Raw genomic sequence first — 49,815 nt, forward strand, 5'->3', positions numbered from 1 at the left:
TATCTTTAGGGGAATCGCCAAACAAAGATTTCTTATTATAATCAAATCGTAAATTTTTTAAAAAATTTCAGGATCATACAATAAATTTCGCTACATAAGCAATTGAATATTAGTATGCTCGGAATCAAATCGTTGGAGACGGAAGTGAATGGAATCGTGGTCAAAGGTTCCTTACAATTGAATGCAAAAGGCGCGTATCAATTGGATTTACTCTCTCCCTACTCAGGTCCGATGTTTACTTTCTCTTTTCCCAAAACTTACCATGCACTTTGGGACGGACATATGTCGGAAATTGATCATTATGCTGTCAGCCACTTGCGGACACTATTCCATAAATGCGAGAATATCAAAAGGGAAGTCCCTAAGTTTGAAAAGGAATTAAAAGAGTTTTGGTTGGAGATGGATGCGATCTCAGTACTTTCCCCATTGGAATGGAATGAAAAATGTATGTTTCTAAAAAAAGCCTTACAAGAAGGTTATATGGATGCAGATACATACGAAAAAACATTAAGCGATCTTACGATTGTCATGGAAAAAAAATATTTTGAAAGAGAGAAACGTTGCGAATCGTTTTTACTTCAGTACCTTCCCGAGTATTCACACTTACAAAATCATTTTTCTTGGATTCGTTTCTGTTATGAATTAACAGAAAAAAAACACCTACTTCTCCTTTAAATTTTCGTTTTTCTTGCCAAAGAGACGAGTTTCCTCTTTACTTCCATTAGAAGCGGAAATTTATTTCCGTCTCATACAATAGAAATCGGAACTAGCTATGCGACCAATGGATCAAATCACAGGGAAAGAACAAAAGCACCATGTGATCTTACACTATCTTATGAATCAGGAAATGAAGGCCAATTGGAATGGACAAATCCAATCCATGACCGTCACACAGGAATTACCCGGCGGTGAAGAAATCATTGTCGATTGGTCAGAAGTTTGGGCGATTGGACCAGGTTCCACCTTCATTCTTTCCAAACTTTTGGCTCGATATCTAGAGCTTCATTGTTCTTTCGTAAAACAAATTGCACCTAACAAAATCCAACTTCATGTGGACAAAGTTCTCATTGCAAAAAAAGAAAGACTCAATCCACGTTTTACTATTTCGGAAGATGGTCTTGTCAATGTAACCAACATCGTCAGTTCCAAAACCATCATCGAAGCCAATATGTTCAACATCCCTACTCTAGTACGCGTTAATTTTGAAGACTACCGCAAACGAATGATGGCAAGGTCTGGAGAAGCGGGCACGATGGATATTTTCAAATCTGGGATGGAACGAAAGTTCGATGTGGTCAAATCCACTCAAAAAATTCTTTTCATCAAAGATGCGACCAATGCTGAAAGTTATCGTTCTGACGAAGAAGGGTTTATTAACTACGAAGATGATATCGAGGACCATGTAGATAAAATTGCATTAGCCTCAAAAGATAAAAAAATAAAATCAGAACTCATCCTCCCGATTCTTTATACAAACGAACTAGAAGAAATCATTCCCATTGGATACTACTGGTTACAAACCAAAGACAATGCGATCACTAAAGAAGATTTGGAATTTTATAAAAAACAAATTTCGGAAATGATCGAAAGAATCAAAGATGCCAACCTTATGACAACGGTTGAAAAATTTCCGGTTTTGGATTTGTCCACCACAGGACTCAGACTCAAAATTGCTAACAGTAACTTGGTGGAAACACTACCAAAACAAAAAGGAATCTTATTAGAGTTGGTTTTCAAACTCCAAACTCCTTTCCGATTTTTTGGTAAAATTGCTTGGGCTTACAAAGATGCTGCCGGCGATTTACTTGTGGGAGTTGAATTTTCCGGAAAACGCACCTATGCAGAAAAAGTACGTTTCGAGGAAAACATAGAAATCATTAAAAATAACGGTAAGTCCGCGGCGTAAGGCGCTTAGCGGATTTCCAATTTAATCGTTTTTGTAATCTTCGGAATTTCATAAGCACAGATATAATATAACATCTTTAAGTCGATGTAGTCATACGCTCGGGCCAAATCCTTTTGCCAGAGGTTATCAATCTTTTCCCAAGGGACGGTTGGGTATTTTTGTTTTTCCGACTGCGGGATTTTTAAGGATTCTGCCTGGATGTAACGCAGCATTTCTTCGGCAAAAAAACTATCGTGGTCACCCTCTTTAAATTCTTGGATTTGGTTTCTGTAGAGGAAGGACTCAAGCTCCCGGCAATAGAAAATAAACTCATGAAACATTTGGTTATCCTAAAATCGGATTCTCTTGGGAATAGTTTTTTTCATTGGCAAAGGAAATCAAATCCTGAATACTTTCACTAAAGTATGAAGATCCGTATCCAATCCGTCTTATTTTTCCTTTTAGTTTTGGTCTTCCCTATCCAATCTGCAGAAAAGGACTTCCAAATCATTGATCTCGTAATCGGGAAAGGGGAAGAAGCCTTTTCCGGTTCCTATGTCACCGTACATTATGTAGGCAAACTCACCAATGGTACCAAGTTTGATAGTTCTCGTGACCGTAACCGTCCTTTCGAATTCAATTTGGGAGCAGGAGAGGTGGTAAAAGGTTGGGACAAAGGTGTCAAAGGAATGCGAGTGGGTGGAAAACGAAAACTCATCATCCCACCAGAGCTCGGATACGGAAGTAAAAAAGTAGGAAACATTCCTGCCGATTCCACTCTCATCTTTGAAGTAGAACTTTTAAAAATTTATTAACCAAATAATTCGGATTTGTACGTAAGGAAGAATATGACACTTCCTATTCACGAATTTCTTGACAAAGTTCAGAATGGTTCTAGCCTGTTTGGACTATGGAATTGTTACAAATCCGAACCCTTGCCCTACTCCTTGTTTTTGGCTCCTCCCTTACCCAATGTAAACCCAAATCAGATTCTGATGAAGAAACCTTACTGTTATTAGCTGCTGCTGCATCTCGTATTTGTGTGAATAACGCCTATACAGGAACCACTGTTGTGAACTCCACGGCAACTTTAGATACGAATACAGATTGTATCACTGGTATGACTTCTTCTATGTCTGCGGACCTACCTGCTTGGATTCGTAACAACTTTAAATGTGCTGTTGGTTCTGTCTCCGGTTCCAATTATGTATTCCGATCACAAAACATTCCGAATAACAAAAGTTTTTATTTTGGATCTACCTCACCGATGTACGTGGCACTTGCTGGTGGACAAAAATCTGCAGGAAACAACCAAATCGCATCCCAGTGTTTGGTTTATACCATCCCTAGCTCTCCTGCTGCCAAGTCTGGTACTTTAACCGGAACGCAAAGTGGGTATGCTTCTGTAGGCATCACCGTGAATGGACTTGCTATTTTTAACAATGCAGCGGCTCCTGGTGACACACTCGCAACAGAAGCGCAAACCTTTGATACATTCAATGGTCACCCGCAAAGTTCTGGGGTATACCACCACCACTCCCAACCACTCAATGTGACGACTAACGACTCCAAATTGATTGGTGTGTTGATCGATGGATTTCCTGTTTATGGATTGCATTGCGATAATAACACAGCTGCCACCGGTGATGATGGGGCTCCTGGAGCTGTTGGACCAGCTCTTGATGCGAACCATGGTCATACTGCAGCCACAGTTCTTTTCCCGAGTGGAATTTATCACTATCATTTTGCGAGTGATGCAACTGCTGGAATCAATACCCTCATTGGTTCTTCTTTCCATGGAACACCGGGGACAGTCTCCAATTAAATTTAAACATCAAAAGAGAGAGGTAATCCTCTCTCTTTTATTCGTCCTCACTCTCCTTTCCTGCTCTCCCCTCCGGGTAGAAGCGGGAGATCCAGGCCTTAGCGAAGATTCAAACCACTTCCTTCTCTACCAAGGAAAACCTTTCAACGGAATCTTTGTGGTTACCAACCCAATCATCCTTGCAGAAGTTTATGAAACAGAATACTATAAGGGAGTCCCTCACGGTCGTTATACGGCAAAAAAAATGGACGGTAGGATCTTAGAAGAAAGAAACATTCGTTATGGACAGAAACACGGAAAACAAATCAGTTATTTTGAAAATGGAAACATAAGGCAAAGTTCTGAATTTGATAACGGCAAACCAATCGGTGAGTATATAGATTATTTTGACAACGGACAAATGGCCACCTACCAAACCTTCTACGATTCAGGGAAACCCAAGGTTTCTAAAAAATGGAACCGTCGAGGACAAATCTATTTGAACCATGTTTTTATGGAATCGGGAGAAAGTTTTGGTCGCCCAGGAAGTAAACTCTGCGAACCCATTCCCGAAGAGAAAGTCAGTTCCCAATGAAGTCATTCCTCTTACTCATTTTTCTCTGTTTGGTGGGAATCCAGTGCCAACCTTCAGAATCGGAACCCAATCCAAACCAAGTTCCTTATTTTTCAGGAAAGGATTTTGACCCGATTTGGACAGATGCCCCGAACAAAAATATAAACCTCAAACAAGTTCCCAACTCTCTTGAGTTAATCGAAGATTCAGGGAAACCAATCTTTCCAGAAACTTGGGCACCAAAAGAAAGTTTGGTGGTATTTTTTTATGCGACTTGCCGCGGGATCTGTCCCCTGATCACAAGAAACATTTTACAAATCCAACCGCAACTTGCCGAGTTTCCAGATTTAAAAATCCGATCGGTCTCCATCAATTCCAAAGAAGATACCGTTCCCGTTTTACAGGCTTATAAAAAAACCTACAAAATCCAAAACCTTAATTGGAATTTTTATACGGGAAAGGAATCGGAAATTGAGTCCTTCGCCAAAGAAACCTGTGGGGCGGAGATGGAAGGGTTTTCTGTGGAACGTGGGAAATATGAATTTGTTCATACAGAGAATATCTTTTTGTTTGATAAGAAAAGGTATTTACGAGGGATCTACCGTGCCAAAGGCACGGGCGATATACAAAGGTTAGTGGAAGATTTACGAAAACTAAGAAAGGGAAAACTTTAGTTTTTGATTTTATAACCTGTGCGAAAGATAACCCAAGTGAGAGTCAAACATAGGGTTAAAAACACAAGGATCATGGTAATGCTGACAGAGAGTGCAACATCAGCCCTTTCAAAAAAACTATAACGAAACCCACTCACCAAATACAATACAGGGTTAAACATACTAAGTTTTTGCCAGAAGGGTGGTAACATTTGAATGGAGTAAAAACTTCCTCCCAAAAATACAAGGGGAGTGATCACAAGCATAGGAATCATTTGGAGTTTTTCAAAACTATCGGCCCAAATCCCAATCACAAATCCAAACAAACTAAAACTAATACAGGTTAATACCAAGAAAAAAGCCATTAGGATCGGATGGTCGATGCGAATCGGAACAAAAAAAGATGCCGTAATGAGCATGAGTATTCCGAGCATAAAAGACTTAGTCGCCGCAGCTCCCACGTATCCAATTACCACTTCCCACATCGTTACCGGTGCTGATAGGATTTCGTAAATGGTTCCGTTAAACTTAGGGAAGTAAATTCCAAAGGAGGCATTGGAGATACTTTCTGTAAGGAGTGACAACATCACAAGACCGGGAACAATGAAGCTACCATAATGGATTCCATCAATTTCCTGGATCTTCGAACCGATGGCCGATCCAAATACGATAAAATACAAAGAAGTAGAAAGAACTGGCGAGGCAATACTTTGCAAAAGAGTACGGAAGGTTCTGGCCATTTCAAATTGATAAATAGATTTGATTGCGTAAAAATTCATACAGCCTCCTGTAACAACTGAACAAAAATCTCTTCTAGAGAACTTTGTTTTGTACTCAAATCACTGAATTGAATTTTGAGTTTTTTCAAATCATCCAGAAGTTTGGTAATCAAACTACTGTCATCCGAACGGTCATACGTAAACACGATCGCGGAATTGTGATCCACAAGCTCCAATTCATATTTTGCCAGTGACTTGGGAACGAGTTTGAGTGGTTTTTTTAGTTCGATCCGGAGTTGTTTGGTTCCGAGTTGTTTCATAAGCCGGTCTTTGTTTTCTGTGAGAAAAATTTCACCTTTTCTGATCACAGATATTCTATCGGCAATGGATTCCGCTTCTTCGATATAGTGAGTAGTAAGGATAATAGTAACACCATTTTTACGAAGAGATTCTACAATCTTCCACATATCCTTTCGTAATTCCACATCCACACCGGCACTTGGTTCATCTAAAAATAATATACTCGGTTCGTGTGACAATGCTTTGGCGATTAAAACTCGGCGTTTCATCCCTCCAGACAAAGTCATAATCCTCTGATCTTTTTTGTCCCAAAGGGAAAGAGATTTTAAAACTTCTTCAATGTATTTTGGATTGGCTGGTTTGCCATAAAGCCCTCTCGTAAACGAAACACTGGCCCAAACGGTTTCAAACGCGTGAACACTGAGTTCCTGAGGGACAAGACCAATCAAGGATCTGGTTTTTTTGAAATCTTTAATGATATCAAATCCACTAACTGTCACCTCACCAGCGCTTGGTGACACAATTCCACAAATCAAATTGATTAGGGTGGTTTTTCCTGCTCCGTTGGGGCCAAGAAGAGCGTGGATTTCGCCCTCCTTTACTTCCCAATTTATATCCTTTAGGGCTTGGAATCCATTGTCATACGACTTGGAAACTTGTTTTAGAGTGAGGATCGATTTCAAACGGTTTCATCCTTCCAGCCAATGTCACTGAGGAAGTCGTCATAACCCCCGTCATAAACAAAAACTCGGTCATCATCGAATACAATGAGCTTAGTGGCTACAGCGCGCAAGTGCATTTCGTTGTGTGTCACCATGATAACAGAGCCATCAAAGTTATCGATAGCCTCAATGAGTGAGTCACAGGACTGCATATCCAAGTGGTTTGTGGGCTCATCCAAATACAACAAATGGCAAGGAGCCACCAAAATCTTTCCAAGAAGGACCCGACTCTTTTCTCCCCCGGAGAGAACCTTAATCTTTTTTAAGGCAAGGTCTTCCGAGAACATCAGTCCCCCGGCAATGTTACGAGCCTTCCCTTCCGAACAGTTTTGGTCAGCACTCATAATTTCCTGAACAACCGTATTACTTTCGTTCATGTTCAGTTTGTTGGTTTGGCCAAAATACCCTTCCTTCAGAATTTGGTGTTTTTTGACTTCTCCAGTAACAGGACTTAGTTCACCAGCAATTAACTTGAGTAATGTGGACTTTCCTTTTCCGTTTTTTCCGATGATACAAATTCGATCCTCAGGCCCTACACTAATAGAAAAGTTTTCAAATAGATAAGGGGCATTTCCAGTATAGGAAAAAGAAACTTCGTCCACACTCAACATCTGACTTGCAGAGAAAGGAGCACTGTTAAAATAAAGTTCCATATCTTCAATATTGTCGAGAGCTTTCATTTCCCCTTGTTTCTCTAATCTTTTGACTCGAGATTGGGCGCGGCTTGCAAAACTAGCTTTTGCTTTGAACTTAGCGATAAAGATTTCTTCTTGTTTTCGTTTTTTGGCTTCGTTCAGTCTGGTTTTTTCATAGATCTCTTCTGCTTGGTTGATCTGTGTGTATAACTTTTCTGTATCCCCTTGCACCTTGATGGCTTTGGTTCTGTGAATCGCTACCGTATGAGTGACAACACTATCCATAAAACTTCTATCGTGTGTGATGAGGATGATTTCCCCTTCCCACTCACGCAAAAATTCCTCTAACCAACGTATGGTGACAATATCTAGATAGTTGTTTGGTTCATCTAAGATGAGCATGTCCGGAGCCGATACAAGGAGTTTGGCTAAGTTCATTCGGATTTGGTATCCACCAGAAAATTCTTCTGGGCTTCGTTCCATGTCTTTTTCTGAAAACCCAAGACCGAATAAAATTCGTTCTACTTTCCAAGTTTCGTATTCGTCACCTTCGGGAAGGCCAAGAGCGCATTCTTCCAAAACGGTGGGTTTGGTAAAAATCAAATGTTGTTCCAAATGTCCGATGCGGTATCCCTTGGGGATGGTGATGTTTCCCGTATCCGGTTCCGTTTTTCCCAAAATGATTTGGACCATGGTGGATTTTCCATGTCCGTTGCGGCCCACAAGACCGACGCGTTCCCCGCGATTCACGCTGAATTGTAAGTCATCGAATAGAACATTGCCGTTGAATTGTTTGTTTAAACCAGATACTTTAATCATATAATTTCCGAAGGTCTTCCCTTTCTGTATAAAACCAGGATCGAAAAAGAACCGCATACGACGAGTAGAATCGGAAAGAAATTGGCCCGGTTTTCTCAGAGAAATTTCCCTTTTGAAGGACATAATGGCGGGGAAAAACACGAGTGAGATTATGGACTTTTTTTAGTCACTCCGTGAGCCGAAACTGTACTGTGCGAACTTTTCTTTTTCGACTCACCTGTTTCCTTTGCCTATGTTTTGGCAGCGGAAGCTTTGCCAACGGCAACTTACAAGTGGCCTTTGGCGCGGAAGAAAATTATCTTTTGGTGCGTTCGCTCGATTCCAGTGTCATCCACTTAGGGACTGCCGAAGAAAAAGCCGAATACAAAGAAATCATCGATGAGTATTTACGTTTCAAAAGCCTACACATCCAGGGCAAATATGGGGATGCTTATTTGGCAGTTCGTTCTACCCAATTCAAACTCATCCAACTCTATGATAAAATTCTCACTAAAAATTTGGATCTAGTTCGATCCGAATTAATTTTACTTGGAGGGAAATCACGAGACAAAGAAAAAACACAAACCAGAGCCTTTTTACGTCTAGCTTTACGTGATGTCAGTGAAGCCGAACAGAAGTTAATGATGGCAAGAAACACTCGCCCTCTTCTTTATCTTTTAAAACTTCGTGAAATGTTATTTTCCTTAAAAATCCTAAAACATGCGGGAAAATTTGTGATCTTCCTAAACCTACTACATGATGGTAAGTATATGGATTCGATTGAGTCCTCTGATTTTGATTCGATTGAATCGGAACTCATTCGTGGGTTTGGAAAAGGAGAAAACAAATTCCTGGCCTTACATTATGATAACTCTTTCCTCCCCTTTGGAGAAGAAAGTATCTATGATTCCATGATGACAGGTTACAAAGCGCCCGAAATCAAAAAAGATTAATTTCCCAGTTGAATACAATCCCTTCCACGGTTGGCTTTTTCTTTGGCCTCTTCAATTGTTTTTCCCAAAGCCAAGCTAACACCCATTCGACGTTTCCCATCAATTTCTGGTTTCCCAAAAATTCGAACATCCACCCCTCGCATTTGGAGGGCTTCTCCAATACCGGTATATACTGGTGTTTTTGTTTTTCCTTCCAACAGGATGGCAGAACTTGCCGCAGGAGTTTGGAAGATCAGGTCTGGAATCGGTAGGCCAAGAAGGGCTCTTGCATGGAGAGAAAATTCAGAAATATTTTGAGAGATGAGAGTGACAAGTCCTGTGTCATGGGGTCTGGGAGACACTTCACTAAAATACACTTCGTCTCCTTTAACAAAAAGTTCGACCCCGAAAATTCCCATTCCTCCAAGGCCTGTTGTGACCGTTTCAGCTATTTTTTGTGCGGCAAGGAGTGCGGTCTCTGTCATGGGTTGAGGCATCCAAGATTCCACATAATCCCCGTTCACCTGTCGATGACCGATGGGTGGCAAAAAGGTAGTTCCACCTATATGGCGTATGGTGAGAAGAGTGATTTCAAAATCAAAAGGAACAAACTCTTCGATAATCATTTTCCCTTTTCCTGTCCGTCCTCCCGTTTGGCCATACTCCCAAGCTTTCAAAATATCGGATTCGGTTCGCACAAGACTTTGGCCTTTACCAGAAGAACTCATAATCGGTTTGACCACACAAGGAAATCCAATCTCTGTTACGGCTTTATGAAAATCCTCAGCGGTATCCGCAAAAAGAAACTTAGAAGTTTTTAATCCAAGTTCTTTGGCGGCAAAGTTTCGAATCCCCTCGCGGTTCATAGTAAGGTTCACGGCTTTGGCAGAAGGTATGATCCGAAAACCTTCGGCTTCTAATCGAACTAAAGTTTCTGTATGGATGGCTTCAATTTCAGGAACCACAAAATCAGGTTTTAACTCTCGTATGGTGGCTTCCAATTCTTTTGGATCCAGCATATTGATGACTCGGGATTCTTGTGCCACAAGCATGGCCGGTGCGTTCGGATAACGATCTACGGCGATGACATGAACACCCAAACGATTGGCTTCAATGGCAACCTCTTTGCCAAGTTCTCCCGATCCTAGGAGTAAAAGTTTTGTAGCCGTTGTGGTAAAAGGTGTTCCGATCATATTCACAAAGATTGGGAACTGGGTCATTCAGACAAGGAAGATTATGACCTCTCCTCCTAGAAATAGAATATGGGAATTACATAAGGTAACGTTTGCCGAGTTTGTCCCTTTGATAAATATTGGCACCCTTACGAATCAGTAGGTCAGAAATTTCACTGAGCCCATCAAAACTATTGGCGATATGGAGGGCTGTGACCCCACTCGGATCGGCAGCATTGGGATCAGCAGCGGAGTTAAGTAAAACATCGACCGCTTCCACATTCCCTGTTTCTGTTGCTTTGTGAATCGGATACAAACCCATGTTATCTGGTGCATTGGGATCCAAACCAATGGATAACAATTTTTTTAAATAATAAATATTAGAAACTTCAGTGACAGCTAGTCCGAGAAGTAAAGGTGATTCCAAAACTAAAACTTCTTTTAAGTCCGAATCGGATAATAATAAATCAAAAGATTCTTTGTCTTCTCTTGTGATGGCAGAACATAAGGTGCGTAACCTCAAATTGGATCTAGTTTTGCCAACGAAATCGATTATGTTTTGTATCATGTTCCCATCCTATCAGTATAGGACGAATCTTGATTGTAAAAATGGGACATTTTTTCATATTCCAGGAACCATTCATTGGGAATACTTCCAGAAATTCGTTTGAAATCATGATTGAAATGGGACTGGTCCGAATAATCAAATTCCTGAGCCAAATCAGTGAAACGTAGTTCAGGATTGTTTTTTCGGTAGTGTTCCGGGTTACGGACCATATCGAGTAACCTGTGCACTGTTCTGTATTCAGAAGGAGCCATACCCACAATCTCCTTGAATTTACGATCCAATTGCTTACGAGAGATTCCTAATTTTTTACATAAATTGGCAATGGGAGTGGCGGGACGAGTTAGTTCCAAAAGCGCAAACCGAACATAGGCGGGAATTTCCAAAGGTTTTACAGGATATTGTTCTAAAAAAGAAATTAAAAATTCTGAAATTTTCTCCTCGGAAGGAAAGTTAGAATTCGAAAATTCACCTAATATTTGTTTATTGGCAACTTCAGGAAACTGATTTTGTAAATCATCTCCTCTTTTGGAAAATAAAGAATACATTCCACCGACATAGAAACGAATCGCGATGAGAGAAAGTTCGGATTCTGATAAAATTCTCCACCTTCTCGTTTGTGGTCCGACAAGATGAATCTTAGGCAATCGAAAGAGTTGCCTATCTTCTGTTTCGACGAGTGGTGGCTCTCCTAAGTGAAAAACCATCTCACACTCGTAAGATGGCAGAATCCAAGGGAGTTCTCTTGCATTCACACCTTTCCAAATCCAGAATTCCTTAACTGAGGATTCGAATTGGGAAGGAGGTTTTAAAAAAGAAATGTCCAAACTTTTACCATCTCCAATTGATGCGTTTTTATTTCCAACGGCTCATTCGTAGTGCGTTCAATACCACAGACAACGAACTGAATGCCATCGCTGCTCCACTCACCCAAGGAGCCAGTAACCCGGAGGCAGCAATGGGAATTCCAAGTAGATTGTATCCAAGAGCCCAACCAAAGTTTTGCCTGATGTTGATGACAGTATCCTTACCGATTCGAATCAGATCCACAATTCTTTGGATGTCTCCATTCACAAGTACAACATCGGCGGTGTTAATTGCCACATCCGATCCCGTTCCCATGGCAATGCCTACATCGGCAGAGGCAAGGGCTGGTGCATCATTGATTCCATCTCCTACCATAGCGGAATGGACTTGGTTTGTTTTTAAAGTTTTGATGATGCGAGCTTTGTCTTCAGGGGAAAGTCCTGAATGAACAGAAGTAATACCGACAAGCTTTGCTATCTTCTCAGCCGAAGTATGGTGATCGCCTGTTAGGAGGGTAGGCTCCACACCAATGGATTTTAATTCGGCAATGGCAGCTTTAGCTTCTGGACGCAAACTGTCCTCAATCCGAAAGACTACCATACCATTGATACCACCGCGAATACCGACAAACACCAAACTTGATCCATCGATTGTCCATGGTTTCGTTGATTCTTCTATGGATTCAGAAATCAAAAATCCATTTTCTTCCACAAACTCTCGTTTGCCGGCGATGTAAACATTCCCCTTTTGTTCAGAAATAATACCGCCACCAGGATAAGTCTTTGTAGAAACCATCGCAGCCGACTCTATGAAAAGGTTATTTGCCTTTCCATACCCAACGATGGCCTTTGCCAGTGGATGATCGGAAGTTTTTTCCATCTCCACAATGTTTTGCAAAACAAGATGCAAAGCGGACGCGTCCAAACCATCTTGTGTAATCTCTGTTACTTTTGGTTTTCCTTCAGTAAGAGTTCCTGTTTTATCAAAGGCAATCCAATTGATTTTGGAAACCGATTCCAAAGCCTCGGCGCTGCGAAATAACACTCCTCGTTTGGCTGCTCGCCCTGTTCCCACTAGGAGAGAAATTGGTGTCGCAAGACCGAGGGCACAAGGACAAGCAATCACAAGAATGGCAATGCTTGTTTCAATCGCTGAAGTTATAATACCCGGTGTGATTACGAAATACCAAACTAAAAAATCGATGATACTAATAGAGACCACAACGGGAACAAAATACGCAGAGATTTGATCGGCAATTCGTTGGATCGGAGCTTTGGTACCAAGAGACTCTTCCACAGAACGAATGATATGCGATAGAGTAGTGTCATTTCCCACCTTAGTGGCTTTGACAACCAAAGACCCACTCCCATTCACTGTCCCACCGAGGATTTGATCCCCCAGTTTTTTTTCGACAGGCATACTTTCCCCGGTTAACATGGATTCATCGGCAAAACTTTCCCCTTCGGTGATGATTCCATCCATGGGAAATCGTTCTCCTGCCTTTACCAAAACAAGATCCCCTAGTTTTAGATATTCACCTGGAACTTCCGTCCAAATCTCGTTGGATTTTACAGTCGCCGTTTCTGGACGTAGTTTGAGAAGGGCGTTGATCCCATCGCTACTTTTTCCTTTGGCGAAATGCTCAATCCATTTCCCTCCCAAAATGAAGGTAATGAGAACAGCAGAAGTTTCAAAATAAAGATCCTTCCCGAACACACTGTACCCATAAGCCGCAGAAGTTCCAATGACTACAAGAACATCCATATTGGCAGATCCATTTCGTAAGGCACGATAAGCCGACTGATAAAAAGGAAATCCAATGATAAACTGAACAGGAAAGGCAATGGCCATTTGTACCCATCGATCCATTAGAAAATGGGGCATAGGCATAAAACTTAAAAAACTAAAATGAGTGACCATCCCATAAAACAAAGGTAAGGATAAAATTGTGGAGAGAAGGAAACGGAATTTTAAATTTCGAATGTGCTCCTTCTGTTTTTTTTCCGTCTCCGATTGTTTGTTCGCATCGTGAACCAATGCGGAATACCCGAGAGATTCCACCTTTTCCAAGAGAGAGTCTAGCGTTACCGAATCAGAACTTCTTAAAAAAACAGATTCACGAGCAAAATTGACTCGAACATCGGAGACCCCTTCCATTTTGGAAAGACCCTTCTCAATCCGAAGGGCGCAATTGGCACAGGTCATTCCAAAAAGATCTAATGTTCGCTCACTAGTGTTATTTAACGTTCCCAAGCGAATACCCATCCTCATCCAAACGCAATCGGAGTAACTTTAACTCTTCATCGTTTAAGATTTGCTCTACAGTCACAATACTTTCTTCCACATTAGCTGTGGCTTTTTTTCCATTTTCAGAAAAAACCTTCTCCACTGTCTTTTTACAATGTCCACAAGTCATACCTTCGATTTTATAATGAACCATGATGATGCTCCTTTGTTTTTTCCTTCGTTGAATTCTTTATTTCATTTAACGGAAGTTTATATTTCACATCCGCACCTTTTTGAAAGTTCCATTCGGGAGATAAGATGAGCTCTCCCGTATTCATAGAACTTCCTTTGGGAATTTCACAATAAAAATGATCGGGATGGCTCGAACACTTCAATGGGAATTCCTTTCCGCTAGATACTACCTTACCATTCAACTTCGAATTTTTGGAAGTAGGATTTTCAAAATTGATATCCAGTAGATACACTTTAAATCCTAAGTTTTGATAAGGTAATACTTCCGTATGAAAAGCACCCGGCATTCGAACCACACCCCCATGAGGGCCTGGTTTCTGCTCCCCATGTGCAGACATTTGTTGTGAGCTGATAAAAAGTGCAAAAATGGCAATTTTTACTAAATTTTTGATTGGTTTCATGGTAACTCCTTTGTTAACATAAATCCAGTCTAAACCTTCCAATCGTTGGAAGGTCAATAGCCGATTTGATTTTTTTATCATTTTTCTAATTTTTTTTTGGAGAGCTTTTATGAATATTGGAGAACTTTCAAAAGAATCAGGAGTCAGCACCAAACTCATCCGTCACTATGAAGGGATTGGATTGATTCCAGAAGCAGGAAGAACCGAGAATGGATATAGATCTTATAGTTCGGATGACATTCACTACTTACGTTTTGTCAAAAGATCCCGGGAACTTGGGTTTCCACTCGAAGATATCAAAAGCCTACTCGGCCTTTGGAAAAATAAATCACGAAGTAGCAAACAAGTGAAAGCACTTGCAGAAAAACATTTAAATGAATTGGATTTAAAATTAAAACAATTAAAAGATATGTCGGACACTCTAAAAAATCTCGTCAAACACTGTCATGGCGATCACAGACCTGATTGTCCGATTTTAAAAAATTTAGAACAATCCTAGAGGAAACTTAAAAATTATTGTTTTTGTTTGAGGATATCAGCAATCAATCGAGTAGCCGTTTCATTTAAATGAATATCGCCATTTTGTAATAAATCAGTACGGTACCGTATAAACCTTCTTAAATCAATCAGAGGGATTTGATTTTCTTTCGATAGCTGGGTCAAATCCTGGATTAACTCAGAATCTGATTCTAACCAATGAGGATTCATAACAAACCCTATATCCCCGTAAACCTCGTAACGACTTTTATCAAATTCAACTTCCAAAGGGATATAAACTAAAGTGAGCTGTTTGCCTTGTTTGCGAATTTCATGATTTAATTCGAATAGGATCTTTTTCCATCGATCGTAGTTTATTTTTGCAAATGTTTTAGTATCGAGTGCACTGGAAAGGTAGGTAGGACTAATTTGAAATAAAGTTTTGATGGGAAGGAATTCGGCGACTTCTTTCTTTTTTTCTTTAATATTTGGAGCCTGATAAGGAAGCTTAGAAACCCGTTCTAACTCTATATCCATTCGGTTCTGAATGGATTCAAAATAGGTTTTTTTTAAATACAAACGAGTGTGTTCTGGAAAGAGAAAAGAAAGAAAATGAATGTACCATTTTTTATGATTCACAAAATGCAAAAAATCAGGAGTGTCCCCCGTTTCATAAATATCATTTCCATAAACAAATAAATATACATGACTAAATTCAAGATGGGAACTCACTTCCTTGTACATAGAAAACTCGTTTTCTAAAGTAGAACCCGGAACACTGATATTGATCCAATTACAGTCCGTTTCCCGATTTAAAATTTCGGGGAAAGTATCTTTCCAAAAGATTCCAGATCCAAAAGTTTGCGAATCACCTAACAATAAATAATTACAATTGGCATTAGTTTTTAAACTCCCCTTCCGAAATCCAAATACATCAATTTCACCAAACTCCCTCTCGCCTTCCCTAAAAAATGGAATTTGCCGATCCGCTGGAAAATGGAAATGTCCGTATGGAAAACCAAAATCCAAACTAGTGGAATCAAAAATTCGGAAAACGGAAAACAATCCGCAAAGGAAAACTAAGAGATAAATACAAAATTTTATGGGTTTGGATGAGAAAGTAAGTGTATCATTATCTTTTTTCATTGCGGATCGTAGGAATAAGGAAAGATTGTACCTGTTTTCGATTTCATATGACACAATCAAAAAAAGCAAATGGTTTCTTTGTTAGTTTAGCATTTTTAGCATTGGGTTATTTGTTATTTGTTACAAAACAGATTGCACCGTTTTCCGACTTTGCACTCTTAGAATGGCAGATCAAGTTAGCAGGCCAAGGAACCTTCCACCTCAATTACGAATATCTCTTATTAGATCCTAATTTTAAGTTCTTTCCTTTACCAGATATCTTTTTCCATGTACACAAAGGTATTGCCTATTCTACATTTCCCAATGTTTACCCTATCTTATTTTCTTTCGTTTATATGGGACTTGGAACTATCGGTGTCAAACTCGCTCAGTTTTGTTTATTCTTTTTATCTATATTTATTTTTCATTCCATAAAAAAAGATGAAGTTTCCACAATACTTTTGTTATTCGGATCAACAATATCCATTTATATTTTCTTAATCCATGAAACCATTTTATTTCTATTTTTAGAAGTGGTGGTATTGTATTTATACCAGCGTAAATGGACAGCCGTTTCTGGAGTCCTATCGATCTGTCTGGTTTGGATGCGACCAGAAATGATTTTTGCTATTGGTTTTCTTCCGTTTTGTTTTTCGAAAGAACAAAACTGGAAACGGTTTTTTTTGGCTTTTTTGATTACGGGAATTGTTTTCTCTATCACCAATCGAATCACCTTGGGAAGTTTTCTTCCTCTCCGCATGGTAAAAAATTCCGAATTCCATTTCCGACCTGAAATGAGTTTCTATCTATTCAAAATTTGGATAGAACAGGTCCCTCTTTTTATCCTATTTATTTTTATTTTTCTACGATCTGTCATAAAAAAAGAATTATATTATCCAAATTTAATTTTACTCTTAATCACAATGGTGATGATCCTCATTTCTCCCAATACCGGCGGCCACAACACTCCCCGATATCTATTTGGACTCATTCCACTCTATATTTTGTCAATCCGAAACAAAGAGAATTCTCTAACGCAGGTTTCGAAACTATGGCTCTTAACAATTTTGTTTCTTTCTTTTTATAGCATTACAATCCTATTCCAACAAACTAAAGAATTAAAAAAAATATCAAAATTCCAAACCAACACCTTAGAAGAAATTTCTAAATTAGATGACTCCCTTTTAGTTTTCAATAATTCGGATTTTGTTTTTGTCACATTGCCCCTGTTAGAAGAAAAAAAAGATCTTTTGTTACTGAGAGCCAATTTTGATCATAAGAAGTTCAGTCAAATTTTGAATTTCAAAAATACAAAATCCTTTACGTTTTTAGAACTTCCTCCTTCTCCCGTCCCACTGGACCAATGGATCACAACTACAAACAAAACAACTCTTGGGTCATTTCGAAAAGTAAATCAGTATCCACTACCGAATGCCCTACTGCCCATCCAGGTTACGAAATACTTACGTGAGTTTCCTGAAACTTCTAAATAGAAATATATTTCCAAACTTGTTTTCTCCTTGGATTTCTAGAGGGATCTCTTTTAATTCGACATATGAACTCAAAACAATGCCCGACCTGTGGAAGCACAAATTTATACCAAGAATCGGCAACCATCTACCGTTGTGGCGATTGTTTTGATAAAGTACCAACTGGTGGAATGGTAGACCAACCACCTCCGAAAGTATATGGCACATCCAAACACAATAAAAAAACGGACGCCATCGGAAACTGGAAAAATCTCATTACAGTGATTGTTTTCGCATGGGTTGTGTTAGGTTCCACTGCATTCACTTATTTTCAAAAACTCCAATCAGGAATCAGCTCTATCCAAGAAGAGGAAACCGTAACCATTCCCATTGATCCTCAGTTAGAATCCACGGAAATCAGCCCGGAAGGAGAATTCCAATTTAGTTCTGCTATGCCGGATGTTATCGGAAATGTTTACTTTGTTGGAAAATTCACTAACACAAGTGCACATCATTTACTGATGCCTAAGTTTACAGTTGATTTGCTAAACCAAGATGGATCTAGTTTGGGAACTAGTTTCGGGTATGCAGAAAAAAACATAGTGGCAATAGGGGAATCTGTCATCTTTCAGGTCTTATATAGTAAAACACCAAACTACGCTAGTTACAATATCACTGTGACAGCAACCACTCTTCCTGAAATTTCCAATCGACCGAGTTTGACTTTAAAGAATATAGACTTCAAACGAAATCAATACAAAGAACTAGTCCTTACAGGCAAAATCCAAAACAAAGGGAATACAACAGTCAACTTCACTCGGATCACTTGCCTACTTCTCGACAAACAAGAAAATTCGATTGATTATGAAAGTATTATTTTAGAAAATGAAGACTTCTTAACAAAAGAATCAAAAAACTTTGAAATTATTTTTTCCAGAATCAAACAAAACCCAAAATCCTATTTTTGCGAAACCGATGCGATTTTAAAAGAGAACGCAACCAACTAATTTTTTGTCGCAAGTATCAAAATACAAAAGTAACTAGAGATAAGAAACAAAATCCTATGATCTCTAGTCCCAATGTTTATGAAGGACTTTGTAAAAATTATCAATTGATTTGTCCAAGTTATGCGAACGCCAATAAGGATTGGCCTCAAGGGTGTCTTGGACAGTTTTAACCACACTCCGGGTAAAACTAGTACGATCAATTTTTGATCCTTTTTCTAGTTTGTCAAAATTTGTATTCCGAATGGAGAGTTCTTTTTTAATTGCCGTGGAAATAACGATAACCGCTTCGTCTGACGTTAGGCGGTGTTCCATCACGAGCAACTCAGCTGCTTCTTTGATTAATTTTAGTTGTCGATCACTTACAGACATATAGAATGGAAACCAATCTCATCACAAAAGGAAAAGAAAAACAATTCAGAAACAAGAAATTCAAATGGAAAAATTCTTTCAAAAAATCCAATCATATAAAAATAGTTTTAAACCTTGGCAATTGTAATCGAAATCAAGAACAATGATCTTTCTTTTGATGGGCTCAGCGGATTCCGGGAAAGAATTATGTCTACCATTAACGATACCAAGGAAGACGTCGTCTTAGACTTTACGGAGATTTCCATGTCCTTGGACAGCGCCACCATTGGGGAACTGATGAAATTTCATGCGGCCCTAGAATCACAACATTTACAATTACAAATTAGCGGGGTCAATAAACTCATCCGCACCGTCTTTCGATTGAATAAACTCGACACCATCCTCCATCTCATCGATTAAAATCTACGGAGGAGTACTAGTACTTTCTGACGAACCCAAACCTGGTTTATCTGATCATCAGATGCAAAATCTATCGAATCGGAACGATCAATTCAAACCGTACTTTTTGTCCGGGATTCACTTCCACTTTTCCTTTCAATTGTTGGACAAGGAGATTCATGAGTTTGATCCCAAACCCTGCTTCTGAATTTTCCAAGGAAAAGGTATCTGGTAAGGGTTCCCCATTGTCCTGATACACAAATTGAATTTGGTATTCTTCTTTTATGATTTGGATTTCAATGTTTCCCACATCCTGGGAAAGGAAAGAATGTTTTACCGAATTACAAATCAATTCATTTAAGATAATTCCTAAATTGTTTGCAATATCCGGTTTCACAACAATCGCAGTGGATGCATTGAAAACAAATGTGATATTTTTGGGATATGTTGATAGGATTTGACCTACCAAATTAGGAATGTATTCTTTTAGATCAATGGCATTACGATTTTGAGACCTGTACAAACGATCATATAAGGCCATCATACTCCTTAAGCGACCAGCCGCTTCATCAAACTGTTCTTTCAAGTGATCATCGTCAGAAAAGTTGGCCTGCATTTTAAGAAGGCTATAAACAGAAAACAAATTGTTTTTGATACGATGATGGACTTCTTGTAATAGTAATTCTTTTTCCTGTAATAATTGAGAGACTTTTTCTTCTGACTCGATGGTCCGTGTGATCAAAGTATGTAAGGCAAAAAAACGATTGATACTTCCATCGATAGAACGTAAAGGAACTATAGTAGCACTCACCCAGTATATAGATCCTGATTTGGTCCTATTTCTAATTTCTCCCTTCCAAACATATCCATTCTGGATCATATGATACATTCGATCAAAAAATTCAGGGGAATGAAATCCAGAGTTCAACAAACGATGGTTATTTCCGATAAGTTCATCTCTTAAATACATAGAAACTTCACAAAACCGATCGTTAACATAAGTAATCTGCCCATTCCGGTCTGTAACTGCAATGATCGCATGTTCATCAAAAGCAAGTTTCAATTGGGAAAATTCAAACTGAGACATTTTTAGTTCGAATAAACTTTGATGGCTAAGGTCCGAAACCTTGGGTTGTAGCTCTGCCGAGCTTTGAGATTTCGAATTCGACTTTGCGTGTAATTTATATTCGGTGCCAAGTTCGTCGGTAATGTCCCGAGCAATGACAACGATCCTTTTGTTCCCATCGGAATCAGGTTTGAGTTTTCCTCTGCATTCAAAGGTTAAAAAATGGCCTTCCTTATGAGCAATTCTCCAAATCCCTTTCGTTTCGGCACCGGGTGTTTGTAAACGAGAGATTTTGATTCGTAGTTCATTCCGATCCTCAGGATGAAAAAATTCATCTACAGAACGGCCAAGGATTTCGTGCGACTCATAACCTAACTTGTACTTGTGGAATGAATTAGCATAACGAATCTTATCTGAAGCATCCAATTCACAGACTAAATCAGGAATATCAGAAAGTAAATCGTTGTAATTTGTTTGAATCATAAAGTTGGAACTTTGTAGCAGATAATGAAATCGAAAATACCCTTCGAGTACAGGATTACCATCCCATTCAGAATGGTCTATCAAATTATAGGAATCAATAGAATGGTTCTAAACGTTAAAACAATATTTTCTTCAGAAATAGTTTAATTCTTCTGTATACATAAAAATAACAACTGTTCCACGAAAATAAAATGCTCTTTCTCGCTTTGGTGTTGGAAGTTCTTGTTTATTGGAAAATTTCTTTGGCTGCTTTAGGGTAACGGGACTGAATTCCATCCCACCAAACATCTGTACTAAAAGCTGCTGATTCCGAAATTTGCCACTTTCCATTTGTTTTTTTAAACAAAGCTTCTACATGGCAACAATCGTAGGGTATTTCTTCGGATAGAGAGATTTCTTTTCCATCCTTTCTTTTGGCTGTTCCGCGAAACCAAGCGAAATCTCCAGAAACTTTAAAATGTTCTACAACAAATATAAACTCTTGTTTGAATTCATTGGAAAGATTGGCTCGTAAAAGATCCAAAAGATAGGTTCGTTCCTTCTCATTGGTTTTGTCTTTTGTTTTATAATCCAATACATGAGTTTGAGAAAAAACTCCCATACTTAAAAATAGAATCATCCCAATAACATAAAAAAATCGTTTCAAATGAATTCTCCTACTTTATCTTACTTTTGCTTTTTGAATCATTTTAAAAAATAAAGACGGGTATACCGCCTGCAAAAACAATCCGAATTTTTCTTTGATACCGGAGATGACAACTTCACGTTGTTTATTGGCCACTGCATGTAAAATTCGATGAGCACATAACTGAACAGGAAGTCCTGCTGCAATTACAGAATCCATAGTTCCCGTAGAGGATCCGTCCCCCTTTAATGCATTTTTGGAAATATTGGTTTGGATAAATCCAGGATATACCATAGTCACAAAAATTCCTGAACTTTCTTCTTCTGATCGCAAACAATGGAAAAAACCAACTAACGCGAATTTGGAGGCAGAATATGCGGCACGAAGAGGACTTCCCAATTTTCCTGCAACACTAGAGATCACGGCAAAATGAACTTCCTTTTTACCTAAAATTTGTGGTAACATCGCCCGAGTCATTTCAGCGGCTCCGTAAAAATTGGTGTTCATGATTTTTTCGAGTGTGACTAAATTGGTTTCCTTGGTTAAGGACCTTTGGCTGATCCCACCGTTATGAATGACGACCTTAGGAATTCCATACTTTTGCAAACACCGTTTGGCAAATGCTGCCGTTGATTTGTAATCTTCCAAATCCAACTTCTCTACAGCGTAACGACCCTTTTCTAAATGGAGTTCTTTGGCAATGGCTTCTAGAGTTTTTGTCTTTCGGGAAGCAAGTAATACTTTGGCCTTATGTTTATACGCTTGAGCGACCAGTTCTTTTCCAATTCCAGAGGAGGCTCCGGTAATCCAAACCCATTCGTCTTGATAAAATTCACTCATACGATTTCCTCTTAAGCTCTCTTCCCTTTTCCTAAGATTTCCACTAGATACGGATTTCCCACAACTTGTTTTTTAGGTAGGATGGATTTCGAATGGGGGAGAAAGATTATAAAAAGAAACTCACTTCCTTAGAGAGACGCCTACCGATCCATAAGTCGGGACCGGTAGTGTTTCGGAGTTTAGATTCCACCCTCGATGCGGAAGCTGGGACATTCGATACGGTAAGGGGACCTGACCCCATCGGCGCCCAAATAGATCCCTTCGTGGACCAATCGGTATTCACCCGGCTTTGTATCGGCACTGGTTTCCCAAGTGAGATCCACACTTTCTTCTGCTCTAGCCCAGAAGCCTCGTTTTTGATAGAAAAACTTAGTATCAAAGTCGGCATCCGAACGAATCGGTTTCCAAGTAGATTTGTCTGAAACCTCCACCCATAAATAAGAAGCCACTTTCGGATACCCTACATTCGGATTTGCCGATGCGACTCGACAAGAGACTACTTCTCCTTTTTTGTAAGACTCTTCACTTGGTTGGATGATGTTTTGTGGTTTAGTGGAAACGGAATCAGCAGAAGGAATCTTCAATGGATGGACTTTTGCAGATAAATCCAATGGTAAAATGGTTGGGGATGTTTGCGGACTTCCATTCTTTAATTCAATAGACATCTGATGGAATTCTTGTCTAAGAGCATTCAAACTTTGAGGTCCATGTAATGTATGTCCACCTTCATAGTTTTGCGTTCCGTATTCTTCTGGTGTTGTGATGTAACCAGAAAAATCATTGGTGAGCCCTGAGAGAACGATTTCCGATGTTTTATCTTTCAAAACAGATAACACTTCTTTTTTAAGTCGTCTACTGGACATCGTTGTGACTTCATGTGGCATCACTAAAATGGTCAGATCGCCAACTAACACTAACCCGTATGGAAGGATTTGCGGAAGACTAGGAATGGGTTTGGTTTCTCCCATCGGGAACAAAACTGCTTTGGGATTTTGACATTCTCTAAGTTCTTCTGATGGAGATTGTAACATAAACTTGGCAATCCAATCAATGTAGAACCTTCGATTTTTATTTGTCATTCCTTCATGGAATAAAAAGTGTCCACCCCCTTCTTCCGTAGAACCTGCAGCAAAGGCATAACCATAGGCAGAAGGACAAGTAGTTTCTGTTTTACCGGTTTCTGAAAACTCTTTACTGACGGGGTGTTTACTCATATCGATAAATCTTTGTGTAAACGAAATACCACCTGACAGACGTTTCCCACTCGATTTCAAAATCTCTTGGCTTGCTAAAAACTGTCTTTTACCAATAATAAAACTACTATCGTAAATATCTTTTCCTGGCCCCGTATTGTTTAAATTTAAGTTAGGAGAGACATCTCCTTCGTTAGCTTGGGCAAAAATTGCAACAAAGTCATTTAACCCTTGTTTTTTGGCTTCTGATTCGGAAAGTATGGAAGCAATCCCTTTGTTGTCTGAAGAAATCAATCGATTGTCAAAAGTAATGTTTGTTGGATGTACTCCATACCAATTGACAAGTCCAATCGGAACACCTGCCACCGATACGGAGAGTTGCACCATCTCACGATCAATATTGTCAGAGTATTGTTTTCTTTCTGATTCGGGATTGGCAAGGTAAGCAGAAAGACTTCGGTTGATTCCGGCTTCACTCACAAACGTTTTCCCAATGGCCAACTCGGCTGGTTTTAGTTTGGAATAGGCTTCTTTGATGGATTCAAAAATTCCATCTCTTAAAACAGCATAGGACTCAGAATAGAATTCCTTGGAATAAAAGGAAACTTCCGAATAATGAAAATGGCCGGCAGGTCCACTATGAGTATGTGAAGCATTGATGAGAACGTTACCGTAACCAAAACCGGGATCCAGTTCGGTCTGAAGTCTTTTCACAACATCTCTTTGGATCTCGAATGGAATTCCACCCACCTCAGCCGTCACGTAAGCCAAAAGTTTTTTGGAAGCCTGTTCACGGATCACAAGAGAGCGCGCAAATTGTCTTGTGTGAATTCCAACCCCCGTTTGGTCTTCTCTGGCGTAACCCCAAAACATAACACCAACAGAAGGACCGGTAATGTCTTTTTTAGCCATAGCCGCAGAGTAAACCGGGCTCTCTTCCGACCCAAGGGAAACCGTGAAACAAAAAAGAAGGATTAAGAAAATTCGAAACTGCATCTTTCAAAGTGTAATGCTTTCGTTGGAAATGTCAATCCCGAACAATTGTCGACTAATTTTGCCGGAAACTTGCGATCCGGAGGAGAATCTCCGGGAATCGAGATGGTTTTTTAGATTCACCGAGGCGAGAAAGTCAGTGGATAGAAAAGGTAAGTCAGTGAAGAAATTAAGGACGAAACCAAAGAATCCGTGATTCTGGTGAATAACAAACTCCAAGGAAGTGATTATGTTCTCTTTACTCCAAACCAAACTAGGCCGATTCCGAATTTTAGCCTTTTTGGAGGGACTTTCTTTTCTGACAATTCTCTTCATCACCATGCCGCTCAAGTACATCTATAAGAATCCAGAACCAAACAAAATCGTTGGTCTCGTACATGGCTTGTTATTCCTTTTATATTTGGTAGAACTATTCCAAATCAAAGTAGAGTTGGAATGGAAGACCAAAAAAACTTTATTAGCAGCACTGGCATCGGTGGTTCCATTTGGAACTTTTATCGCCGAAAAATATTTATATTTGAAATCCGATGCGGAAGAACCAGTCGAAACAAAAAAGTAAACGATAAACACTTAAGGAATTGTATTGATTCTTTTATGAGTTCCTCATCTAACGTTAGTATTGTGACTTTTATAAAATCATTCCATCGCCACTCCCTAAAGATAGTATTTGTCTTCTGTTGCCTTTTCTCAGAGACTTTGTGGCCGGTAGAGTTAAGTGGAATTTTGGACAAACAGTCCATCGGGAAGGAGATTTTGATTCTGGAAGACAGGTCAAAATCTCTCACCATCACAGATATATTAAAAGAAGAAACCAATCAGAAGTTTTTTCCCTCCAAGGAAGAAATTCCCAATTTTGGACAAACTAACTTTCACTATTGGATCAAAATACCAATAGAAAACAAAAGCCAAGAACTCACAAAACGGTTATTAGAAATCAATTACAGCAATATTGATTTAGTAGAAGTTTACGCACAAACGAATGGCTCCTACCAACTCACCGATAAACTGGGAATGTTGTTTCCATTTTCCGACAGACAAATCAAAAACAGAAACTTTCTATTTCCATTAGAACTAGATGGGAATACGTCAAACACCATCTACATCAAACTCTATAATGGAGGTGGACTTTCCGTCCCATTGACCATTTGGGAAAAAGAAAATTTTTCGTTACATTATGCAGACATCCAACATGGATTAGGATTGTATTACGGAGTCATGATTGTGATGATCCTATACAATTTTTTTATCTTCTTAAGTGTAAAAGATGTCAGTTATTTATACTATGTAACCTATATACTTGGATTTTTGGGATTACAATTAACACTAACGGGACACGGCTTCCAATATCTTTGGCCCAACTTACCCGAATTTCAAAGAAATGGTTTTGTATTCTTTAGTGGTTTTTGCGTTGCCTCTTTGATTTTATTTACAAAACGTTTTTTAAATACAAAAAAGAATCTACCTAGTTGGTTAGACCAACTACTAAAAGTTTTTTTCATACTTCATCTAATCCAAATCCCCCTCACCTTGTTCTTTTCTCCAGAAATTACAGTAAAAATTGGGTTATTGTTAACCATTCCAGTTCCCATTCTTATTTTTGTTGCAGCAGTGATTAGTTTTTTACGCCATTACCGAGCGGCTCGTTTTTTCCTTCTCGCCTTTACTGTGCTCATTGGTGCAAGTCTAGTCGTAGTTTTTAAATATTTAAACCTCATCTCAGAAAATTTTTTAACTGAGTATGGTCTTTATATTGGATCTGCTTCTGAAGTCATCTTACTCTCCATTGCCCTCGCCGATCGAATCAATATCATGAAGGAAGAAAAAGAAGTGGCTCAAGCAAAAGCCATCGAGATGCAAAAAATTCTCACAGAGTCCTATGCACGGTTTGTACCGAAAGACTTTCTTGCTAACTTGGGAAAAGAAACCATCTTAGATGTTAAGTTAGGTGACCAAATCCAAAAGTATATGGCAGTTCTTTTTAGTGACATCCGCTCCTTCACTACACTTTCCGAACAAATGAGTCCCGAAGAAAACTTCAATTTCATCAACTCCTACTTAGGAAGGATGAGTCCCATCATACAAAAACACAATGGGTTTATCGATAAATTCATTGGGGATGCCATTATGGCACTCTTCGAAAGAAACATCACCGATGCTATTTTTGCGGGAGTGGATATGCAATTGTATTTAAAAGAATACAATTACCATAGAAATAAACAGGGGTATGTTCCCATTCAAATCGGAGTTGGGATCCATGCAGGATCTCTGATGTTAGGAACCATCGGTGCCGAAGAAAGATTAGAAGGTACGGTCATTTCGGATACCGTGAATTTAGCTTCTCGTGTTCAAAATCTAACAAAGATTTATGGAGCAAAAATTGCTGTAACAGAAGCTGCAATCCATGCCATCGATGACAAACACATTCAAAGTTTACAATATAGATTTTTAGATCGTGTCCGAGTGAAAGGTAAAACCAAACCCGTTTCTGTTTATGAAATCCTAAACGGAGATGAGCCCATATTTTTAGAAAAGAAATTAAAAACAAAAGAATTGTATTTAGAAGGAACAACGGCTTATCATTCAGGAAATTTTACCGAAGCAAAGGAAAAATTTGAAGCGGTCTCCAAACTCTTTCCCGAAGACAAAGCAACCCAGTTATATTTAAAAAGATTGTTTCCCGTAACCTCACCTCTCCCCTTATCCACAGAAGAATTTCCAGAAGAAGAGGAATGAGTTCTACTAAAGTATAAAAACTCTTCGTTTCGCGAGTGAACCCGTGACTTTTACAAGTAACCATGACTGTCAATTCACTTAGTAGGAAATGCTCAAAAACCCTCGAGAGTTCCTTGCGGATTCCCGAGGGGGATTTTCTATAGGCCTCATGAAGGCCTCTTGGTTCCTACCTCTCCTAAGTCTCGTTGTTAGTTTGGGTCTCAGTGCCCAAACAGCAAAGACAACTAAAAAACAAAGTCCAACCAAAACGGAAATTGCACCTGAAATAGAGAGAGTTAAACCCGAACCACCTAACCAATACCAACTCCGATTGATTATGGAGAACGATGCTTTTGGAGGTTTCTCAGATCGCTATTATACCAATGGTTCCCGATTGGAATTCCATATGACAGCGGGGGAATCCAATCCCACTAGAAGGGTTTTAGGATATTGGAACAACTTATTCATCACTCCATCGGAAACTACAAAATATTTACAAGGGTTCGCAATAGGACAAGAATTCTATACACCGACAAACATAACAAAGGCGGATGTGTCTTATGGAGACCGACCGTATTCCAGTCGGGCCTACTTTAGTAATTCATTAACCACAGCAACGGAAGACACAAGTATTACTACTGAAATAGAAGTTGGTATGATTGGGCCATCTGTTGGTGGTAAGTCAGCACAAATGAACTTTCATAATTTGATTGGTTCACCAACACCTCAAGGTTGGGACACACAAATTCCCAATTCTTACTCAGGTGCACTCAAAACCGATGTGCGTAAGTTCTATCACCGATTTGTTGGAACCCAATACAATTTAAATTTAGGAAACATTCAAACCGATGTATCCTTTGGCCTCATTTTTCGATTTGGGAATGTAGATAAAACTCCAGGGCCTGGTAGTTCTGCCTTACAACCTGGTTCTCCCATTCTCCACGAAGATGGAAAAGGATATTGGTATTTTTATATCAATCCAGGAGGCACATTACAGCTGTATAATGCCACAATCCAAGGGCAAATCGGAACAGAGAGAACTTATAAAACACAAAATAGAGGTTCTGCTTTCAGTAATTGGGATAATTATTTAAACAATCCAACGGTAGAAGCCGGAGAAAGAGAAATTCAATACAGAGCACTCACAGAAGACAATGGAAGAAATTCTTTACAAAGATACATCCTCTTCAATGAGTTCTTAGTAAGAGGAACAAACAACCCTTATAACATTGGACTCAATTATTTAATTTTTAACAATATCTTCAATGGTGCGGAAGATATAGAAAAAACAACTCGTATATTCCTTCTAAAGAATCTAGTCGACCAATGGGAGGAAATACCAGATAACGCGCGTGCTTTGGCGATTTATTCCATTTTTAGACCGGAAGGTGGAAAACTTCCTCCTCTCATCCGGTTGTATTCGTATGAAGTATTATCACAATTCATTTTAGATCCCAAACAAAGAGAGATCCTATTGCAGTTGTTACGTGATGAGATCCAATATAGAGACGAAAAAACATACGTCGCAGACTTAAAACGGGCTGTTGGTTTTGTTCGCGCTGGTTTTGTTTCCGTATCCAATGCAGGATTTTTATTTGGGCTTCATTACAATTACCAAACCATTGACTTTCAATCTGCAAAAGGGTTACCACAACAACACCAATGGGTAGGGTTCCAATTGGGAAAGGTTTTCTAAGGAAAATTTTGTAATTAGAATCGCTAATAAAGAAATTTGAACTCGTGTCAAAATTTTCTCGCCAAGGTAGCCATCTATCTTTGAAACTAAGCGATCATGAACAATCACAATTTAGGCGGACGGCTTTGGTCTGTATTGATTCTCTTTGGACTTGTAGGACAAATTGCATGGTCTGTAGAGAATATGTATTTCAATCTATTCATATACAACACCATAGCCAAAAGTACATCCTCAGTTACGGTGATGGTACAACTCAGCGGAATTGTGGCAACCTTCGCCACTCTCATTGCGGGAATCTTAACTGACAAAGCCGGGAACAGAAAGTATTTTATTTCTATCGGTTACCTTCTTTGGGGTCTGCTTACACTTTCTTTTGCCTTTGTTTCTAAAGAAAATACAGCACAATGGTTTGAATTATCAGATACCACTCAAATCATAAGTTTGACCATTACGATTGTGATCACTCTCGATTGTATCATGACTGCCTTTGGTTCCACTGCTAATGATGCCGCTTTTAATGCTTATGTAACAGATAACACAGGAAATGCGAGAAGCCTTGCCGAAGGAGTTCTTTCCGCCATGCCGCTTCTTGCCATGTTGGTTGTTGCTGGGGGATTTGGAATGATTGTCAGTGCCCTTGGTTACCCTGGCCTCTTTGTTGCCGTTGGAACGATGATGTCTGTTTCCGGAATTATCGGTTTATGGCTGATCCAAGACAATCCCAACCTCAAAAAACAAAATACTAATTTTATTTCCGATATCGCATACGGATTCCAACTGGGTGTGATTCGCGACCACAGAAAGTTATATTTATATTTTTTTGCAATGGGTATCTACGGAGTCGCAAGCCAGATTTATATGCCTTATCTCATCATCTATATGCAGGAGTATCTAAAATTTGATGCGATCCAATATTCGATCGTACTTGCGGGTGTGATTCTTGGTGCCAGTATCATCACTGTCTTACTCGGAAAAAGTTTTGATGGGAAAAACAAAGACAAATTACTCGTTTATTTTTCGATTCTTTATATCTTCGGAATGTTATCTTTATACGTTATGTCAAAATCTATTGATTTAAGTTTAAAAACACAAGTGATGTGGTTTACTGGAATCACCTCACTTCTATTAATCACAGGTTTTGTACAAGTCTTGGCACTTCTCGGAGCACAAATTCGAGACAACACTCCCATAGAAAATACAGGGAAATTACAAGGAATCCGAATGATCTTTTTTGTTCTCATTCCTATGTACATTGGCCCCATGATTGGAGAAACAATCAACCAAAGAACAAACCTTACTTATATTGATCCGGTGAATGGAACAACAGCCCATGTCCCTTCACCAGAAATCTTTTTATTCGGTGCCCTCTTTTGTTTATTCATCTTCATTCCTCTTTCGTTATTACTACGAGGCAAAAACTCCCAATGAAAATTTCCCATACAGAATATCCACGTCCTCAATTAGAACGAGATAGTTATATCAATTTAAACGGAGAATGGAATCTAAGCCACTCTCCGATCGGAAGTGAAATAAAAAAACATTACAAAATCAATGTCCCTTTCTCGCCGGAATCCAATGCCAGTGGGATTGGGAGTTTTATTCTCCAACCAGAGGAAGAGCTGGTTTACGAACGCGAATTTGAATTACAAACTGCTTTCCTCAAGGAAATCACCTTACTTCACTTTGGTGCTGTAGATTACTCCTGTATCTGTTATATCAACGGTAAAGAAGTGGGATCTCATAAAGGAGGTTTTTTACCATTTTATTTTGACGTCTCTTCTTATATCAAAATCGGTAAAAATGAAATCCAACTGAAAGTCACAGATCCAACCGATACGGGACACCAATCGAGAGGAAAACAAAAACTGAAACGAGGAGGAATTTGGTACACTCCTCAATCGGGAATCTGGCAAACGGTTTGGTTAGAAAGTGTATCCAAAGATTATATACAAGATATCAAAATTACGCCAAATATAGACACAAACTCTGTGAATATCCAAATCACTACGAATAGTTCCACCGCAACCATACAAATATTAGATGGTGATTCCGTGATCGCCGAATCTTCTGGGATTGAGACAAACATACCAATTCCTAATATGGAACTTTGGTCCCCTGAAAATCCAAAACTCTATGGGATTCTTATCAAAACTTCGGGAGATACAGTCAAATCCTATTTTGGAATGCGTAAGTTTTCCATAGGATTCGATGGTAAATTCAAAAGATTATTTCTAAATAACCAACCTTACTTTCACAATGGACTTTTAGACCAGGGGTATTGGTCGGAAGGTCTCCTCACACCGCCAAACGATGAAGAGATGGAAAAAGAAATCAAACTAATGAAAGATCTGGGTTTCAATATGTTACGCAAACATATCAAAATAGAGCCTATGCGTTGGTATTATCATTGTGACCGACTGGGGATTCTAGTTTGGCAGGATTTTGTTTGCGGTGGCGGAGCTTACGAAACTTGGAAGGTTGCTTATTTGCCTTTTATTGGTTGGAAAACAAAAGACACAAAGTATAAATTCTTAAACCGAAGAGATGAAAATGGCAGAAATGAATTTATAAAAGAGATGGACCAGACCGTAAACTTATTAAAAAATACGGTCTCTCTTTCGGTTTGGGTTCTTTTTAACGAAGGTTGGGGGCAGTTTGATAGCATCCAACTAACAGACAAACTGCGAAAACTGGACAATACAAGAACCATTGATAGTGTCAGTGGATGGTATGACCAAGGAAAAGGCAGTAGTGACCTAAAAAGTTTACATTTATACTACCAAAAACTAAAAGTTCCCAAAAATGAACCTCGTGTCATCGTATTATCAGAATTTGGTGGATACTCCCTAAAAACGGAGGGCCACGTTTATGATGAAAATAAACTTTTTGGTTACAAAATCCTTCCCGATAAACAAAGTTTAGAAAAGGAATATCGCAGTTTGATCGAAGACCAATTGGTCCCTTTGTTATCAAAAGGGCTTAGTGCTTCCATATACACACAAGTAAGCGACGTGGAAGAAGAGATCAATGGAATAGTCACCTATGACAGAAAAGTGGTTAAATTTGATTTAGAATTGATGCGAGAGCTAAATGCTAAATTAATATACGAATAGGGAAACGATCATGGAATTCATATGGGACCATCTCTTCATCACAATCATAGTAGTATTTACTTTGGCTTTTGGTTTCTATTACTTCTGGGAAGTGGTAGAAACTCCCGTCCTTAGGTTTAGCGAATCCGATTTTTTACTCCGTGTGATCGAAAGGTCTCCTAATCTAACAAACAAATACCATCCCACGTTTTGGTGTTTCAACCAACACCTGATGTTGCTCTTACTTATGTTCCGGGAATACCGCACAAAACCTTACAAGTACGACCAATTAGAACAATTAAAAATGAAAGATGGGGGGATTACAGGGCTTGCTTGGTCAGGAATCCATGCCAAAGCCACAAAAGAAGAAACACCTATCGTTGTTCTTTTCCATACCATTAGTGGTGATGAACAAGATGTCAAATCCACTGTAAAATATTTAAGAGAACGATATGGCTGGATGGTTGTTGTTTGTATCAGAAGAGGGCATGGAAACCTTCCCCTTACCAAACCAAAAATCAATACGATGGGTTCCACTTCTGACTTAAAAGAACAACTTGCTTACATTCAAAAAAAATATCCCAAAAAACAATTGTTTGGTGTTGGAATTTCAGCAGGTTCGGGACTTCTTGCGCGTTATTTAGGAGAAGCTGGAACAAAAAGCCAATTTAGTGCTGCTGTGGCCGTCTCTCCCGCTTACGATATCGAAAAGGCCTTTCACAGAGTCCATCCGGTTTACAGCAAAATTATGGGGCAAAGGTTGATTAGTTACTTTCTAAAAACACATTATGAAAGTTTATCAAAACTGAAAGGTATAGAAGAACTCTTAAAAATCAAAACTATCGGTGAATTTCAAGATAAGTTACATACCGTTTCTGGATATAAAGACAAAGAAAACTATTATTTCTATTCCAATCCAGTGTTAGTTGCAAAAAACATAAGGACACCACTTCTTGTTTTAAATTCTGCTGATGATCCCATTTGTGTGAATCAAAATGTTTTAGAAAATCTCCATTGGCTCGAAACCCTTCCCAATACCATTCACGTACATACCAAACGAGGAAGTCATATCGCATACTTTCAAGGATGGAAAGCCAAGTCTTGGTCTGATTCCATTATCGGAGAGTATTTTGCCGCAGTTCTAAAAGAAGATTCTCCCAAACAGAAACCAAGTAAAAAGACAAAATCTAAACTTAAGAAAGTTAAGTTGCGATAGAATTGTTTAGTTTGCTTTTGATTTCGATCGGTAGTTTTGTGGCGAATCGCCAAACCGATTTTGAAAGAGTTTATGGAAGGAAGATTTAGAATTGAATCCAGAGGCATAGATAATACTGAGGATAGTCATATCTGGTCTTTCTAAAAGAAGGTTCGCGGCTTCTAACAAACGGAATTGATTGACATAGTTACGAAATGTACTACCCAATCGGGAATTTAGAATCTCCGAAAGTTGATGAGAATCTAAATCCAATCGTTTTGCTAAAGTTGCCAAACTCAAATCTTCATTCAAATACAACTTCTCTAAATTCATCATATCATCGAGTCGCTTTAAAATTTGCATGATATCCAATCCCTTCACCCGGCTTTCTTTATAACGGGCAAGCCTTGTTTCTGTTTTAAAATTGAAAATAATTTCGCGATAATTCATTTTCAAAATTAAAACGACAACCAAAAGGAAAGTCAGACTGGCACAAGCAAAAAGAAAGATTTGCATAAAAACCAATTGGGCCAAAACAAACAAAAGCATGACCAAAAGGGAATACAGAAGTAAAAATAAAAATGACAGAAAGGAAGATTCAATACTTTCCCTAGAGGCCAATTTCCAACGGATGACTCGAATAAAAATCGAGAGCATATAACAAAAAATAGATACAACTCCAATACCAAGTAAAATTGAAATGGATATTGTATAACTGTTATGATCGTGAGTTTCTGAATCAATGGAAGGTAGAACAAAACTTTCTGGCCGAAAAAGAAAAATATAAAAAACACTAAGGAAACTCGGTAAAAAATGAAGGAACCGAATTCGAGAGAACTCTCCCCCACTCATCTCTTCAAAAAAAAGATAACTTAAGGGACCCAGAAGCAAGATGCATGGGATATGGATTCCATAGAAAAAAGGATAGGAACCGATTCCCTTTGTAAGTTCAGCATAAATATGAAGTTGTAAAATGGTAAGAGAAAGAAATAGAAATGTCGTTATATATCGATCAAGGAAACCTATGGGAAATTTGTTTCCAAATGAATTAATACTCGAGTTTGGAGACAAACTAGTTTGTTTTTTCTTAGTTCCCCTTTGGATCGTTTCCATCCAATACGAGACTGCCAAAAGAAAAGCAACCACCGCTCCCATAAAGGGAATCAAATTCATAACACAATTACGGAGAATCAAAATCCATTTGTCTATTTTTTTAAAACAATTCAAACTCTTTTTAGTCCATCCGTATCCAAACGGACGACAGATCTGCAAATAACGGAGATACTTTGAGTATGAACCAAAACCTCCCAAACATTCAGAAAAAAAAGCACCCCTCCCCAACAAAATATATGATCCCACCCATTGGTCTTGTGATCTTACTAACTTTGGTTTTTCATACCGTGTCCGTATTGAGTGAACCGAAGGTTCCAAACCAAGGCCATTTAGAAAAAATTCCGAAAAAACAAAACCATAAAAAACCGGTGATTGTCGTCATCGGGGAAAATCAATACACAGAACTTACTGATTTTATTGTACCCTATGGAATTTTAAAACGTTCTGATATTGCAGAGATTTATGCTGTGGCACCTAACAAAGGAACCATGAATATGTTTCCCGCACTTTCTATAGAAATCACAACATCCATTGATGACTTCGACAAACTCCATCCTGAAGGTTCGGACCTCGTCATTGTCCCCGCCATCCATAATGCCGAAAACAAAACCATCATCCAGTGGATTCAAAACCAATCCAAAAACGGAGCGACCATCGTGGGAATTTGTGATGGAGTTTGGACTTTAGGTCACGCTGGATTACTCAATCATAAAAAGGCAACAGGGCACTGGTATTCGAAAGAAGACCTAATGAATAAATTTCCAAATACGGAATGGGAAAAAAACAAAAGATACATCCAAGATCAAAATATTATTACAACCACAGGGGTCACAGCATCCATTCCTATTTCTTTAGCTTTAATTGAATCACTCGCCGGAACAAAAAAGGCAAAAGAAATCGCAAACGAACTCGGAATCCAAAACTGGAACCCAACACATAATACAGAAGAATTTGATCTAGATTGGAAACAATATTTAACTGCAGCCAAAAACCTAACTTTTGTTTGGAACTACGAAACTATCGGAATTCCTTTGTATGATGGTATCGACGAAATATCTTTAGCTCTTGTTGCCGATTCCTATTCTCGCACATACAAATCCAAAACAAAATCAATCGCAAGTAGCAACCAACCTATCCTTTCAAAATCAGGGATTCTTTTTCTTCCTGAAATCAAAGAGGAAAATCGGAATGAAACGAATGTAGTCGTCGAGGTTACAAAGGCTAAAAAAGCCGGTCCAGCATTGGAAGAAACTCTGAAGGATATCCAAAAAAGATATGGAACAGGCACAATGCGCTTTGTTGCCACACAACTAGAGTTTTCAACTCATGAGCTTTGTCATTATGTCACCTGCAAAGACTGAAACCGATAGAGCCCAAAATCAAAAATACTCATTTTGATGTTTTAGACTAGCATCTCGTTTGTGATCATAAAAACTGGAACGAGTAAACGTATGCATTCTAAACTTAAACTGTATTTCGTCCTTTCCTTTATGGTCTTTGGATCCTTATTGCTTCTCAGTGTTACTTTGTTATTACAAGTTCAAAAAGTAACACAGGAAAACTTAAACTCCATTCTTAGTTTTGGATTCCTTATCTTGATTGTTTTTGGACTTATCTTTGGATTGGGTTTAAGTTCTTGGTTCGTAAAAATTTTTGAAAAATTAGAAGCTGCATTTAAAGAAGTAGGACTTGGAAATTTGCAAGTTCGACTCTCTTACAAAAAAAATGATTTATTCGCGGATTTCTATTCTGGCTTTCACAGAATGTTACAAGCGCAAGGTGAACTCATCCAACATATCAAAACATCCGCTGACACCTTATCTTCTGATTCGCAAGAGATGAAATTAGTGACCCTTGACTTTTCCTCCAACTTACAGTCACAGTCAGCGGCTACGGAAGAAGTTTCGGCATCCATAGAAGAGATTTCTGGTGTTGCCGTGTCTATTTCCAACATTGCTGAAAACAACTCACAGAGTATGAACAACCTAACTTCCGAAGTTGATGAGTTATCTTTGGCTATTGACAAAACTGGCGAATATGTAGAAGGAACACTTGATTCCATTAAAAACATCATCGAACGTGCAGAAGCCGGAAAAAATACACTCCGGACTATGAATGCAGCCATGGACAATCTATCACAGAGTTCCCTTGAGATTTCTAAAACTGTAGATGTCATCTCAAAGATCAGTGAACAGGTTAATATGCTTGCTCTCAATGCTTCTATTGAAGCTGCAAGAGCAGGGGATGCCGGAAGAGGATTTGCTGTAGTTGCGGAAGAAGTTTCTAAACTTGCAGAGAGAACAGCAGGTGCGGTGAAAGGCATCGACTCTTTAATGAAAAAGAACCAAAACGATGTTTCTTTAGGGCGCGAGCAGATTGAAAAAACAACGATGGAGATCCAAGAAATCATTGGAAATATTGATTCGATTTCTGGGAAAATTACAGAAGTTTATTCTGCAGTGAATACTCAAAAAGAATTAAAAAACAAACTTCTAAAAGAAGCTGTCTTTGTGAAAGAAAGATCAACAGAAATCAAAGATGCAGTGACAGAACACAAAACAGCAACGAACGAAGTGATGGCGTCAGTATCCTCAATTAGCCAATCTTCTTTTAGTAATTCCGAAAGTAGTGATTTACTCGCAGAAAAAATTACAGCAATTGCCAATACTGCCGACAAACTCATTTCTATGGTGGATCTATTCAAAACAAATTTAGTTTCAGATGAGTCTTCCATTTCCAATCGCGATGAAACCACACACAAACTCCAATTCCGATCCGAAATTGGAAGTATCTATTATATAAAAGAAAAAGATTTATTGGAAGTGGTTTGGACACCAAATTTTAGTGAAGATAAATACTCTGAAATTTTAAATGAAGCACTAAAAATTATCGAAAAACATAATATTCGCAAATGGCTTGCAGACACAAGAAGGATGGGACTTGTCACACGTTCAGCGCAGGAATGGGTCAATGTCAACTGGTTCCCCAAAGCAAGTAATTCTAGTCTCAGGAAGATGGCGGTGGTTGTTCCCAACTCAGCTCTCGCCGCCATTTCCATTGATGACCAAACTCTAAAAACGGGAAATGTGGAACTCAAAACCGTTCCAAGTTTAGAATTTGGAATTGAATGGCTGGATAGCTAGGTTGTAACAAACAAATAATTTAATCCTTCATTGTTTTGGTTCCCGAACAATGGAGGATTTGATTCTATTTATCTCGCTCTAATACAAAGAAGAAAGGTTGTGTCATTCCTTTAAAATCCATACATCCAAACAAGGTATCTTGGTTTACTTTCTTAAAAATATCGTGAATGGGAAGATTGTCATAGATCATTGCAGCTGTGAGTTTACCGCGAAATTCGATCTGACGAACTCGAGCTTTCGAACGTGATGTCTGAAAGAAAAACCTTACAAGCAAAAATACAAATCGTAAAGGCCATAAATTGGTAGATGGGATCAAAGTTGCCAACCGAACAGGCATTAGAGAAGGATTTACTTTAAACAAAGTTTTTCCAAAAGATTTAAATACCAACGGATGGACATTGTCGGCATCCACAAATTCTTTTCCATACCAATTGAATGTTTCTAGAGCCCCATCCATTGTATGGCCTGTAAGAAAACCAGATCCATGCCAACGACCGATTGTATCTTCAATACTAACTGTCTCAAGTGCATCAAAAAGTGCGAACGAATCCTCTGTGGAATTGTTCTTTTTACTACGCATTTCGTAGAATTTTGTTTCGAGAGTATTCATAATAAAAATTGTAACCTAAACCAATGTTTCTCTGGCTCTATTCCTAGGAAATATATATACAAAAACCAAAATTGTTTTTCAAACCTCAATCAAGAACAGATTGGATTCGTTTTCGTTCTTCAGTAATTCTCGTAATGGCATCTTTTATTTTTTTTTGAAGCAGAATGGGATTGGATAAAGTCAAAGAATATCCGCCGGGTGTCGTAAGTCCTAGTGATCTAGCCGTCATTGTCGCAATGTACATTCGGTATAACCCTCCCGTCTTTTCATTGATAAACCACATGGATGCGGTTCTAGAAGATTTAGCAAATGCTCCTTCAAATAAACGCATATGACGAAACTCTGCTAATGAAGCAATGCGATCCACTTCATCAATTAATTCAGCTACTTCCCCTTGTAAATCTTCACTACTGGATTTTTTTGTAACTTTTGATTGGGCAATCGCTGACAATCTGTTAGAGATCGCAAGTAAGGTATCCAAATACACTAATGATTTTTTAATAAGGAAGGTTTGTTTTTGAAAAGTTGTTTTTACTGCTTGCGACTGATACAATCTTTCTAGTGAATTTGCGGTGAGAGATAGAAATTGTAATCTGGAATCAATTGCAGATGTAGAGTTTCTTTCAACTCTTGTCCAAAAATAGGAATACGCATTTATATGGGTTCGAAGTGATATTTCTTTTGGTTCCGAATTCTGATCTTCTGATTGATCTTCCCACTGGAAAATTTCTTTTCGAATCTTGTGAATTTGTTTTTGGATGATGGCTTCTCTCTGAGAATCAATCGACTGTGCAAAGTTAAATGGTAATTTCATAAATTTCTCATGGGAAATACAATTTACGTTCTTTTTGTAAAATGCGAAGGGCATCTTCTAAAATAGGAAGGGAACCAGTTGCCATGGCCGCAGTGGAAATACTGAGTATTCCACCATAACGATATACTAATCGTAACTTGTTTTGGATCTCCTTGGCCTTAGCTGAGTCGTTGGCAATCTGACTTATGACATGGACAAGCGAAGAAACTACCATTTGTTGGTTTTGTCTATCAAAATCATGATACACTCCACTTTGCATAAAAAAGGCTCTTTCTTTTATGGTACGAATGGCCGATTCAAAAGATAAAGACCGAATCAAAAAATCAGAATCCTTTTTCACTATTTTCTTTGGGTTTTTATTGATGTTCGGTTTGTTCTCAAATCTGTTTTGGGCAAAGTCCAAATAATAAAATTTAACGGCATATTGGTGCCATTTTGCACGACGGGAATCCAATCCGGACAACAACCTTTCTGTGAAGTTTAACATTTCAGAGACAACGGACCGATTGTACTCTACTACATTTTCTGATCCTTGCAAATGGTTCCAAAACTTTCTTATCTCTAAAGATATAGGATCACTTACAATTAGCTCCGCTTTTTCTATTCCAAACCAAGATACAAGATACGTTGCTTTCGACTGCATCCATTCCGAATCCTCCGCTCTTTCTAATATAAAATGTGGTATGTCACCTATCTTAAATTGATTCCCCAGTGTAAGGATTGCATTTTGAATTTGGATGGAATCGGATTCCAATTCTTTTTTCCCATACGACTCCAATCCATATTGAAAACATAGATTTTGCCAAACTTTCACAAGTTCGATGACAAGTTGGAAGATCACCTCAGAACGAATCGATATAAAATATAATTGTTTATAGTTCGAAACTTGGGAGTCACCATCAAAAGGATAACGAACCAATAATTCCTCTGCAAAAAGATTGAGAAATAAATCTAAGTCCATCTCCGCCTGATAGATTTTGGAAATGATTGATGAGGTGATTTCTTCAGCCAGATCCATGGGAAAGGTAGGAAGAAAGTCAGTAGCGCTCTTTGGCGGAAAAACGACAGCTTTCGTTGACTCCGCCCCCACTTGTCTGTGAAACCCTGCCACAAGTAGAGTCGTAAAGGAAAGTCTTTTTAAAAATTCGATCCGTAACATAGGTAGTCAGTATGGAATGGCAAACAATAGATACGGAATTAACTAGAATTGAATCCGTTATTTTTGATTGTATGGTTATTGTATCAAGCTCTGTGAGAATTTTTCACATCTTCCTTTCTTTGTCAACTGATTCTCGTTAAACCAATGGAGTCGATTTACCCTTGCCTTAAATGGAGAATGGATCCATTTAAAAATTTCCTCACTTGCAATTTCAAATCCATACTCTATACTATATCTATGAATGTAGCAGATTCCGAGATCAAATCTCTCCTTGAGTCCTATCAAAAAATCACAGTTTATGGACTGAGTAACGACCTATCCAAACCAAGCCATTATGTGCCCGTTTACATTCGAGACAAAGGATGGGAAGTCGTAGGAACCTATCCCAAAGAACACAGTGTAGGTGGATTTACCATTTACAAAAGTTTAAAAGAGGTTCCCAAAGAAGATCGAAAATTCATCGATGTCTTTCGCAGTTCCGATAAAGTTCCGGAAGTGATCGACGAAATTTTAAGTTTGGGTGGAACCGAAGTGATATGGTTGCAACTCGGAATCTCACATCCAGAAGCCGAAAAAAAAGCAGAAGACGCAGGGATTCGTGTTGTGTCCAATCGTTGTCTCATCATTGAACATAGAAATTATTTTTAACCAACGGTTTGGTGGGCTACCAGTCCAATCCGTATCGAAATACTATTGTCATTATAAGTCCGCGAACTTAAAATCCAAATCGTAGAATCGATACGGGAGATAATTCAAAACTTAAAGGTTAACTTTTCCGCTTCGCACGAAAGTCTTGCCAGGATCCACAACTCCACACAGCCCAAAGAACAAGTAAGGGTTGAAAGAATAAACGAATGAGTCGTGCCCTATCTGTATCCAAACCAAAAGCACTGATCCCATTTACGTATTGCGATATGTTCCCAGGAAAGATAAGAACAAAAAACAAGGCAACAATCCAACCAACTTGCACTTGTTTGCTCTTAAGGAAAAGCAAAGACAATCCCAAAGTAATTTCCACAAGCCCAGAAAGGATTACGACCAAATCTGCATTGATCGGTAACCAGGTGGGAACCTGTGCCAAAAACTCTGTCCTATGCCATGTTAGGTGACCCACTCCCGCGAAAACCAAAAAGGCTCCGAGAAGGATACGTAATCCCGTTTGATAGATACTTCTTTCGATTGTATTTGTCTGACTCATACGGACTTAGACTCTAAAAACCAAATTCTGTCTGATACCGAGGGAAAGTTTCGGGAGAACCCGAGGCTATGAGATTGAGTCCTTATCTCATTTAAGTCTAGACAATGGACGAGTATTACGAAGGAATGGCCATATGACTCTCCTTTTTGAGAATGGCTCTCATATAAAGTTTGAACTGAAAAAGGCCCATTTCTTTTCTCTCGGATCGATCCTGAGATTTCCGACTCTACCTTCCCTACTTCTTGTTTCCCTTCTCTTTACGACCTCCCTTCTCCCGCAAACCACGGAAAAAACACCGCAACCTCCGCCGGTCACAGGAACAGAGCCTGTTCCCAATACGGGAACAAAACCGACCGAACAAGGCATTCGTGTTACGGGGAAAAAAGATCCGAGAGACAGGGAAATCCTTCGCACCCCCAACAGCATCAGCCGTTTGAACGAACAGGACATCCAAGATGCAGGGATCAATCGAACGAACGACATCGACAAACAAGTTCCGAATTTTTCCATCATTGATTCGGGATCGCGTAACTTTACTTATTTTAACATTCGGGGAATGCGGAGTATTGCTTTTAGTGAACCAGCAGTGGGTTTGATTTTAGATGGGGTTCCACTCAATGACAATGTGGCGCTGAACACTGAGTTATATGGAATTGAAAACATTGAAGTGTATCGAGGAAGTCAAGCTACCTTGTTTGGAAAAAACTTTCAAGGTGGTGTTGTTGAAATTCGAACCAAAAAGCCAACCAATATCGCTGAGGGAAAAATTACATACGATGCTGGAAATTATAAAAAACAGGAAACTTCTGCTTATTACAATGCACCCATCATCAAAGATAAATTATTTTTTGGAATCGCTGGAAAAACTACCGAACGCGAAGGCTATCTATCCAACGTAACTGGTTTTTATTATCCAACCAATCGGCCGTATGAAGTTCCCGTCGAAATTTATAAAACGCACCCGGATGGTAGAAAAGGAAAAGCTGGACGTTTTCGTTTATATTTCACTCCGAACGAAATGTTTGAAGCCGATTTACAAGTCAGTGCCGAAAGTTTTGATGATGGTGCTCTCAACTTAGTCAACTACTTAGGGGCCAAGTCAGAAAGAGAAAAAGCATTGTTACAAGGTTGTGTGGCCATGCCATCCAACTGTGCCAAGTTATACGGAACCTATGTCAACCGAGTGAATGGAGACAGAAAAGTTTATTGGGATTATGAAGGGAAAAGTAATGTTACAGGAAACACCTACTCTTTAGCAACAACGACAAAATTACCTCAGGCCAATATTAAAACAGCAACCGCAATTCGTAAGATGGACATTGATCCCATCACCGCTGATGCCGACTTCACCACAACCGACCAACACAGATCCATCTATGTTGAAAAAGCCACAACCTTTCTGAATGATATTTATGTTGAATCTAAAGACAAAAATGACCCTCTGCAATTTAAGGTAGGGATCTATTCATCGAGTAAAGTCACAAATATTGACCAAGCGAGAGAACATAGAGTTCAAATGTATGTAGGTAATGATTTTGGACTTCGCGCTCCCGCTCGTGAAAATAATCTCTCTCGGATTCAAGATCGTAACGTTAGTTTTTATACACATAACAGTTACACTTTTGCAGAAAAGTTTACAATTACTTTAGGATCGAGATTAGAAAGACAAGAAAGCCGATTGTCTCATACCGAACAGGTAATTGGGTTTTCACCGATCAATCCGTATGGGGAAACAAAACTATTATCAGATCCGTATACAATTAACAATCGTTACAACTACAATGTTTCTAGGCTTATTTTTGATTACAAACCAACAGAAAACCTAATGTTTTTTATTGGTTTTAGCCGTGGTTACAAAAACGCAGGTTATAGCACTGTTGTCAACATTCCAAACAGAGCCACTTTCAAACCAGAAATCAACGATACCATCGAAGCCGGCGTAAAATCAGAATTCTTTAAAGGAAAGTTTGGATTAAAATACACCCAGTTCTATACAGAAACACAAGACTTTCATGTGGTCCGAGCCATCAACCTTTCCCAATACATAAACCTGAATGCAGAACTTGTTACCATCAGAGGATATGAACTCGAAACATTTTTAAAACCACATAAGGATGTGAAGTTGGGTCTATCGGCCGGTTATACAGAAGGAATTTTTAACAAGTTTCATGATTCTGTTCTCAACCGAGATTTCAATGGGAAGTGGGTTCACTTTATTCCAAAATACGACATTGTCAGTTATCTCCAATATAGAAACGCCTATGGAATGTTTTTTCGCGGTGAGTTTCAAGCTGTTGGTCAAATGTATTTTGCAGCAGATAACACTGTGTATAGCGATCCTTACTATGTAATCAATTCTAGAATAGGATACGAAACTGATACCCTCTCCGCCTATGTATACATGAACAATATGAATGATCGGTATTATTTCACATCTTACATCGATGGAACTTTCCAAGCCGTGCCTGGTGCACCAAAAACCTACGGATTTATGTTAACTTATAAAATTTAAATTTCTGGAGACAACTATGAAAACTAAAATAAAAACCCTTCTTACCCTAATCACCATTGGAATTTCTGTATTCCAATGCGATTTGTTTGATCCCGAGTCAAAAGTTACCGGAGATGATCTGGTTTCTATGTTAGCCCTACAACAAATCAACGCAAACAGTATGAGTGAGGCACAAAGACTTGGACTGAACGTTGCTTATAGCCACAGGTTCAGCATCAAAGACGGCGCTCATTTGTTTTGTCGAGAGTATTCCACAGCGTACTTAGAGAAAAAAGCGGAATGGGAAAAAGATATGGAACAAACTTATGCAACAATTGGGAATGCGATTGGAATCCAAATCGTTGTAGAAAAATTCAACGGACCTTGTACGATCACGAATAAAGTGGCAGCCTGCCATTATGACGGAGTAGACGGAATCAACGATCTAATTCCTTACGCATACACAACAGAAGGCGAACATGGGTATTTAATTCCTGCAAACGTATACTATGGAGTTACGGGTTTAAAAAGTGCAAAAGAAGCCTGTGAAAGATTCAAAGGAACTTATGTTTGTTACGACCCAAGTAAGTGTTGGCAATAACTAAAACTTAAAAATCAAACCGAAGAACTCAAAGGAACCTTTTGAGTTCTTCTTTTTTTATTCTTTCTCTTTATATAATAAATACTCAGTCCACTGATCGCAAGGATCGCCGGTGTAAGACCACCGATCACCCAAATTACCTTACTAAAATGATTGGCAAAGGTTCCGAAATGAAGGGGCCGAAACGAATCCAATACTTTATTCAAAAGGCTTTCCTTTGACATATCCACTTTATCAAAGACCTGTTTGGATTTCACATCATAACGAATATAAGAACCAAATCGGCTTTCAAATCCAGACGAATCAAAACGATTTCCATAAATTCCGATCGGTTCTTCTTTCGAATGGTGTGGAAAGGATACAAATCCCAACCGAAATCCAGGGATTTCTTTTTTTGTTTGATCTAATAGTTGATTGATTGAATCTTCTTTGGCCCAAAGATGATGGACTACTTTTTCTTCTGGATGGGGAAGGATGAGTATATCTCGCACACACCACCAACCGCCAGTGATCGCTAAAATCAAATGGAACCAAATTGCATTAATTCCAACGAACTTATGTAAGTCGGAAAAAAGAATTTGTATACTTTCTTTAAAACGCAAACGAAACAAACTCACCCAGAATCTTTTATAAAGTTTGATCCCACTGATTGTTAAAAACAAATAAGCGATAGCAACACATCCAACAATACAATACCCAAATCCCCCAAGAAAAAGGCTATAATGCAAAACGAGTAAAAACCCATAAAGACTATCTCTTCGGTTTTCTTTTAGTTCTCCGATGACATCCCCATTGTATGGATTGATTAAGTAAACAGTTTCGTGACTTGGGATTTCGAAATTATGAACCCAAACTTGGTCAGCTTGGTCTTTTAAATCAGATAACAACCAACCAGCCACAGTTCCTTCAGGAATCTGAACTAACAATTGTTTGTATAGAGTATCCATTGACAAACGTTCCTTTTCTACTTTTACGGAATAAGGACTCGTCAGTGATTGTAATTCCTTTCCATAGACCAGAAGAGATCCAGTCACACCCAAAACTAAAAGAAAAGTGGCCCCGAAAATACCGAGAACCATATGGACCTGATACCAAGTTTTTGCCTTCACAAGCGGTAGGCTCCTACTCTAGAATAGATCCATGGTTTTGAGAATAGGTCTCATTTTCAAATCAATTTTATCGAATTCAAAGGAATCCCAAGTAAATTAAGGATTTCTTATCTTGGGAAATCGGAAGTTTAAATCAACTAAAGACTAAGCGGGTGTCTTCGTCTGTGCCGCCATTGCTTTTAGAATTTGATTCACTTCGGGGCGACAACTTCCACATCCAGTGCCAGCACCAGTTGCTGTCATAATTGATTCTAAATTGCAGGCACCATTTTTGAATTCATCTTCTATATTTCCACGACCCACACTGTTGCAAGAACATACAACGGCACCTTTCGGCGGTTTGGCGCCGGTTCCACCAGAGAGTAATTTTCCTCGTTTGTCTCCGAGTTCGATTCCGCTCGCAATTAGGTTTTTATATTCAACAAACTCTGCTTTGTCGCCAATGAGAATGGCGCCGACCAACTTATCGCCCTTCACAATGCATTTTTTATAACGTCTTCTTTTTCGATCCAAAAATACGATTTCTTCATATTCATCAGATAGGTTTTCAAATGAAATACCAGGAAGTCGGAGTGATACCAACTCAAGGCCTGGAATTTTTAAAAGATTGGAATGTAAAGATCCAGAGTATGTTTTGTATTTATAACCAAATATATGTGAGGCGGCCACTTTTGCTTGTTCTTCTGCAGCAAGGACTGTTCCGTAAACACCACTGGTATGTTCGGCAACTTCTCCTATGGCATAAATATCCGGATCACTGGTTTGTAAGAATTCATTAACTTTGATCCCTTCTCCTAGCTCAAATCCCAATCCTTTTGCTAAATGCAAATTGGGACTTGTTCCCATGGCATAAACAATTCCATCAGGGTTTAGTTTTCGTCCATCTTTCAATTCGACATTGGTAATCCGACCATACCCATTGACTTTCGAAATTTCGGAATTAAAAAGGACTTCAATCTCTCTCTTTTCAATTTCTTCTTTTAAAATATCACAGGCCACGGCATCGAGTTGTTTGGACATCAAACGATCGGTTCGAACAAGAACGGTCACTTTTACATTTAACGACTTTAAAGCTGCGGCCAATTCCAATCCAAGAAGCCCACCACCGACAATCAATGCATGGGAATCAGGAACAAAAAAACCTTTGATTCGATCGGCATCGGTTTTCGCACGCAAACTAAAAACACCCACCATTTCTGGCCCAATGTATTTCGGAATTTGAGGTGAACTTCCTGTAGCAAGTATAAGTTTGTTATACGAATGGGAATTTCCAAAAGAATCTTTGACTATCTTTGCTTCCGGTAGAATTTCAGTGACTGAGGTTCCTGTATGGAGATCGATATTCCAAGAAACCACTTCTTCTGAATCCGCACTGGAGAGTTCATGAAATTCTTTTTCTCCACTGATAAAATCAGGCAAGAGGATACGATTGTATAAAGGATTTTCTTCCTTACAAATCACAGTGATTTCATCATCAGGAGCTAAGTCTTTATAATTTTTAATGAAAGCATGGGTACTATTTCCACCGCCAATGATGATGATCTTTTCTTTTTCTTTGACATAAGGTTTTACTTGGACTGCAGAGATTTTAAACCCCGGTTGTTTGGAAAAGGGATCATAGTTTTTACTGGTTAGGTTGTTTGCCCGAGACTCATCGTTTTTATTTTTTTTACCCCAATGCATTGGTAAAAAAACTGTCCCTTGTTTGATGGTGTCGGTGATCTTCGCACGCACACGCACCACACCTCGTTCATTCAAAACTTCCGTTATCGCACCATCAACGACATCAATTCGTTTTGCATCTTCTGGATGGATCTCCAAATACGGTTCCGATTTGTGTTCCATCAGTTTTTGGACTTTACCTGTTCGGGTCATGGTATGCCACTGGTCTCGAATACGACCCGTAGTTAGAATGAATGGATATTCTTCCGATGTTTTTTCTGATGTATCCTCTGGTGATACATCAAAGATCTTTGCCTTTCCATTGGCTCGATAGAAGATATGATCCGAAAATAACCTCGGAGTTCCGCCGTGTTCTTTGTGTGGGTAAGGCCACTGCACAGAACGTTTATCTTTTAGAATCGAATAATCAAGACCGCTGATATCAATTTTAGTATTTTTGGTTAGAGCACAATGTTCCAAGAATACATCTTCTTCTGTTTTATAATTAAAAGAAGAACCAAAACCCATCTTCTCTGCAAATTTCTGAATGATAAGAGTATCAGCTAATGCCTCACCCGGTGGATCAATGATCTTAGAAAGATAAGTCACACGACGATCGGAATTGGTCATCGTTCCTTGTTTTTCTGCCCATCCCGCTGCTGGAAGTACATAGTCTGCGTACGGAATGGCAGAAGAATTCATGGATATATCTTGTACTACAACAAGTTCTGCGGCACGTAACCCTTGTTCTACCATCCGAGCATCAGGCAAACTTGTGGTTGGATTGGTACAAATGATCCAAACTGCTTTCATTTTTCCCGAACGAAGATTTTCAAACATCTCCACGGCAGTAAATCCTGGTTTACTTTGGATGACTTCGGTTTCCACACCCCAAAACTTTGCCACTTCCTCTCTATGACTTACATTACTCAAGTCACGGTGGGCTGGTAACAAATTAGAAAGTCCACCGACTTCCCTTCCTCCCATAGCATTGGGTTGGCCTGTCAGAGAAAAAGGACCGCTGCCTGGTTTTCCAATTTTACCAGTTAACAAAGATAAGTTGAGAAGAGCTAGGTTTTTGTTGACACCTACTACACTTTGGTTCAGTCCCATAGCCCATAAGGACAAAAATCCTTTCGCCTGACCAATATACGAGGCAGCCAAATGGATCTCACTCACAGGAATTCCACAAGTCTCTGCTGCGGATTCTAAATCAAAATCAGATAAAAGATTTTTTAGTTCAGAAAAACCTTCTGTATGGGATTGGATGAATTCAGGATCAATCCAATTGTTTTGGATTAGAACCTTGGCAATCGCATGAAAAAGATAAATATCCGTTCCTGGATGGATTTGTAAATGTAAGTCTGCATCCGCACAAGTATCCGTTCTTCTTGGATCAACGACTATGATCTTTACTTCAGGATGGTTCTTTTTATGAGCTTCAATCCTACGAAATAAAATGGGATGGCACCAAGCAGGATTAGCACCAGCGATAAGAAAACAATCGGCAAGTTCTATATCTTCGTAAGCAATGGGCACACTATCTTCACCCAAAGCCATTTTGTATCCCACAACGGCTGAACTCATACAAAGTCTTGAGTTTGTATCGATGTTATTACTACCGATAAATCCTTTGATGAGTTTATTGATAATATAATATTCTTCTGTAAGGAGTTGGCCGGAAACATAAAATCCCACAGAGTCCGGGCCATAGGTTTGGATTAATTTTTTGAATTTGTCCGCAATTCCTGATAGAGCATTGTCCCAACTAACTTTTGATAATGGAAGATTTTTGTCTTTTCTATGAGAAGGATAAAGAATACGATCCGTTTTATCCATGACCGTATAATGCAAATTCATCCCTTTCGAACATAGGAGGCCCTTGTTGGCAGGATGGTCTTTGTCCCCTTCCACAGAAATCTCTGTGGGACTTGTTTTGTGGACGGTAACACCACAACCAACGCCACAATAGGAACAAGTAGATGCATAAGTTTCTTGAGTCAGCACACAAACAATCAGCAATAACTATGCCAATTGCTGAAATATTCATAAAAATGCTTATTCCCATAGGGAAATGAATTGGATCTTCCCAGATTGAGTTTGCTTCCTACAAAATTACGAAAAAAATTTCGTAAAATATGCATATAAAACGTACATATTTATTAAATTCTAAGAGAAAGGATTAAAATAAGTTCAAAAGGAAAGTGGCTTACTTTGGAAATTCATGTTCGAAAGATAGGCAGTTTCCTTTTTCTTGTAGTGAATTTTCGCTTTTTTCCCTAAAGACTCACTCAATTCCCTAAGTACGTTCCTGAATCCGTAGTATTTTTAATCTAGCTGCCTCCGTTAGGTACACTTCGTGCATAATATAGGAAGACTGGAACCTTTCGAAGGTTCCCTTCAGAATACTTGTATCCAGGTAGGGTAATAAAATGATCAAGCGAAAGTTAATCGTCATTGGAAACGGGATGGTTGGGCATAGATTCTGCGAAAAGTTAGTGGAATTCGGTGGCACGGATAAATTCGATATCACAGTTCTTGGTGAAGAACCAAGGAGAGCTTATGACCGCGTCCACCTTTCAGAATACTTTGCCGATAAATCTGCTGACTCTCTTTACCTTTGTTCTCCTGATTGGTATAGAACCAACGGAATTAAATTATTATTATCAGAGCCTGCCATCTCATAACCCGGTGCTACAAGACCGTAAATAAAATTTCTATGTAAAGCTACTTCCCCAATCGCATAAATT

Annotated in this window: 45 protein-coding genes and 1 pseudogene; 23 read left to right on the plus strand and 23 right to left on the minus strand. The window is 38.9% G+C overall.

All coding sequences use genetic code 11. From position 1 onward, the window contains the following. The first annotated feature begins 114 nt into the window (after window positions 1-114). Both JWG41_RS11500 and JWG41_RS11505 read left to right on the plus strand, forming a co-directional pair. Window positions 115-675, plus strand: a complete 561-nt coding sequence (locus tag JWG41_RS11500) for a hypothetical protein (RefSeq protein ID WP_205270079.1) — start codon at window positions 115-117, stop codon at window positions 673-675. Window positions 676-781: 106 nt separating this feature from the next. After that, a complete protein-coding gene (locus tag JWG41_RS11505; RefSeq protein ID WP_232373951.1) occupies window positions 782-1,906 on the plus strand; it encodes a DUF1577 domain-containing protein in 1,125 nt (374 codons plus the stop codon). 5 nt (window positions 1,907-1,911) lie between these two features. Here the strand turns inward: JWG41_RS11505 and JWG41_RS11510 are convergent, their stop codons facing one another. Next, window positions 1,912-2,226 carry a HepT-like ribonuclease domain-containing protein gene (locus JWG41_RS11510; RefSeq protein ID WP_205270081.1) on the minus strand — a complete coding sequence of 105 codons (315 nt, stop codon included), beginning with the start codon at window positions 2,224-2,226 and terminating at the stop codon, window positions 1,912-1,914. Window positions 2,227-2,310: 84 nt separating this feature from the next. On the opposite strand from JWG41_RS11510, the gene JWG41_RS11515 reads away from it, so the two are divergent. From JWG41_RS11515 to JWG41_RS11530, 4 genes are all read left to right on the plus strand, one after another. Further along, the gene (locus JWG41_RS11515; protein ID WP_205270082.1) at window positions 2,311-2,700 is read left to right on the plus strand and encodes an FKBP-type peptidyl-prolyl cis-trans isomerase; all 390 of its coding nucleotides are present in this window, start codon (window positions 2,311-2,313) and stop codon (window positions 2,698-2,700) included. A 95-nt stretch (window positions 2,701-2,795) separates the two neighbouring features. Next, entirely contained in the window at window positions 2,796-3,710 is a 915-nt protein-coding gene (locus JWG41_RS11520) for a YHYH protein (RefSeq protein WP_408611751.1), read from the plus strand. Further along, on the plus strand, window positions 3,682-4,284 hold the full coding sequence (locus JWG41_RS11525) for a toxin-antitoxin system YwqK family antitoxin (protein ID WP_232373952.1): 603 nt from the start codon (window positions 3,682-3,684) through the stop codon (window positions 4,282-4,284). The genes JWG41_RS11520 and JWG41_RS11525 overlap by 29 nt, the downstream gene beginning before the upstream one ends. After that, entirely contained in the window at window positions 4,281-4,937 is a 657-nt protein-coding gene (locus JWG41_RS11530) for an SCO family protein (RefSeq protein WP_205270083.1), read from the plus strand. The genes JWG41_RS11525 and JWG41_RS11530 overlap by 4 nt, the downstream gene beginning before the upstream one ends. Here JWG41_RS11530 and JWG41_RS11535 read toward each other — a convergent pair. Genes JWG41_RS11535 through JWG41_RS11545 form a run of 3 tightly spaced genes read right to left on the minus strand, consistent with a single transcriptional unit; the run spans window position 4,934 to window position 8,111 of the window. After that, window positions 4,934-5,695 (minus strand): ABC transporter permease, encoded by a 762-nt coding sequence (locus JWG41_RS11535; protein ID WP_205270084.1) that lies wholly within the window; start codon window positions 5,693-5,695, stop codon window positions 4,934-4,936. The two genes, JWG41_RS11530 and JWG41_RS11535, sit on opposite strands and share 4 nt — an antisense overlap. Continuing rightward, entirely contained in the window at window positions 5,692-6,618 is a 927-nt protein-coding gene (locus tag JWG41_RS11540) for an ABC transporter ATP-binding protein (protein ID WP_205270085.1), read from the minus strand. The genes JWG41_RS11535 and JWG41_RS11540 overlap by 4 nt, the downstream gene beginning before the upstream one ends. Further along, entirely contained in the window at window positions 6,615-8,111 is a 1,497-nt protein-coding gene (locus JWG41_RS11545) for an ABC-F family ATP-binding cassette domain-containing protein (RefSeq protein WP_205270086.1), read from the minus strand. Before JWG41_RS11545 ends, JWG41_RS11540 begins: the two co-directional genes overlap by 4 nt. A 191-nt stretch (window positions 8,112-8,302) precedes the next feature. Here JWG41_RS11545 and JWG41_RS11550 point away from each other — a divergent pair, with 191 nt between their 5' ends. Then, window positions 8,303-9,043, plus strand: a complete 741-nt coding sequence (locus JWG41_RS11550; protein ID WP_205270087.1) for an adhesin OmpL37 family surface protein — start codon at window positions 8,303-8,305, stop codon at window positions 9,041-9,043. Here the strand turns inward: JWG41_RS11550 and purT are convergent. The 6 genes from purT to JWG41_RS11580 all read right to left on the minus strand — a co-directional run bounded on the left by purT (window position 9,040) and on the right by JWG41_RS11580 (window position 14,445). Continuing rightward, the gene (purT, locus tag JWG41_RS11555; protein WP_205270088.1) at window positions 9,040-10,215 is read right to left on the minus strand and encodes a formate-dependent phosphoribosylglycinamide formyltransferase; all 1,176 of its coding nucleotides are present in this window, start codon (window positions 10,213-10,215) and stop codon (window positions 9,040-9,042) included. The genes JWG41_RS11550 and purT overlap by 4 nt on opposite strands. Before the next feature lie 76 nt (window positions 10,216-10,291). Further along, window positions 10,292-10,762 carry an ankyrin repeat domain-containing protein gene (locus tag JWG41_RS11560; RefSeq protein ID WP_205270089.1) on the minus strand — a complete coding sequence of 157 codons (471 nt, stop codon included), beginning with the start codon at window positions 10,760-10,762 and terminating at the stop codon, window positions 10,292-10,294. Beyond that, window positions 10,759-11,586: an AraC family transcriptional regulator gene (locus tag JWG41_RS11565; RefSeq protein ID WP_205270090.1), complete on the minus strand. Its 828-nt coding sequence runs from the start codon at window positions 11,584-11,586 to the stop codon at window positions 10,759-10,761. Before JWG41_RS11565 ends, JWG41_RS11560 begins: the two co-directional genes overlap by 4 nt. Before the next feature lie 28 nt (window positions 11,587-11,614). After that, the gene (locus tag JWG41_RS11570) at window positions 11,615-13,831 is read right to left on the minus strand and encodes a heavy metal translocating P-type ATPase (RefSeq protein WP_205270091.1); all 2,217 of its coding nucleotides are present in this window, start codon (window positions 13,829-13,831) and stop codon (window positions 11,615-11,617) included. Next, on the minus strand, window positions 13,803-14,006 hold the full coding sequence (locus tag JWG41_RS11575) for a heavy-metal-associated domain-containing protein (protein ID WP_205270092.1): 204 nt from the start codon (window positions 14,004-14,006) through the stop codon (window positions 13,803-13,805). The genes JWG41_RS11570 and JWG41_RS11575 overlap by 29 nt, the downstream gene beginning before the upstream one ends. After that, window positions 13,993-14,445, minus strand: a complete 453-nt coding sequence (locus JWG41_RS11580; RefSeq protein ID WP_205270093.1) for a hypothetical protein — start codon at window positions 14,443-14,445, stop codon at window positions 13,993-13,995. Before JWG41_RS11580 ends, JWG41_RS11575 begins: the two co-directional genes overlap by 14 nt. Window positions 14,446-14,554: 109 nt before the next feature. Here JWG41_RS11580 and cueR point away from each other — a divergent pair, with 109 nt between their 5' ends. Continuing rightward, window positions 14,555-14,944: a Cu(I)-responsive transcriptional regulator gene (gene cueR / locus JWG41_RS11585; protein WP_205270094.1), complete on the plus strand. Its 390-nt coding sequence runs from the start codon at window positions 14,555-14,557 to the stop codon at window positions 14,942-14,944. Between the two features lie 14 nt (window positions 14,945-14,958). Here the strand turns inward: cueR and JWG41_RS11590 are convergent, their stop codons facing one another. After that, complete coding sequence (locus JWG41_RS11590; protein ID WP_205270095.1) at window positions 14,959-16,068, minus strand: SGNH/GDSL hydrolase family protein; 1,110 nt, start codon at window positions 16,066-16,068, stop codon at window positions 14,959-14,961. Between the two features lie 47 nt (window positions 16,069-16,115). Between JWG41_RS11590 and JWG41_RS11595 the strand changes: the two genes are divergently transcribed. Both JWG41_RS11595 and JWG41_RS11600 read left to right on the plus strand, forming a co-directional pair. After that, the gene (locus tag JWG41_RS11595) at window positions 16,116-17,540 is read left to right on the plus strand and encodes an LA_3751/LA_3752 family putative glycosyltransferase (RefSeq protein ID WP_205270096.1); all 1,425 of its coding nucleotides are present in this window, start codon (window positions 16,116-16,118) and stop codon (window positions 17,538-17,540) included. A gap of 62 nt (window positions 17,541-17,602) precedes the next feature. After that, window positions 17,603-18,523 (plus strand): hypothetical protein, encoded by a 921-nt coding sequence (locus tag JWG41_RS11600; protein ID WP_205270097.1) that lies wholly within the window; start codon window positions 17,603-17,605, stop codon window positions 18,521-18,523. A gap of 63 nt (window positions 18,524-18,586) precedes the next feature. On the opposite strand, the gene JWG41_RS11605 is transcribed toward JWG41_RS11600, so the two are convergent. After that, entirely contained in the window at window positions 18,587-18,892 is a 306-nt protein-coding gene (locus JWG41_RS11605; RefSeq protein WP_205270098.1) for a hypothetical protein, read from the minus strand. 186 nt (window positions 18,893-19,078) lie between these two features. On the opposite strand from JWG41_RS11605, the gene JWG41_RS11610 reads away from it, so the two are divergent. Further along, window positions 19,079-19,291: an STAS domain-containing protein gene (locus JWG41_RS11610; RefSeq protein WP_232373953.1), complete on the plus strand. Its 213-nt coding sequence runs from the start codon at window positions 19,079-19,081 to the stop codon at window positions 19,289-19,291. A gap of 70 nt (window positions 19,292-19,361) precedes the next feature. Here the strand turns inward: JWG41_RS11610 and JWG41_RS11615 are convergent, their stop codons facing one another. The 4 genes from JWG41_RS11615 to JWG41_RS11630 all read right to left on the minus strand — a co-directional run bounded on the left by JWG41_RS11615 (window position 19,362) and on the right by JWG41_RS11630 (window position 24,473). Continuing rightward, window positions 19,362-20,819 carry a PAS domain-containing sensor histidine kinase gene (locus JWG41_RS11615; RefSeq protein WP_205270100.1) on the minus strand — a complete coding sequence of 486 codons (1,458 nt, stop codon included), beginning with the start codon at window positions 20,817-20,819 and terminating at the stop codon, window positions 19,362-19,364. A gap of 226 nt (window positions 20,820-21,045) precedes the next feature. Continuing rightward, a complete protein-coding gene (locus tag JWG41_RS11620; RefSeq protein ID WP_205270101.1) occupies window positions 21,046-21,465 on the minus strand; it encodes a hypothetical protein in 420 nt (139 codons plus the stop codon). Window positions 21,466-21,480: 15 nt separating this feature from the next. Then, the gene (locus JWG41_RS11625) at window positions 21,481-22,284 is read right to left on the minus strand and encodes an SDR family NAD(P)-dependent oxidoreductase (protein WP_205270102.1); all 804 of its coding nucleotides are present in this window, start codon (window positions 22,282-22,284) and stop codon (window positions 21,481-21,483) included. A gap of 179 nt (window positions 22,285-22,463) precedes the next feature. Next, window positions 22,464-24,473 carry a neutral/alkaline non-lysosomal ceramidase N-terminal domain-containing protein gene (locus JWG41_RS11630; protein WP_205270103.1) on the minus strand — a complete coding sequence of 670 codons (2,010 nt, stop codon included), beginning with the start codon at window positions 24,471-24,473 and terminating at the stop codon, window positions 22,464-22,466. Window positions 24,474-24,699: 226 nt separating this feature from the next. On the opposite strand from JWG41_RS11630, the gene JWG41_RS11635 reads away from it, so the two are divergent. From JWG41_RS11635 to JWG41_RS11660, 6 genes are all read left to right on the plus strand, one after another. Then, complete coding sequence (locus JWG41_RS11635; protein WP_205270104.1) at window positions 24,700-25,029, plus strand: DUF3817 domain-containing protein; 330 nt, start codon at window positions 24,700-24,702, stop codon at window positions 25,027-25,029. A gap of 35 nt (window positions 25,030-25,064) precedes the next feature. Next, window positions 25,065-27,203: a 7TM diverse intracellular signaling domain-containing protein gene (locus JWG41_RS11640; RefSeq protein ID WP_205270105.1), complete on the plus strand. Its 2,139-nt coding sequence runs from the start codon at window positions 25,065-25,067 to the stop codon at window positions 27,201-27,203. A gap of 148 nt (window positions 27,204-27,351) precedes the next feature. Continuing rightward, complete coding sequence (locus JWG41_RS11645) at window positions 27,352-28,878, plus strand: lipid A deacylase LpxR family protein (protein ID WP_205270106.1); 1,527 nt, start codon at window positions 27,352-27,354, stop codon at window positions 28,876-28,878. A gap of 96 nt (window positions 28,879-28,974) precedes the next feature. Then, on the plus strand, window positions 28,975-30,306 hold the full coding sequence (locus JWG41_RS11650; protein ID WP_205270107.1) for an MFS transporter: 1,332 nt from the start codon (window positions 28,975-28,977) through the stop codon (window positions 30,304-30,306). Next, window positions 30,303-31,991 carry a glycoside hydrolase family 2 protein gene (locus JWG41_RS11655; protein WP_205270108.1) on the plus strand — a complete coding sequence of 563 codons (1,689 nt, stop codon included), beginning with the start codon at window positions 30,303-30,305 and terminating at the stop codon, window positions 31,989-31,991. Before JWG41_RS11650 ends, JWG41_RS11655 begins: the two co-directional genes overlap by 4 nt. Before the next feature lie 10 nt (window positions 31,992-32,001). Next, on the plus strand, window positions 32,002-33,186 hold the full coding sequence (locus JWG41_RS11660) for a YheT family hydrolase (RefSeq protein WP_205270109.1): 1,185 nt from the start codon (window positions 32,002-32,004) through the stop codon (window positions 33,184-33,186). A gap of 6 nt (window positions 33,187-33,192) precedes the next feature. Here JWG41_RS11660 and JWG41_RS11665 read toward each other — a convergent pair whose 3' ends face one another. Further along, window positions 33,193-34,338: an AraC family transcriptional regulator gene (locus JWG41_RS11665; protein ID WP_205270110.1), complete on the minus strand. Its 1,146-nt coding sequence runs from the start codon at window positions 34,336-34,338 to the stop codon at window positions 33,193-33,195. Between the two features lie 119 nt (window positions 34,339-34,457). Between JWG41_RS11665 and JWG41_RS11670 the strand changes: the two genes are divergently transcribed. Together JWG41_RS11670 and JWG41_RS11675 are read left to right on the plus strand one after the other, a co-directional pair. Beyond that, window positions 34,458-35,639: a DJ-1/PfpI family protein gene (locus JWG41_RS11670; RefSeq protein WP_205270111.1), complete on the plus strand. Its 1,182-nt coding sequence runs from the start codon at window positions 34,458-34,460 to the stop codon at window positions 35,637-35,639. A gap of 90 nt (window positions 35,640-35,729) precedes the next feature. After that, entirely contained in the window at window positions 35,730-37,421 is a 1,692-nt protein-coding gene (locus JWG41_RS11675) for a methyl-accepting chemotaxis protein (protein WP_205270112.1), read from the plus strand. A gap of 64 nt (window positions 37,422-37,485) precedes the next feature. Here JWG41_RS11675 and JWG41_RS11680 read toward each other — a convergent pair whose 3' ends face one another. From JWG41_RS11680 to JWG41_RS11690, 3 genes are all read right to left on the minus strand, one after another. Then, complete coding sequence (locus JWG41_RS11680; protein ID WP_205270113.1) at window positions 37,486-38,031, minus strand: DUF4334 domain-containing protein; 546 nt, start codon at window positions 38,029-38,031, stop codon at window positions 37,486-37,488. 85 nt (window positions 38,032-38,116) lie between these two features. Next, complete coding sequence (locus tag JWG41_RS11685) at window positions 38,117-38,845, minus strand: flagellar filament core protein flaB2 domain protein (protein WP_205270114.1); 729 nt, start codon at window positions 38,843-38,845, stop codon at window positions 38,117-38,119. Window positions 38,846-38,852: 7 nt separating this feature from the next. Then, complete coding sequence (locus JWG41_RS11690) at window positions 38,853-40,004, minus strand: hypothetical protein (protein ID WP_205270115.1); 1,152 nt, start codon at window positions 40,002-40,004, stop codon at window positions 38,853-38,855. Window positions 40,005-40,241: 237 nt separating this feature from the next. Between JWG41_RS11690 and JWG41_RS11695 the strand changes: the two genes are divergently transcribed. Beyond that, complete coding sequence (locus tag JWG41_RS11695) at window positions 40,242-40,652, plus strand: CoA-binding protein (RefSeq protein WP_205270123.1); 411 nt, start codon at window positions 40,242-40,244, stop codon at window positions 40,650-40,652. A gap of 118 nt (window positions 40,653-40,770) precedes the next feature. Here JWG41_RS11695 and JWG41_RS11700 read toward each other — a convergent pair whose 3' ends face one another. Beyond that, window positions 40,771-41,202: a DoxX family protein gene (locus JWG41_RS11700; RefSeq protein WP_205270116.1), complete on the minus strand. Its 432-nt coding sequence runs from the start codon at window positions 41,200-41,202 to the stop codon at window positions 40,771-40,773. Between the two features lie 133 nt (window positions 41,203-41,335). Between JWG41_RS11700 and JWG41_RS11705 the strand changes: the two genes are divergently transcribed. Both JWG41_RS11705 and JWG41_RS11710 read left to right on the plus strand, forming a co-directional pair. Further along, on the plus strand, window positions 41,336-43,714 hold the full coding sequence (locus tag JWG41_RS11705; protein ID WP_205270117.1) for a TonB-dependent receptor: 2,379 nt from the start codon (window positions 41,336-41,338) through the stop codon (window positions 43,712-43,714). A 16-nt stretch (window positions 43,715-43,730) separates the two neighbouring features. After that, on the plus strand, window positions 43,731-44,294 hold the full coding sequence (locus JWG41_RS11710) for an LIC_11695 family lipoprotein (RefSeq protein ID WP_205270118.1): 564 nt from the start codon (window positions 43,731-43,733) through the stop codon (window positions 44,292-44,294). Window positions 44,295-44,308: 14 nt separating this feature from the next. Here JWG41_RS11710 and JWG41_RS11715 read toward each other — a convergent pair whose 3' ends face one another. Further along, entirely contained in the window at window positions 44,309-45,403 is a 1,095-nt protein-coding gene (locus JWG41_RS11715; RefSeq protein WP_205270119.1) for a PepSY-associated TM helix domain-containing protein, read from the minus strand. 144 nt (window positions 45,404-45,547) lie between these two features. Beyond that, window positions 45,548-49,072, minus strand: a complete 3,525-nt coding sequence (locus tag JWG41_RS11720) for a molybdopterin-dependent oxidoreductase (protein ID WP_205270120.1) — start codon at window positions 49,070-49,072, stop codon at window positions 45,548-45,550. A gap of 425 nt (window positions 49,073-49,497) precedes the next feature. Here JWG41_RS11720 and JWG41_RS11725 point away from each other — a divergent pair. Next, a pseudogene (locus tag JWG41_RS11725) lies at window positions 49,498-49,749 on the plus strand (nitrite reductase (NAD(P)H)); the annotation flags it as partial. Window positions 49,750-49,815: the final 66 nt, after the last annotated feature.

It is taken from the genome of Leptospira chreensis (assembly GCF_016919165.1).
Classification (GTDB): Bacteria; Spirochaetota; Leptospiria; order Leptospirales; family Leptospiraceae; genus Leptospira_A; species Leptospira_A chreensis.

Coding starts and splice junctions, on each gene's coding strand:
- JWG41_RS11500 (WP_205270079.1), top strand. CDS start 115: ATGCTCGGAATCAAATCGTTGGAGACGGAAGTGAATGGAATCGTGGTC.
- JWG41_RS11505 (WP_232373951.1), top strand. CDS start 782: ATGGATCAAATCACAGGGAAAGAACAAAAGCACCATGTGATCTTACAC.
- JWG41_RS11510 (WP_205270081.1), bottom strand. CDS start 2,226: ATGTTTCATGAGTTTATTTTCTATTGCCGGGAGCTTGAGTCCTTCCTC.
- JWG41_RS11515 (WP_205270082.1), top strand. CDS start 2,311: ATGAAGATCCGTATCCAATCCGTCTTATTTTTCCTTTTAGTTTTGGTC.
- JWG41_RS11520 (WP_408611751.1), top strand. CDS start 2,796: ATGGAATTGTTACAAATCCGAACCCTTGCCCTACTCCTTGTTTTTGGC.
- JWG41_RS11525 (WP_232373952.1), top strand. CDS start 3,682: ATGGAACACCGGGGACAGTCTCCAATTAAATTTAAACATCAAAAGAGA.
- JWG41_RS11530 (WP_205270083.1), top strand. CDS start 4,281: ATGAAGTCATTCCTCTTACTCATTTTTCTCTGTTTGGTGGGAATCCAG.
- JWG41_RS11535 (WP_205270084.1), bottom strand. CDS start 5,695: ATGAATTTTTACGCAATCAAATCTATTTATCAATTTGAAATGGCCAGA.
- JWG41_RS11545 (WP_205270086.1), bottom strand. CDS start 8,111: ATGATTAAAGTATCTGGTTTAAACAAACAATTCAACGGCAATGTTCTA.
- purT (WP_205270088.1), bottom strand. CDS start 10,215: ATGATCGGAACACCTTTTACCACAACGGCTACAAAACTTTTACTCCTA.
- JWG41_RS11560 (WP_205270089.1), bottom strand. CDS start 10,762: ATGATACAAAACATAATCGATTTCGTTGGCAAAACTAGATCCAATTTG.
- JWG41_RS11570 (WP_205270091.1), bottom strand. CDS start 13,831: ATGGGTATTCGCTTGGGAACGTTAAATAACACTAGTGAGCGAACATTA.
- JWG41_RS11575 (WP_205270092.1), bottom strand. CDS start 14,006: ATGGTTCATTATAAAATCGAAGGTATGACTTGTGGACATTGTAAAAAG.
- JWG41_RS11580 (WP_205270093.1), bottom strand. CDS start 14,445: ATGAAACCAATCAAAAATTTAGTAAAAATTGCCATTTTTGCACTTTTT.
- cueR (WP_205270094.1), top strand. CDS start 14,555: ATGAATATTGGAGAACTTTCAAAAGAATCAGGAGTCAGCACCAAACTC.
- JWG41_RS11590 (WP_205270095.1), bottom strand. CDS start 16,068: ATGAAAAAAGATAATGATACACTTACTTTCTCATCCAAACCCATAAAA.
- JWG41_RS11595 (WP_205270096.1), top strand. CDS start 16,116: ATGACACAATCAAAAAAAGCAAATGGTTTCTTTGTTAGTTTAGCATTT.
- JWG41_RS11600 (WP_205270097.1), top strand. CDS start 17,603: ATGAACTCAAAACAATGCCCGACCTGTGGAAGCACAAATTTATACCAA.
- JWG41_RS11605 (WP_205270098.1), bottom strand. CDS start 18,892: ATGTCTGTAAGTGATCGACAACTAAAATTAATCAAAGAAGCAGCTGAG.
- JWG41_RS11610 (WP_232373953.1), top strand. CDS start 19,079: ATGTCTACCATTAACGATACCAAGGAAGACGTCGTCTTAGACTTTACG.
- JWG41_RS11615 (WP_205270100.1), bottom strand. CDS start 20,819: ATGATTCAAACAAATTACAACGATTTACTTTCTGATATTCCTGATTTA.
- JWG41_RS11625 (WP_205270102.1), bottom strand. CDS start 22,284: ATGAGTGAATTTTATCAAGACGAATGGGTTTGGATTACCGGAGCCTCC.
- JWG41_RS11630 (WP_205270103.1), bottom strand. CDS start 24,473: ATGCAGTTTCGAATTTTCTTAATCCTTCTTTTTTGTTTCACGGTTTCC.
- JWG41_RS11635 (WP_205270104.1), top strand. CDS start 24,700: ATGTTCTCTTTACTCCAAACCAAACTAGGCCGATTCCGAATTTTAGCC.
- JWG41_RS11640 (WP_205270105.1), top strand. CDS start 25,065: ATGAGTTCCTCATCTAACGTTAGTATTGTGACTTTTATAAAATCATTC.
- JWG41_RS11645 (WP_205270106.1), top strand. CDS start 27,352: ATGAAGGCCTCTTGGTTCCTACCTCTCCTAAGTCTCGTTGTTAGTTTG.
- JWG41_RS11650 (WP_205270107.1), top strand. CDS start 28,975: ATGAACAATCACAATTTAGGCGGACGGCTTTGGTCTGTATTGATTCTC.
- JWG41_RS11655 (WP_205270108.1), top strand. CDS start 30,303: ATGAAAATTTCCCATACAGAATATCCACGTCCTCAATTAGAACGAGAT.
- JWG41_RS11660 (WP_205270109.1), top strand. CDS start 32,002: ATGGAATTCATATGGGACCATCTCTTCATCACAATCATAGTAGTATTT.
- JWG41_RS11665 (WP_205270110.1), bottom strand. CDS start 34,338: ATGAATTTGATTCCCTTTATGGGAGCGGTGGTTGCTTTTCTTTTGGCA.
- JWG41_RS11670 (WP_205270111.1), top strand. CDS start 34,458: ATGAACCAAAACCTCCCAAACATTCAGAAAAAAAAGCACCCCTCCCCA.
- JWG41_RS11675 (WP_205270112.1), top strand. CDS start 35,730: ATGCATTCTAAACTTAAACTGTATTTCGTCCTTTCCTTTATGGTCTTT.
- JWG41_RS11680 (WP_205270113.1), bottom strand. CDS start 38,031: ATGAATACTCTCGAAACAAAATTCTACGAAATGCGTAGTAAAAAGAAC.
- JWG41_RS11685 (WP_205270114.1), bottom strand. CDS start 38,845: ATGAAATTACCATTTAACTTTGCACAGTCGATTGATTCTCAGAGAGAA.
- JWG41_RS11690 (WP_205270115.1), bottom strand. CDS start 40,004: ATGTTACGGATCGAATTTTTAAAAAGACTTTCCTTTACGACTCTACTT.
- JWG41_RS11695 (WP_205270123.1), top strand. CDS start 40,242: ATGAATGTAGCAGATTCCGAGATCAAATCTCTCCTTGAGTCCTATCAA.
- JWG41_RS11700 (WP_205270116.1), bottom strand. CDS start 41,202: ATGAGTCAGACAAATACAATCGAAAGAAGTATCTATCAAACGGGATTA.
- JWG41_RS11705 (WP_205270117.1), top strand. CDS start 41,336: ATGACTCTCCTTTTTGAGAATGGCTCTCATATAAAGTTTGAACTGAAA.
- JWG41_RS11710 (WP_205270118.1), top strand. CDS start 43,731: ATGAAAACTAAAATAAAAACCCTTCTTACCCTAATCACCATTGGAATT.